The organism is Stenotrophomonas sp. 2YAF26 (assembly GCF_052114625.1).
GTDB classification, from domain to species: domain Bacteria; phylum Pseudomonadota; class Gammaproteobacteria; order Xanthomonadales; family Xanthomonadaceae; genus Stenotrophomonas; species Stenotrophomonas indicatrix.
This window is the reverse complement of sequence record NZ_JBFRFC010000014.1, coordinates 57,208-113,066: the sequence shown is the minus strand read 5'-3', so window position 1 is coordinate 113,066 and position 55,859 is coordinate 57,208. Positions and strand designations below refer to the sequence as shown.

At 65.9% G+C, this 55,859-nt stretch carries 52 protein-coding genes and 1 pseudogene (2 of these 53 only partly in view); 21 read left to right on the top strand and 32 right to left on the bottom strand.

The features are described 5' to 3' along the window. From AB4Y98_RS15220 to AB4Y98_RS15200, 5 genes are all read left to right on the top strand, one after another. On the top strand, positions 1-298 hold the final stretch of the coding sequence (locus AB4Y98_RS15220) for an ABC transporter permease (protein ID WP_033832270.1). 1,007 nt of this gene lie to the left of the window's left edge; the window shows 298 of its 1,305 coding nt (coding positions 1,008-1,305); its start codon lies off the left edge, out of view; it ends in the stop codon at positions 296-298. Between the two features lie 21 nt (positions 299-319). Then, complete coding sequence (locus AB4Y98_RS15215; RefSeq protein ID WP_312787347.1) at positions 320-1,534, top strand: ABC transporter permease; 1,215 nt, start codon at positions 320-322, stop codon at positions 1,532-1,534. Position 1,535: 1 nt separating this feature from the next. Next, the gene (locus tag AB4Y98_RS15210; protein WP_394198255.1) at positions 1,536-1,928 is read left to right on the top strand and encodes a PDZ domain-containing protein; all 393 of its coding nucleotides are present in this window, start codon (positions 1,536-1,538) and stop codon (positions 1,926-1,928) included. Between the two features lie 136 nt (positions 1,929-2,064). Then, positions 2,065-3,411, top strand: coding sequence for a sigma-54-dependent transcriptional regulator (locus AB4Y98_RS15205; protein ID WP_394198253.1), 1,347 nt, complete (start codon positions 2,065-2,067; stop codon positions 3,409-3,411). Next, positions 3,408-4,769, top strand: a complete 1,362-nt coding sequence (locus AB4Y98_RS15200; protein WP_363731492.1) for a sensor histidine kinase — start codon at positions 3,408-3,410, stop codon at positions 4,767-4,769. Before AB4Y98_RS15205 ends, AB4Y98_RS15200 begins: the two co-directional genes overlap by 4 nt. A gap of 554 nt (positions 4,770-5,323) precedes the next feature. Here AB4Y98_RS15200 and AB4Y98_RS15195 read toward each other — a convergent pair. Both AB4Y98_RS15195 and glmU read right to left on the bottom strand, forming a co-directional pair. After that, the gene (locus AB4Y98_RS15195; protein ID WP_442244628.1) at positions 5,324-5,857 is read right to left on the bottom strand and encodes a GNAT family N-acetyltransferase; all 534 of its coding nucleotides are present in this window, start codon (positions 5,855-5,857) and stop codon (positions 5,324-5,326) included. Continuing rightward, entirely contained in the window at positions 5,826-7,193 is a 1,368-nt protein-coding gene (gene glmU / locus AB4Y98_RS15190; RefSeq protein WP_312786482.1) for a bifunctional UDP-N-acetylglucosamine diphosphorylase/glucosamine-1-phosphate N-acetyltransferase GlmU, read from the bottom strand. Before glmU ends, AB4Y98_RS15195 begins: the two co-directional genes overlap by 32 nt. Positions 7,194-7,355: 162 nt before the next feature. Here glmU and AB4Y98_RS15185 point away from each other — a divergent pair, with 162 nt between their 5' ends. Next, complete coding sequence (locus AB4Y98_RS15185; RefSeq protein ID WP_312786483.1) at positions 7,356-7,739, top strand: GtrA family protein; 384 nt, start codon at positions 7,356-7,358, stop codon at positions 7,737-7,739. Positions 7,740-7,746: 7 nt separating this feature from the next. Here AB4Y98_RS15185 and AB4Y98_RS15180 read toward each other — a convergent pair whose 3' ends face one another. The 10 genes from AB4Y98_RS15180 to AB4Y98_RS15135 form a co-directional block, all read right to left on the bottom strand. After that, positions 7,747-9,966, bottom strand: coding sequence for a hypothetical protein (locus tag AB4Y98_RS15180; protein WP_442244627.1), 2,220 nt, complete (start codon positions 9,964-9,966; stop codon positions 7,747-7,749). A 99-nt stretch (positions 9,967-10,065) separates the two neighbouring features. Then, complete coding sequence (locus AB4Y98_RS15175) at positions 10,066-10,488, bottom strand: F0F1 ATP synthase subunit epsilon (RefSeq protein WP_025877355.1); 423 nt, start codon at positions 10,486-10,488, stop codon at positions 10,066-10,068. 112 nt (positions 10,489-10,600) lie between these two features. Then, a complete protein-coding gene (atpD, locus tag AB4Y98_RS15170; protein ID WP_223496664.1) occupies positions 10,601-12,007 on the bottom strand; it encodes a F0F1 ATP synthase subunit beta in 1,407 nt (468 codons plus the stop codon). Positions 12,008-12,045: 38 nt separating this feature from the next. Then, on the bottom strand, positions 12,046-12,909 hold the full coding sequence (gene atpG, locus AB4Y98_RS15165; protein ID WP_089237047.1) for a F0F1 ATP synthase subunit gamma: 864 nt from the start codon (positions 12,907-12,909) through the stop codon (positions 12,046-12,048). 95 nt (positions 12,910-13,004) lie between these two features. After that, entirely contained in the window at positions 13,005-14,552 is a 1,548-nt protein-coding gene (gene atpA / locus AB4Y98_RS15160) for a F0F1 ATP synthase subunit alpha (protein WP_442244626.1), read from the bottom strand. Positions 14,553-14,596: 44 nt separating this feature from the next. Next, positions 14,597-15,124, bottom strand: coding sequence for a F0F1 ATP synthase subunit delta (locus AB4Y98_RS15155; RefSeq protein WP_089237051.1), 528 nt, complete (start codon positions 15,122-15,124; stop codon positions 14,597-14,599). Positions 15,125-15,126: 2 nt separating this feature from the next. After that, complete coding sequence (locus AB4Y98_RS15150) at positions 15,127-15,597, bottom strand: F0F1 ATP synthase subunit B (RefSeq protein ID WP_025877365.1); 471 nt, start codon at positions 15,595-15,597, stop codon at positions 15,127-15,129. A gap of 114 nt (positions 15,598-15,711) precedes the next feature. After that, positions 15,712-16,014 (bottom strand): F0F1 ATP synthase subunit C, encoded by a 303-nt coding sequence (atpE, locus tag AB4Y98_RS15145; RefSeq protein WP_025877367.1) that lies wholly within the window; start codon positions 16,012-16,014, stop codon positions 15,712-15,714. A 64-nt stretch (positions 16,015-16,078) separates the two neighbouring features. Beyond that, the gene (gene atpB / locus AB4Y98_RS15140) at positions 16,079-16,867 is read right to left on the bottom strand and encodes a F0F1 ATP synthase subunit A (RefSeq protein ID WP_025877369.1); all 789 of its coding nucleotides are present in this window, start codon (positions 16,865-16,867) and stop codon (positions 16,079-16,081) included. A 31-nt stretch (positions 16,868-16,898) separates the two neighbouring features. Next, positions 16,899-17,231 (bottom strand): hypothetical protein, encoded by a 333-nt coding sequence (locus AB4Y98_RS15135; protein ID WP_032952006.1) that lies wholly within the window; start codon positions 17,229-17,231, stop codon positions 16,899-16,901. Between the two features lie 496 nt (positions 17,232-17,727). Here AB4Y98_RS15135 and AB4Y98_RS15130 point away from each other — a divergent pair, with 496 nt between their 5' ends. Next, positions 17,728-18,546: a hypothetical protein gene (locus AB4Y98_RS15130; protein ID WP_025877373.1), complete on the top strand. Its 819-nt coding sequence runs from the start codon at positions 17,728-17,730 to the stop codon at positions 18,544-18,546. A 469-nt stretch (positions 18,547-19,015) separates the two neighbouring features. On the opposite strand, the gene lpdA is transcribed toward AB4Y98_RS15130, so the two are convergent. From lpdA to AB4Y98_RS15115, 3 genes are all read right to left on the bottom strand, one after another. Beyond that, positions 19,016-20,824, bottom strand: a complete 1,809-nt coding sequence (lpdA, locus tag AB4Y98_RS15125) for a dihydrolipoyl dehydrogenase (RefSeq protein WP_336032364.1) — start codon at positions 20,822-20,824, stop codon at positions 19,016-19,018. Positions 20,825-20,931: 107 nt separating this feature from the next. Then, complete coding sequence (gene aceF / locus AB4Y98_RS15120; RefSeq protein ID WP_428703899.1) at positions 20,932-22,653, bottom strand: dihydrolipoyllysine-residue acetyltransferase; 1,722 nt, start codon at positions 22,651-22,653, stop codon at positions 20,932-20,934. A gap of 113 nt (positions 22,654-22,766) precedes the next feature. Beyond that, positions 22,767-23,336: a DNA-deoxyinosine glycosylase gene (locus tag AB4Y98_RS15115; RefSeq protein ID WP_312110135.1), complete on the bottom strand. Its 570-nt coding sequence runs from the start codon at positions 23,334-23,336 to the stop codon at positions 22,767-22,769. A gap of 186 nt (positions 23,337-23,522) precedes the next feature. Between AB4Y98_RS15115 and AB4Y98_RS15110 the strand changes: the two genes are divergently transcribed. The 3 genes and pseudogenes from AB4Y98_RS15110 to glpK form a co-directional block, all read left to right on the top strand. Next, positions 23,523-24,158 (top strand): OmpW/AlkL family protein, encoded by a 636-nt coding sequence (locus tag AB4Y98_RS15110; protein WP_049464294.1) that lies wholly within the window; start codon positions 23,523-23,525, stop codon positions 24,156-24,158. A 120-nt stretch (positions 24,159-24,278) separates the two neighbouring features. Further along, on the top strand, positions 24,279-25,763 hold the full coding sequence (gene glpD / locus AB4Y98_RS15105) for a glycerol-3-phosphate dehydrogenase (protein WP_442244625.1): 1,485 nt from the start codon (positions 24,279-24,281) through the stop codon (positions 25,761-25,763). Positions 25,764-25,826: 63 nt separating this feature from the next. Next, positions 25,827-27,218 (top strand): annotated as a pseudogene (gene glpK / locus AB4Y98_RS15100) (glycerol kinase GlpK); the annotation flags it as partial. A 62-nt stretch (positions 27,219-27,280) separates the two neighbouring features. Here glpK and AB4Y98_RS15095 read toward each other — a convergent pair. Further along, positions 27,281-28,075, bottom strand: a complete 795-nt coding sequence (locus AB4Y98_RS15095; RefSeq protein ID WP_025877387.1) for a MetQ/NlpA family ABC transporter substrate-binding protein — start codon at positions 28,073-28,075, stop codon at positions 27,281-27,283. Positions 28,076-28,101: 26 nt separating this feature from the next. Then, positions 28,102-29,073: a helix-turn-helix transcriptional regulator gene (locus tag AB4Y98_RS15090; RefSeq protein WP_025877388.1), complete on the bottom strand. Its 972-nt coding sequence runs from the start codon at positions 29,071-29,073 to the stop codon at positions 28,102-28,104. An 81-nt stretch (positions 29,074-29,154) separates the two neighbouring features. On the opposite strand from AB4Y98_RS15090, the gene AB4Y98_RS15085 reads away from it, so the two are divergent. Together AB4Y98_RS15085 and AB4Y98_RS15080 are read left to right on the top strand one after the other, a co-directional pair. Beyond that, positions 29,155-29,757 (top strand): LolA family protein, encoded by a 603-nt coding sequence (locus AB4Y98_RS15085; RefSeq protein WP_336032378.1) that lies wholly within the window; start codon positions 29,155-29,157, stop codon positions 29,755-29,757. A gap of 108 nt (positions 29,758-29,865) precedes the next feature. Continuing rightward, a complete protein-coding gene (locus AB4Y98_RS15080; RefSeq protein WP_025877391.1) occupies positions 29,866-30,642 on the top strand; it encodes a DUF481 domain-containing protein in 777 nt (258 codons plus the stop codon). A gap of 116 nt (positions 30,643-30,758) precedes the next feature. Here the strand turns inward: AB4Y98_RS15080 and hemC are convergent, their stop codons facing one another. Then, on the bottom strand, positions 30,759-31,670 hold the full coding sequence (gene hemC / locus AB4Y98_RS15075; RefSeq protein WP_025877394.1) for a hydroxymethylbilane synthase: 912 nt from the start codon (positions 31,668-31,670) through the stop codon (positions 30,759-30,761). Between the two features lie 179 nt (positions 31,671-31,849). On the opposite strand from hemC, the gene AB4Y98_RS15070 reads away from it, so the two are divergent. Further along, a protein-coding gene (locus AB4Y98_RS15070) for an IS3 family transposase (RefSeq protein WP_442244624.1) occupies positions 31,850-33,201 on the top strand; the annotation gives its coding sequence in 2 pieces (ribosomal slippage) (positions 31,850-32,306 and positions 32,306-33,201; 1,353 coding nt in all). A gap of 164 nt (positions 33,202-33,365) precedes the next feature. Here AB4Y98_RS15070 and recO read toward each other — a convergent pair. From recO to rpoE, 9 genes are all read right to left on the bottom strand, one after another. Beyond that, positions 33,366-34,085, bottom strand: coding sequence for a DNA repair protein RecO (gene recO, locus AB4Y98_RS15065; protein WP_442244623.1), 720 nt, complete (start codon positions 34,083-34,085; stop codon positions 33,366-33,368). An 18-nt stretch (positions 34,086-34,103) separates the two neighbouring features. Then, complete coding sequence (gene era, locus AB4Y98_RS15060) at positions 34,104-35,000, bottom strand: GTPase Era (RefSeq protein ID WP_025877117.1); 897 nt, start codon at positions 34,998-35,000, stop codon at positions 34,104-34,106. Next, the gene (rnc, locus tag AB4Y98_RS15055; protein ID WP_032977092.1) at positions 34,997-35,677 is read right to left on the bottom strand and encodes a ribonuclease III; all 681 of its coding nucleotides are present in this window, start codon (positions 35,675-35,677) and stop codon (positions 34,997-34,999) included. Before rnc ends, era begins: the two co-directional genes overlap by 4 nt. After that, complete coding sequence (locus AB4Y98_RS15050; RefSeq protein ID WP_089236423.1) at positions 35,667-36,050, bottom strand: DUF4845 domain-containing protein; 384 nt, start codon at positions 36,048-36,050, stop codon at positions 35,667-35,669. The genes rnc and AB4Y98_RS15050 overlap by 11 nt, the downstream gene beginning before the upstream one ends. A gap of 34 nt (positions 36,051-36,084) precedes the next feature. Next, a complete protein-coding gene (gene lepB / locus AB4Y98_RS15045) occupies positions 36,085-36,879 on the bottom strand; it encodes a signal peptidase I (RefSeq protein WP_025877111.1) in 795 nt (264 codons plus the stop codon). Between the two features lie 54 nt (positions 36,880-36,933). After that, entirely contained in the window at positions 36,934-38,727 is a 1,794-nt protein-coding gene (gene lepA / locus AB4Y98_RS15040; RefSeq protein WP_223496127.1) for a translation elongation factor 4, read from the bottom strand. Positions 38,728-38,911: 184 nt separating this feature from the next. Then, positions 38,912-40,450 (bottom strand): DegQ family serine endoprotease, encoded by a 1,539-nt coding sequence (locus AB4Y98_RS15035; protein WP_025877107.1) that lies wholly within the window; start codon positions 40,448-40,450, stop codon positions 38,912-38,914. Between the two features lie 76 nt (positions 40,451-40,526). After that, positions 40,527-41,402 (bottom strand): sigma-E factor negative regulatory protein, encoded by an 876-nt coding sequence (locus AB4Y98_RS15030; RefSeq protein ID WP_105164480.1) that lies wholly within the window; start codon positions 41,400-41,402, stop codon positions 40,527-40,529. Beyond that, a complete protein-coding gene (gene rpoE, locus AB4Y98_RS15025) occupies positions 41,399-42,019 on the bottom strand; it encodes an RNA polymerase sigma factor RpoE (protein WP_025877103.1) in 621 nt (206 codons plus the stop codon). The genes AB4Y98_RS15030 and rpoE overlap by 4 nt, the downstream gene beginning before the upstream one ends. Before the next feature lie 235 nt (positions 42,020-42,254). Here rpoE and AB4Y98_RS15020 point away from each other — a divergent pair, with 235 nt between their 5' ends. The 4 genes from AB4Y98_RS15020 (at position 42,255) to AB4Y98_RS15005 (ending at position 47,183) form a co-directional block, all read left to right on the top strand. Next, positions 42,255-44,318 carry a 3-hydroxyacyl-CoA dehydrogenase NAD-binding domain-containing protein gene (locus AB4Y98_RS15020; RefSeq protein ID WP_442244622.1) on the top strand — a complete coding sequence of 688 codons (2,064 nt, stop codon included), beginning with the start codon at positions 42,255-42,257 and terminating at the stop codon, positions 44,316-44,318. A gap of 505 nt (positions 44,319-44,823) precedes the next feature. Further along, positions 44,824-45,687 (top strand): pirin family protein, encoded by an 864-nt coding sequence (locus tag AB4Y98_RS15015; RefSeq protein WP_099818932.1) that lies wholly within the window; start codon positions 44,824-44,826, stop codon positions 45,685-45,687. 121 nt (positions 45,688-45,808) lie between these two features. Beyond that, positions 45,809-46,528 carry an aquaporin Z gene (gene aqpZ, locus AB4Y98_RS15010; protein WP_089236428.1) on the top strand — a complete coding sequence of 240 codons (720 nt, stop codon included), beginning with the start codon at positions 45,809-45,811 and terminating at the stop codon, positions 46,526-46,528. Between the two features lie 196 nt (positions 46,529-46,724). Continuing rightward, on the top strand, positions 46,725-47,183 hold the full coding sequence (locus tag AB4Y98_RS15005) for a hypothetical protein (RefSeq protein WP_089236429.1): 459 nt from the start codon (positions 46,725-46,727) through the stop codon (positions 47,181-47,183). 129 nt (positions 47,184-47,312) lie between these two features. Here AB4Y98_RS15005 and AB4Y98_RS15000 read toward each other — a convergent pair whose 3' ends face one another. After that, a complete protein-coding gene (locus AB4Y98_RS15000; RefSeq protein WP_442244621.1) occupies positions 47,313-48,164 on the bottom strand; it encodes a pirin family protein in 852 nt (283 codons plus the stop codon). A gap of 269 nt (positions 48,165-48,433) precedes the next feature. Here AB4Y98_RS15000 and AB4Y98_RS14995 point away from each other — a divergent pair, with 269 nt between their 5' ends. Both AB4Y98_RS14995 and AB4Y98_RS14990 read left to right on the top strand, forming a co-directional pair. Next, a complete protein-coding gene (locus AB4Y98_RS14995) occupies positions 48,434-50,515 on the top strand; it encodes a carbon starvation CstA family protein (protein ID WP_089236432.1) in 2,082 nt (693 codons plus the stop codon). Further along, complete coding sequence (locus AB4Y98_RS14990; RefSeq protein WP_099843281.1) at positions 50,515-50,739, top strand: YbdD/YjiX family protein; 225 nt, start codon at positions 50,515-50,517, stop codon at positions 50,737-50,739. Before AB4Y98_RS14995 ends, AB4Y98_RS14990 begins: the two co-directional genes overlap by 1 nt. Before the next feature lie 119 nt (positions 50,740-50,858). Here the strand turns inward: AB4Y98_RS14990 and AB4Y98_RS14985 are convergent, their stop codons facing one another. Both AB4Y98_RS14985 and AB4Y98_RS14980 read right to left on the bottom strand, forming a co-directional pair. Beyond that, the gene (locus AB4Y98_RS14985; protein WP_313250852.1) at positions 50,859-51,410 is read right to left on the bottom strand and encodes a dihydrofolate reductase family protein; all 552 of its coding nucleotides are present in this window, start codon (positions 51,408-51,410) and stop codon (positions 50,859-50,861) included. 103 nt (positions 51,411-51,513) lie between these two features. Continuing rightward, on the bottom strand, positions 51,514-52,764 hold the full coding sequence (locus AB4Y98_RS14980) for a DUF819 family protein (RefSeq protein ID WP_312786566.1): 1,251 nt from the start codon (positions 52,762-52,764) through the stop codon (positions 51,514-51,516). A gap of 156 nt (positions 52,765-52,920) precedes the next feature. Here AB4Y98_RS14980 and AB4Y98_RS14975 point away from each other — a divergent pair, with 156 nt between their 5' ends. After that, positions 52,921-53,310 (top strand): VOC family protein, encoded by a 390-nt coding sequence (locus AB4Y98_RS14975; RefSeq protein ID WP_025877085.1) that lies wholly within the window; start codon positions 52,921-52,923, stop codon positions 53,308-53,310. Between the two features lie 87 nt (positions 53,311-53,397). Here the strand turns inward: AB4Y98_RS14975 and AB4Y98_RS14970 are convergent, their stop codons facing one another. Beyond that, positions 53,398-54,678 carry a sensor histidine kinase gene (locus tag AB4Y98_RS14970; protein WP_032951976.1) on the bottom strand — a complete coding sequence of 427 codons (1,281 nt, stop codon included), beginning with the start codon at positions 54,676-54,678 and terminating at the stop codon, positions 53,398-53,400. Continuing rightward, positions 54,668-55,378 carry a response regulator transcription factor gene (locus tag AB4Y98_RS14965; protein WP_025877081.1) on the bottom strand — a complete coding sequence of 237 codons (711 nt, stop codon included), beginning with the start codon at positions 55,376-55,378 and terminating at the stop codon, positions 54,668-54,670. Before AB4Y98_RS14965 ends, AB4Y98_RS14970 begins: the two co-directional genes overlap by 11 nt. Before the next feature lie 133 nt (positions 55,379-55,511). Here AB4Y98_RS14965 and AB4Y98_RS14960 point away from each other — a divergent pair, with 133 nt between their 5' ends. Next, positions 55,512-55,859, top strand: the start of a protein-coding gene (locus AB4Y98_RS14960; protein WP_442244620.1) for an ArnT family glycosyltransferase. The gene runs 1,356 nt beyond the window's last position; 348 of the gene's 1,704 nt are visible here — the first part of the coding sequence; it begins with the start codon at positions 55,512-55,514; the stop codon falls past the right edge of the window.

Below are 55,859 nucleotides of genomic sequence, written 5' to 3'. Positions count from 1 at the left end.
CGGTGAGATCGGCGTGCGCCGCGCACTGGGTGCCAGCCGCGGGCAGATCTTCCTGCAGTGCCTGGTCGAGGCGGGCGCGGTGGGCGTGGTCGGCGGCGTGCTCGGCATCGGCCTGGCACTGCTGGGCCTGTATGCAGTGCGCCAGCAGCCGGTGGACTACGCCAAGCTGGCCCACCTCGACGGCAGCATGCTGCTGCTCGCCCTCGGCCTGACCCTGCTGGCCAGCATTGCTGCCGGCTTCCTGCCCGCCTGGCGCGCGATGCAGGTCACCCCGGCCATCCAGCTCAAGTCGCAGTAAGCACCAGAACGAGGACTTCCCATGGACATCCGCCCCATCCTCAGCACCCTGCGCCGGCACAAGACCGCAGCCGCATTGATCGTGCTGGAAATCGCCCTGACCTGCGCCATCGTCTGCAATGCCCTGTTCCTGGTCACCCAGCGCGTGGAAAAGATCAGCCAGCCCAGCGGCCTGGCCGAGAACGAACTGGTCATGGTCCGGGTCAGCGGCATCGGCAAGCAGGCCAACGCCATGGCCCGCACCAACGAAGACCTGGCATCGCTGCGCGCGATTCCCGGCGTGACCAGCGTGACCAAGGTCAACCAGCTGCCATTCCGCCGCAACTCGAGCAACACCAGCATCTCGCGCGAACGTGACCAGGAGCGCCCGACCGCGTTCGTGTCGTTGTACATGTTCAGCGAGAACGCACTTCCGACGCTTGGCCTGCAGCTGGTCGCCGGCCGCGACTTCCTGCCAAGTGAATACATCGACTATGAGGAAGCCCAGAAGAATCCCAAGCCTGACCGCGCCGCGCCGGTGATCATCAACCAGCAGGTCGCCGCCAAGATGTATCCGGACCAGAGCGCGCTGGGCAAGACGTTCTACATGGGCAACCAGGCCCTGCATGTGGTCGGCGTGGTCGCCCATCTGGCCACCCCCACCGACTACAACGACAACAGCACCCTGTCGATGATGCTGCCGGTGCGTACCGACTTCACCCGCGGCCCGTACATGCTGCGCACTTCGCCGGAACGCCGCGATGAAGTGTTGAAGGGTGCGCTGGCCGCGCTGGAGCACAACGACCCCAACCGCCTGGTGCGCGAGAAGCTGACCTACCAGGAACAGCGTGCCGACTACTTCAAGAACGACCGCTCGATGGTCGGCCTGCTGGTGACGGTCTGCGTGGCGCTGCTGGTGGTCACCGCCCTGGGCATCGTCGGCCTGGCCAGCTTCTGGGTGCAGCAGCGCAGCAAGCAGATCGGCATCCGCCGCGCATTGGGGGCCACCCGTGGGCAGATCCTGCGCTACTTCCAGACCGAGAACTTCCTGCTGGCCACGCTGGGCATCGTGCTGGGCATGCTGGCGGCCTATGCCATCAACCTGGCGCTGATGAACATGTACGAGCTGCCGCGCATGCCGCTGCTGTACCTGCCGCTGGGCGCGGTGCTGCTGTGGATGCTGGGCCAGATCGCCGTGTTCGGCCCGGCCCGCCGCGCCGCTGCGGTGCCACCGGCCGTCGCCACCCGAGGGGCGTGAGATGCGTGCCAGCCTGCTGGTGCTGTTGTTGGCCCTGCCGCTGCCGGTACTCGCCGGCAGCGGCAGCTCGCAGACGCTGGAATGGCGCCAGGACGATGCGCGTCTGGCGCTGCGCTCGACCGAGGGCGTGGTGAGGGTGGATGCGGCCAGCCCGGAGGCGCGCTTTGGCGTGCGCCATGGCGACCGCATCCTGCGCGTGGACGACTCGCCGGTGCGGCAGATCGAACAGCTCGCCGACGCAGTACGGGCGGCATCGACGCCCACCGTCTACCTGCTGCTGCGCCGCGATGGCCGGATGCTGACCGTGCCGGTGGAGGTATCGCAGTGGCGCCCCGCGCTGGCGCCACCGCCCCCCCCTCCGGCTCCGCCGCCGCCGCCCCCGCCACGACGCTGAGACCCGGCGGCCCCTGCGCTGCCACGGGTTTGGCTATGCTTGGTGGGTGGCGCCGAAAGCTCCGGCGTCATCCACCCTTTTCCGTGCGCGGCGCCGACGCTTTCCGGCGCTTCCCTGCCCTTCCAGAAGCCGCCGAATGCCTGCGATCCTGATCATCGACGACAACGCCAGCGTGGGTACTGCGCTGGATGTGCTGTTTTCCCTGCACGACATCGACACCCTGCAGGCGCAGAGCCCGGCCGAAGGGCTGGCGCTGCTGGAATCGCAGCCGGTCGACCTGGTGATCCAGGACATGAATTTCAGCGAGGACACCACTTCCGGTGAGGAAGGCGAGGCTCTGTTCGCGCAGATCCGCGAACGCCACCCCGATCTGCCGGTAATCCTGCTGACGGCCTGGACCCACCTGAGCAGCGCGGTGGACCTGGTCAAGGCCGGTGCCGCCGACTACCTGGCCAAGCCCTGGGATGACCGCAAGCTGCTGACCACGGTCAACAACCTGCTGGAGTTGTCCGAAGCGCGGCGCGAACTGGACCAGCGACGCCAGCGCGAACAACGCCAGCGGCATGCGCTGGAAGACAAGTACGCGTTGTGTGGCGCAGTGTTCGCCGACCCCGCCAGCGAGCGGGTGATCGCCCTGGCCTGCCAGGTCGCGCGCTCGGAGCTGCCGGTGCTGATCACCGGCCCCAACGGCGCGGGCAAGGAGAAGATCGCGCAGATCATCCAGGCCAACTCGCTGGTGGCCAAGGGTCCGTTCGTGGCGGTCAACTGCGGCGCCCTGCCCTCCGAACTGATCGAGGCCGAACTGTTCGGTGCCGAGGCCGGTGCCTACACCGGCGCCAACAAGGCGCGCGAAGGCAAGTTCGAGGCGGCCGACGGCGGCACGCTGTTCCTGGATGAGATCGGCAACCTGTCGCTGGGCGGGCAGATGAAGCTGCTGCGCGTGCTGGAGACAGGACGTTTCGAGCGCCTGGGCTCCAACCGCGAACGCCAGGTCAAGGTGCGCGTGGTCAGTGCAACCAATGCCGATCTGCCGGCGATGATCCGCGAAGGTACGTTCCGCGAAGACCTCTACTACCGGCTCAACACGGTGGAACTGACGCTGCCGCCGTTGGCCGAGCGTCCCGGCGACATCGTGCCGTTGGCCGAGTATTTCCTCAACATCGGCAAGCCGCTGTCCAGCACGGCTGCCACTGCGCTGCAGCGGCACCTGTGGCCGGGCAACGTGCGCGAGCTGCGCAACGTGATCCAGCGTGCCGAACTGCTGGCTACCGGCAACCGCATCGAAGTGGGCGATCTCAACCTGCCGCGTGCGCCGGCTGCGCCACGCCCTGCGCCAAGCGCCGGCAATGATCCCGACCGCGCACGCATCGAAGAAGTGCTGGCGCGCAACCATGGGGTCATCGCCCAGGCCGCCGCCGAGCTTGGGCTGAGCCGGCAGGCGCTGTACCGGCGCATGGACCGTCATGGCATTCCGCGCGAATGAAGCGACGCTCCTTCACCTTCCGCCTGTTCCTGCGCCTGCTGCCGGTGCTGGCGCTGGCTGCCGCGCTGCCGTGGCTGCTGGCCTACTGGATGGACCATGGCTGGGTGGTGACCACGGTCTCCACGATCATCCTGCTGTCATTGATGTGGTGGACGCTGCGCCGCGCCACCGCACCGGTGCGCTCGTTGATGCGGGCGCTGTCCGGGACCACCAGCAGCTACCGCGACGGTGAGTACAACTTCGGTATCTACTGGCCCGGCAATGACGAACTGGGTGACCTGGTGCAGGCGCACCGCGAACTGGGCGAAGTGCTGCGTGCACAGCGCCAAGGCCTGGTGCAGCGCGAACTGCTGCTGGACACCATGGTGCAGAACACACCGGTGGCGATGCTGCTGATCGCTGCGGGTGGCGATGGTATTTCCCGCGTGGTGTTCTCCAACCTGGCCGCACGCAAGCTGCTGCACAGCGGCTGGAAGCTGGAAGGCCAGCGCATGGAAGACGTGCTCGAGCAGCTGCCGGTGGAACTGCGCGATGCCATCGGCCGCGGCGGCGACAGCCTGTTTGCGGTGAAGTCGGAAAGCGAAGACGGCGTGGAAGGCGACGAGGACGACGAACAGGTCTATCACCTGTCGCGGCGCGCGTTCCAGCTCAACGGCCGCCCGCATGACCTGCTGTTGGTACGCCAGCTCACTGCCGAACTGCGCCGGCAGGAAGTACAGACCTGGAAGAAGGTGATCCGGGTGATCAGCCACGAACTCAACAACTCGCTGGCGCCGATCGCCTCACTGGCGCACTCCGGTGGCGAGCTGGTCAAGCGCGAACGCTTCGACCGGCTGCCGGAGATCTTCACCACCATCGAAGACCGCGCACGCCACCTGGAAGGCTTCATCCGCGGCTACGCGCGTTTCGCAAAGCTGCCGCAACCGCAGCTGCAGACCGTGCACTGGGCGCCATTCCTGTCCAGCCTGTGCCAGCAGATTCCGTTCACGATGGAGCGTGAACCCGACGAAGAACTGAGCAGCCGGATCGACATCGCCCAGTTCGGCCAGGCCCTGCTCAACCTGCTGAAGAACGCGCACGAGGCCTGCGCCGAAGCAGATCCGCCGAACGACGACGTGCAGGTGCAGCTGACCCGGCTGCCGCAGTGGTTGCGGCTGGATGTGCTGGACCGGGGCAAGGGCATGAACGAGCAGGTGCTGCAGAATGCGCTGATGCCGTTCTATTCGACCAAGCGCAACGGCACCGGGCTGGGGCTGGCCCTCACCCGCGAGATCGTCGAGGCGCACGGTGGTCGCGTGTCACTGCAGAACCGCACCGAGGGCGGGCTGTGTGTGTCGATCCTGTTGCCGGTGGGGTAGGTTTGTTCTTCCTTCTTCTGTTGATTGCTGAAGGTTGATCACGGTTCATGGGCGTCACTTTTCTTTTCGCGCGAAAAGAAAAGTAACCAAAAGAAACGCGCCGCCAGTCCGCGAGCCGTCGTGCTGCGCACGCCGGTACCCTGCGCTCCTCGGTCCGTCGAGGGACGGCGCGGGAACTCGCTGCGCTCAGACACCCGCGCCTCTTCGCCCTCGCCGGCCCTGCGGTGCTCGGCTCGCTTCAAGGCGGACTCGAGAAGCAGAGCAAAAGCATCCACGCATGGCGTGGATCTACTGGGTGCACCTGTGGACTTTGACTTGGGTCCGCCTTGAAGCGAGCCGAGCACCGCAGGGGAATCAGGGGCGAAGAGGTGCCGATGTCTGAGCGCAGCGAGTTCGGCACCGGCCCCTGATTCGCCGAGGAGCGCAGGGCACCGATGCGCAGCATCGGCTCGCGGCCGGCGGAACGTTTCTTTTGGTTACTTTTCTTTGCGTACAAAGAAAAGTGACACCCATGAACCGTGATCAACCTTCAGCAAGCAACAGAAGAAGCAAAACTAAAGCACTCGCCGCGTCGCCACCCGCAGGTGCATCGGGAATCCCAGGGCAGCTTCCTCGGCCATCACCGCTTGCAGGCCGGGGCCCCACTCCGACTCCGGCAGGATGTTGAATCCTTCGCTGGCATAGAAAGCCGCATTCCACGGCACATCGGACAGCGTCGTCAGCACTGCGGCAGCGTAACCACGCATCTTTGCCTCGGCCAGCGCATGCCGCAGCAACGCTCGCCCGTAACCACGCCGCGCGTGGCCGGGATCAACATCCATCTGCAGCACATGGAAATCGCCGTCGAGCGCACCGCCCAGCAGGTAGCCGGCGATGCCGCCATCGGCGCCTTCGATGATCCACAACTGGCCACGCTGCAGCCCAGCCTGCAACGTGGGGAGGTCCAGCCCATGGCCGGCGAACACCGGGTGCGCCTCGTGCCCGCGCAGCAGTTCACCCGCACGCTGTTCGATGCGGGGCAACGCGTCGAGTTCGTCGGCGCGCGGTGGTCTCGGCTCAGCTTTTCTTGATGGGTCGCTGCCAGCCATCGATCGTTTCCTGACGCGCACGGGCCACGGTCAGCTTGCCGTCCGGCGCAGTGCGGGTGATGACCGAACCTGCAGCAATCGTCGCCCCTTCACCGATCAGCACCGGCGCCACCAGCGAGCTGTTGGAGCCGATGAAAGCGTTGTCGCCGATGGTGGTGGTCGACTTGTTCACGCCGTCGTAGTTGCAGGTGATGGTGCCCGCACCGATGTTGACCTTGCTGCCGATCACCGCGTCACCCAGGTAGGTCAGATGGTTGGCTTTGCTGCCCACCCCCAAGGTGACCTTCTTGGTTTCCACGAAGTTGCCCACGTGCACGCCATCGGCCAGCACGGTGCCCGGGCGCAGGCGCGCGAACGGGCCGATCTGGGCCGCACCCTCGCTGATGACGCCTTCCACATCGCAGTGCGCACGCACTTCGGTGCCCGCGCCGAGTGTGACGTCCTTCAGCCGGGTGAACGGGCCGATGGTCACGCCATCGCCGAGCACCACCTTGCCTTCAAGAATCACATCGACATCGATCATCACATCGCTGCCTACGACCACCTCACCACGGATATCGACCCGCGCCGGATCGCGCACGCGTGCGCCCTGGATGCACAGCGCGCGGACCGCGCGCCGCTGCCAGGCCCGTTCCAGCTGCGAGAGCTGCCATGGATCATTCGCGCCTTCGGCATCCTGCGCATCGGCCACCAGGGCCATCTCCGCCGGAGTGAACTCGCGGGCGGCAAAGGCGAATACATCGGTCAGGTAGTACTCGCCCTGCGCGTTGCTGTTGGACAGCTGCGACAGCCAGCGGCGCAGCGCCGTCGATTCGGCAGTGATGATGCCGGTGTTGATGATGCGCACCCGACGCTGTTCATCGTCGGCGTCCTTCTGCTCAACGATCGCCCCGACCTTGCCTTCGGCATCGCGCAGCACGCGACCATAGCCAGTGGGATCCTCGACATCGGCCACCAGCACGGCCAGCCGGCCCGGCTGGGCCAGCAGGTCGCGCAGGGTCTGCGCACGGATCAACGGCACATCGCCGTACAACACCAGCACCTGTGCGGCGTCGGGCACCTCCGGCATGGCCTGGGCAACGGCGTGGCCGGTGCCCAGCTGCTGCGCTTGTTCCGCCCACAACAGGTCCGGCTGGTCAGCGAAGTAGTGCTGCACCTGGTCCCCGCCGTGGCCGTACACCACGTGGATGGCAGCCGGCTGCAGTTCGCGCGCCGTGGCGATCACATGCGCCAGCATCGGCTGCCCGGCAATCGGCTGCAGTACCTTGGGCAGCACCGATTTCATGCGCTTGCCGGCGCCAGCGGCGAGGATGATGACGTGCAGGGGTTGGGTCATGGAGGGGGGCCGCGCAGCGGCGGCGATCTGAGGACTGGCTGATAGGATAGCCGAGCTCATTCCCTGCCTGACGTGAACCGTGCGCTGCCTGAAGGAACGATTGCTCGATCTGCTGTACTGGATGGGCCCGCTGTTGCCGGGCGGCACCGGGAAGGCACGGCCATGACCCTCGTCCGCCAGGGCAGCTCATACATCGTCATCGGGCTGGTGCAGCTGCTGCTGGACTGGCTGGTGTTCGTGGGCAGCACCGCACTCGGGGTGCCCGTCGCCCCTGCCAACGTCGTCGGCCGTCTGGCCGGCATGCTGCTCGGCTTCTGGCTCAACGGCCGCTATACCTTTGCTGCCGCCGGCCAACAGCGCCTGGGCTGGAAGCGCTTCGCGCGCTTCCTCCTGCTTTGGATGCTGCTGACCGCGGCCAGCACCCTGCTGGTGACTGCGGCCGACCATGCATTGGGACTGCAGTACGCGTGGCTTGCCAAGCCGCTGGTGGAAGGTGGTCTGGCGCTGGTGTCGTTCATGCTGCTGCGGCACGTGGTGTACCGCTGACCTGCGTTCAGTGAAGGCCACTGTCGCCGGCCAGGCGCACGCTCAATCCCTCGCGCCACAACTGCAGCGGGCTGTAACGCAACTGCACCTGATGGCGGCCTGCCGGCACGCACAGCGCATGGAACAGGCCATTGCCACGCAGCAGCGGCAGTACGGTGCCATCGGGCAAGCGGGCCTGCCAGCCACGGGCAGTCACCTCGTTGACCACGACCCACGCGGGGCGGTCGGCTTCCACCGTGAGCTCGATACGGCCAGGCTGGTAGTGCTGCACCTGGATGTTGGCCTCACCGGCATCATGCTCCGGGCATGCGGCGCCGGCCATGGCTGGCAGCCAGAGCTGCCGGCTGAAATCGGTCTGGTTGAATTCATCCGCAGGCGGCAGACGCGCATCGTGGCGTCGGACGTTCCGAGGATTGAGCACGCGCGGCAGCACGCTGTCGCGTCGCGCGAGCTCGACCTGGTCACCCTGCGCGCTTGAACCCGGGAACGGATCCTGGGCCAGCAGCCAGCGCACGCCCAGCAGATCGTACACAGGCGCTGTTGTGTCCGTTGCCCAGGCCGTCGGCAGCTTCTGTTGGAACGTATCCACCGGTTCACCCGGCATGCCGGTCATCTGCAGGTAGTCGCTGGCCAACATCGGGTTGTAGCCGTTTGCCAGCGCGATCGCATGGACCGCGGCGCCGTTGGTAAGCCCACCGATGCCGAAGACCACGGCGCGCTCGGGCAATCCGGGTTGCCGCTCTGCTGCGAGCAGCGCGTAGGCCCGCTGCGCCGGCCCGGCGCGGTCGGCGGTCAGCACCGACTTGGTGCCACTGCCTGCGTTGAAGCTGGTCCCCACGTTGAACAGCAGCAGGTCGAACAGCACCAGCACAAACAGCCAGCGCTCGGGTGCCCGGTGACGACGCAGCAGCAGCACCGCGGCGATTCCCACGGCCGCGCTGATGCCGAGCCAGGCAAAGGCCGCCAGATGACCGCGGTCGATCGCCATCCAGGCACTGGAGACGGCAAGCAGCACGACGGCACCTACGGACATCCACGGCGGCCGCAACGGGCCTGGCTGCAATGCAGCCTGCAAGGCGTTGGCACCCAGCCAAGCTGCTGCTGGGAGGGTGAGGAACAAGGCATCAGCAGGACGCCGGAACAGATCCAGGCCTGGCAGCCAGGTGAACAACCACGGGAACAGTGGCGTTGCCCCACCCAGCGCGATCAGGATCGTCAGAATCACCACGGCCAGCGCGATGCGCGCCGCAGCGGGTTTGCGCCGCAGCACTTCGCCGCCCCATCCCAGCCAGAGCGCCAGCGGCACCGCGCCGAGATAAAGGTAATCGGCGCTGATGTCACCAAAGGCCCAACTGTCGCCACGCCCCTGCGAGAACACGTTGCCTGACAGCAGCGTGGCCAGGGTCTGCCAGTGCATGGCCCCCGGCAACGCAGCCTCCAACGAGAAACCATCCCGATTTGTCTCGCCCAGCCAAGCCAGCGTGGACAACCACTGTGGCGCGCTGATCGCGCCGGCAAGCACGCCGACAAGACCAAATCGCAGCAGCAGCCGCACGCGCGGGCCCTTCTCCAGCAGAACCGCGCCCACCGCATGGATCGCACAGGCGAGGATGATGAAGTAGGTAACCTGGGTCAGCTGCAGCGCGCACAAGCCTCCAGCGATGCCGGCCAGCAGTACGTCACGCAGCCGACCCTGGCGGCGGACCTGCTCCATGCCCAGCCACAGCCACGGCAGCAGGCTGTAACTGACGATCATCGGCGTGTGCTGGAGCCGCGATGCGGCCACCCCACCGAACATCAGCACCAGCGCGAACAGCAGCCGCGCCGGTGGCGGCATTCCCTGCACGCGGCCCAGCCGCAAGGCACCGAAGCCACCTGCCAGCACGTGCAGCAGCACGACCACGTTGAACAGGTGCAGCGACGTCGGTGCCAACAGCATCGGCAGCAGCATGCTCGGCTGCAACGTCATCATCTGCGGGTCGGCCAGCTGCGGGTAGCCCCCGTACAGATACGGATTCCACCACGGCGCCTGCAGATGACGCAGTTGCTCAGCGCTGAAGCTGACCGCCGGGAAGAACTGCTGCACGGCGTCGAACGGAATGGTCTTGATGCCCAGCAGCCACGGCAGGCAGAGCACGACCCAGGCAATCAGGAACATGCCTTCCGGCGTGCGCCAGCGGCACTGCCAGCCCCCCATGTCCTGCGTCGCTGTCGATGACTGCTGCATTCCCTGCCTCCGTGGAAAACAAACAAAAACGCCGGCATGGCAGCCGGCGTTCCTGCATTCACCCGTGCCTTGCAGGCACAGATGTCACCTCGGCACGGTTCAGTGCTTGAGGGTCTTGCGCAGGCGCTCAAGCGCCTGCAGCTGGACAACGGCCTCTGCCAGCTTCTGCTGCGCTTCGGCCACTTCCATCGCTTCGCCGCGGTTGGCCAGGATGCGTTCGGCTTCTTCCTTGGCCTTGCGGACCGAGGCTTCGTCGATGTCCTGTGCGCGGATCGCGGTGTCGGCCAGCACGGTCACCACCTGCGGCTGCACTTCCAGGATGCCGCCGGAAATGGCGAAATCCAGCTGCTCGCCGCTCGGCGTGGTCACTACCACCTTGCCCGGCTTCAGGCGGGTGATCAGCGGCGCGTGCTTGGGCGCGATGCCCAGTTCGCCCAGCTCACCGGTGGCCACGACCAGGGTCGCTTCGCCACGGAAGATTTCCTGCTCGGCGCTGACGATGTCGCAACGGATGGTGCTCATGTAACTCTCTTCGCTAGGGGGCGGGTCGAACCCACCGCAGGGATTCCGCAGCGGTGGGCGCAGGCCCACCCCGTGTCACGGTCGGGACGGGCGTGTGCCCGTCCCCGCCGCATCAGGCCTTCTCGGCCATCTTCTTGGCCTTCTCGACCGCTTCTTCGATGCTGCCGACCATGTAGAACGCCTGCTCCGGCAGGTGGTCGTACTCGCCATCGACGATGGCCTTGAAGCCACGGATGGTGTCCTTCAGCGACACGTACTTGCCCGGCGAGCCGGTGAACACTTCGGCCACGTGGAACGGCTGGCTGAAGAAGCGCTCGATCTTGCGGGCGCGCGACACGGCCTGCTTGTCTTCTTCGGACAGTTCGTCCATGCCCAGGATGGCGATGATGTCCTTCAGTTCCTTGTACTTCTGCAGGGTCTGCTGGACGCGCTGGGCGGTGTCGTAATGCTCGTGGCCGATGACCAGCGGGTCCATCTGGCGGCTGGTGGAGTCCAGCGGGTCGACCGCCGGGTAGATACCCAGCGAAGCGATCGAACGCGACAGGGTCACGGTCGAGTCAAGGTGGGCGAAGGTGGTCGCCGGCGACGGATCGGTCAAGTCATCGGCCGGCACGTAGACGGCCTGGATGGAGGTGATCGAACCATTCTTGGTCGAGGTGATGCGCTCCTGCAGGACACCCATTTCCTCGGCCAGGGTCGGCTGGTAGCCCACTGCCGACGGCATACGACCCAGCAGTGCCGACACTTCGGTACCGGCCAGGGTGTAGCGGTAGATGTTGTCGACGAACAGCAGCACGTCCTTGCCCTTGCCGTTCTCGTCCTTCTCGTCGCGGAAGTACTCGGCCATGGTCAGGCCGGTCAGGGCGACGCGCAGACGGTTGCCCGGCGGCTCGTTCATCTGGCCGTACACCATCGCGACCTTGTCCAGGACGTTGGAGTCCTTCATCTCGTGGTAGAAGTCGTTGCCCTCACGGGTACGCTCACCCACGCCGGCGAACACGGACAGACCGCTGTGCGCCTTGGCGATGTTGTTGATCAGTTCCATCATGTTGACGGTCTTGCCGACGCCGGCGCCGCCGAACAGGCCGACCTTGCCACCCTTGGCGAACGGGCACATCAGGTCGATGACCTTGATGCCGGTTTCCAGCAGCTCGGTGGCCGGGGACTGGTCTTCATACGACGGAGCAGCGCGGTGGATTTCCCAGGTGTCGCTGGAGGCGACCGGACCGGCTTCGTCGATCGGGCGGCCGAGCACGTCCATGATGCGGCCCAGGGTGCCAGCGCCGACCGGCACGGAAATGCCGCGCTCGGTGTTGGTGGCCACCAGGTTGCGCTTCAGGCCATCGGTGGAGCCCAGCGCGATGCAGCGGACCACGCCGTCACCGAGCTGCTGCTGCACTTCCAGGGTGATTTCGGTGTTGTCCACCTTCAGCGCGTGGTACACCTTCGGCACCGACTCGCGGGGGAATTCGACGTCGACGACGGCGCCGATGATCTGAACGATCTTGCCCTGACTCATTGCTGCATCCTCTAAATGTGTGCTTTTAACGAACGCGGTCAGACTGCTGCCGCGCCGCCGACGATTTCGGAGATTTCCTGGGTGATCGCTGCCTGGCGGGCCTTGTTGTAGACCAGCTGCAGGGTTCCGATCAGCTTGTTGGCGTTGTCACTGGCCGACTTCATCGCCACCATGCGCGCGGCATGCTCGGAAGCGACGTTTTCCAGCAGCGCCTGGTACACCAGCGACTCGATGTAACGCGTCATCACGTGCTCCAGCACGGTCGCGGCATCGGGTTCGTACAGGTAGTCCCAGTCGTGGTGCGCAACCTGCTTCTCGGCGGCCGGCAGCGGCAGCAGCTGATCGAAGCTGGCCTTCTGCACCATGGTGTTGACGAAGCGGTTGTAGACCAGGTACACGCGGTCGACCTTGCCTTCGGTGAAGGCGTCGAGCATGACCTTGATCACACCGATCAGCGATTCCAGCTTCGGCGTGTCGCCGATGTGGGTCACCGTGCCGACCATGTTCACCTTGACCCGGCGGAAGAAGGTCGACGCCTTCTGGCCGATGGTCACCAGGTCCACTTCGGCGCCCTTGTCCTGCCAGGCCTTGGCTTCGCCAAGCATCTTGCGGAACAGGTTGTTGTTGAGGCCGCCGGCCAGACCGCGATCGGAAGAGATCACGATGAACCCGACCCGCTTGACCTGCTCACGCTCGACCAGGAACGGATGCTGGTAGTCGGTGCTGGCCTGCGCCAGGTGGCCGATCACCTGCTTCATCGCCTGCGCGTACGGACGCGAGGTCTTCATCCGATCCTGCGCCTTGCGGATCTTGGAGGCCGAGACCATTTCCAGGGCGCGCGTCACCTTGCGGGTGTTCTGCACGCTCTTGATCTTGGTTTTGATTTCGCGTCCGCTTGCCATCTTTTATTCCCGTGGCGCGGGGCCTGGGCCCCGCGTTGTTCAACCGTTTGATCGTCTGGTCCAGCGGAGCATCGCTCCGCTCTACAGGACCTCGATTACCAGCTGCCGGTGGTCTTGAACTCGACGATGCCCTTCTTGAAGGCACCTTCGATGTCGTTGTCCCAACCGCCGGTGGCGTTGACCTTGCCGATCAGCTCGCCCTGGGTGTTGGCGAAGTGCGCGTGCAGGCCTTCTTCGAACGCCAGCAGCTTGCTGACCGGCACGTCGTCGAGGTAACCCTCGTTGACGGCGTAGATCGACAACGCCTGGTTGGCGATCGACATCGGCGCGTACTGCTTCTGCTTCATCAGCTCGGTGACGCGCTGGCCACGCTCGAGCTGCTTGCGGGTGGCTTCGTCCAGGTCCGAGGCGAACTGCGCGAACGCAGCCAGCTCGCGGTACTGGGCCAGCGAGATACGGATGCCGCCGGACAGCTTCTTGATGATCTTGGTCTGCGCCGAACCACCGACGCGCGACACCGAGATACCGGCGTTCACGGCCGGGCGGATGCCGGCGTTGAACAGATCGGTTTCCAGGAAGATCTGGCCGTCGGTGATCGAGATCACGTTGGTCGGAACGAACGCGGAAACGTCGCCGGCCTGGGTCTCGATGATCGGCAGCGCGGTCAGCGAACCGGTCTTGCCGGTCACCGCACCGTTGGTGAACTTCTCGACGTATTCCTCGGACACGCGGGCAGCGCGTTCGAGCAGACGGGAGTGCAGGTAGAACACGTCACCCGGGTAGGCTTCACGGCCCGGCGGGCGCTTCAGCAGCAGCGAGATCTGGCGGTAGGCCACGGCCTGCTTGGACAGATCGTCGTACACGATCAGCGCGTCTTCGCCGCGGTCCATGAAGTACTCGCCCATGGTGCAGCCCGAGTAGGCGCTGATGTACTGCATCGCGGCCGATTCGGATGCGGTGGCAGCCACCACGATGGTGTGCGCCAGGGCGCCGTTCTCTTCAAGCTTGCGCACGATGTTGGCAACGGTCGAAGCCTTCTGGCCGATCGCTACGTACACGCACTTGATGCCGGTGCCCTTCTGGTTGATCACCGCATCGATGGCCAGCGCGGTCTTGCCGGTCTGGCGGTCACCGATGACCAGCTCGCGCTGGCCGCGGCCGATCGGGATCATCGAGTCGACCGACTTGTAACCGGTCTGCACCGGCTGGTCGACCGACTTGCGCCAGATCACGCCCGGAGCAACGCGCTCCACCGGAGCGGTCAGGTCGGTACCCAGCGGGCCCTTGCCGTCGATCGGCTCGCCGAGCGCGTTGACGACGCGGCCCAGCAGTTCCGGACCGACCGGCACTTCCAGGATGCGGCCGGTGGTCTTGGCGACGTCACCTTCGCGCACGTTCTCGTAGCCACCCAGGACCACGGCGCCGACCGAGTCGCGCTCCAGGTTCAGGGCCAGGGCAAAGGTGTTGTTCGGCAGTTCGATCATTTCGCCCTGCATCACGTCGGCCAGGCCGAAGATGCGCACGATGCCGTCGGACACGCTGGTCACGGTGCCTTCGTTGCGCGATTCCGCGGCCAGCTTGACCTTCTCGATGCGGTTCTTGATCAGTTCGCTGATTTCGGAGGGGTTGAGCGTGGTTGCCATCGTCAAGTCCTAGTGCCGGCAGCGGGGCCGGACGTTAAATGAATTCAGTTAGCGAGCGCGGTCTGCAGACGGGCCAGCTTGCCCTTCAGCGAACCATCGATGACCACGTCGCCGGCGTCGATCACAGCGCCGCCGATCAGCGAGGCGTCGACCGCGGTGGCCACTTCGACCTCGCGGTTGAAGCGCTTGCGCAGCGCGGCCTTGATCGCGTCCAGCTCGGCAACCGACAGCTCGGCCGCGGAGGTCACCGTGGCCTTGACCACGTGCTCGGCCTCGGCGCGCAGCGCGTCGAACATGCCAGCGATTTCCGGCAGCAGCGGCAGACGATGCGATTCGGCAAGCACAGCCAGGAAGCGCGAGTAGGTCTCGCCGCGGGACTCCGGCGCCAGCAGGGCGACGGCGTCATCGCGACCCAGCTCCGGGTTGGCGAGCAGGGCCGCCACGCGCGGATCGGCGGCGACGTGGGCGGAGAACGCCAAAGCGTCCGACCACGGCGCGAACGCGCCTTCGTCACGCGCGGTCGCGAAGGCGGCGCGGGCGTACGGGCGGGCAAGCGTGAGGGCCTGGCTCATCCTTAAATCTCCGAGGCCAGCTCGTCGAGCAGCGCCTTGTGGGCGTTGGCGTCGATTTCGCGCTTGAGCAGCTTTTCGGCACCGGTCACGGCCAGCGCGGACACCTGCTTGCGCAGATCTTCACGGGCACGGTTGGCGGCGGCGTCGATTTCGGCCTGGGCCAGATCCTTCTGACGGGTGGCTTCGGCAACAGCTTCGTTGCGGGCCGCGTCGACGATCTGGTTGGCACGCGCGTGGGCCTGATCGATGATCTCGTTGGCCTTGGTGCGGGCTTCCTTCAGCGCTTCATTGACCTTGTCCTGCGCCTGGGCCAGATCTTTCTGGCTGCGGTCGGCAGCAGCGAGGCCTTCAGCGATCTTCTGCTGGCGCTCTTCGATCGCGTTCATCAGCGGCGGCCAGATCTTGGTCGCGATGAGCCAGATCAGGGCGGCAAAGGCCAGGGCCTGGGCGATGAGGGTAAAACCGATATCCATGGGGTTCGCTCAGTCGGTTGTGACGGGATGGATGCGCCGCCACACGGGCGGCGCCTCCGAACCTTCATCCGCGACCAGGCGCCTGCGGCGCCCGGTCGTTTCGCTTTCGCTGGATCAGCCAGCGATTGCCGGCAGGCGCGAGACGAACTCGCCGACCAGCGGGTTGGCGAAGGCGAACAGCAGGCCCACGGCGACCGAGATGATGAAGGCGGCGTCGATCAGGCCGGCGGTGATGAACATGCGGACCTGCAGGACCGGGATCAGTTCCGGCTGGCGCGCGGCCGACTCCAGGAACTTACCGGCCATGATGGCCAGACCCAGACCGGCGCCCAGCGCGGCCAGGCCGATCATGATGCCGACGGCGAGGACGGTGGAGCTCTGAACTTGGGCGAGATTGGTCAGGACGGCGAAGTACATGGTTTTCTCCAGGAACTTGATTGCTAAGGGTTTAGAAACAAACGGATGAAGGGTGAAGCGAAACTCAGTGAGCGTCTTCCGACAGGCTCAGGTACACGATGGACAGCATCATGAAGATGAAGGCCTGCAGCGGAATCACCAGAAGGTGGAACAGCATCCAGCCGAAGCCGGCGAACGCGCCTGCAAACATGCCGGCGATACCTGCACCGCCCAGCACCCAGATCAGCAGGAACACGATTTCACCGCCGAACATGTTGCCGAACAGTCGCATCGCCAGCGAAATCGGCTTGCTCAGCCACTCGACGATGTTCAGGATCAGGTTGAACGGCATCATCCACTTGCCGAACGGTGCGGTCAGGAATTCCTTGGTGAAACCACCAATACCCTTGGCGCGCAACGCGAAGAACAGCATCAGGAAGAACACGCTGATCGACATGCCGAGGGTGGCATTGACGTCGGCGGTGGGGACCGGCTTCCAGTACGGCACGCCCATCAGTTCGAGCGGCTTGGCGATGAAGTCGGCCGGGATCATCTTGATGAGGTTCATCAGGAGGATCCAGAAGAAGATCGTGATCGCGATCGGGGTCACCAGCTTGCTGGTGCCGTGATAGGTGTCCTTGGCCTGGCGGTCAACGAACTCCAGGCAGATCTCGACGAATGCCTGCCACTTGCCCGGCACGCCGGAGGTGGCCTTGCGGGTCGCCATCCAGAAGGCGACGACCATCACCAGGCCCATCAGCAGCGAGGTTACCAGCGTGTCCACGTGGATCGCCCACGGGGTGCCATGACCTGCAGTCAGATTGTGCAGGTGATGCTGGATGTAGGAGGTGGGTGTAAGCGCCTCGCCTGCCATGTGTCCGGAACCTTAAGTTAAATGAATTCGATTAGCGCCTGGCCATGGCCAGGACCTGGAACATCAGCCCGACGGCGATACCGGCCAACAGCGCCAGTGCAGGCAGCTTGAAGACCAGGAACCCCACCATCAGGACACCAAAAACGAGCGCCCACTTGGCCACGATCGCAACGATCAGGCGTGCCATGGCCGAACCGGCCCCCAGCGCACCACCACCCAGCGCCATCCGTGCCGCCACCCAACCACCGGCCGAAACCGCCACACCTGATGCCAGGGCACCAAGGGCATACTTCGGCCCCACCAGCAGGAAGGCCAGAGCCAGGACAGCCACCGCGGCCAGCGGGTAGACCGCGGCGCGCAGCATCAGTCGCCGACCCGTTTCTACGGAGTTCAGCACAGGACGTCCCGCGTGGTTACAAGTGGATGGCTGAGGCGACTACAGCAGGGGGGCCTCATCGAGCCGCCAAATTATAGCAATGGGACAATTTGCGAGACAACCGGTGCCTGTTCATATCGGAACAGCGCAAGTTGCGGTAAGGGCTGCGGTTTTGCAGCCCACCACGGGGACAATGCCATCTGCGCGATGTTGCGGTGCAACGCATTGAACTTTGGTCGCAGGCGGCGGAACTTTCTGCCGACGGCAGTGGTCCCATCTTCCGACCTGCCTGCAGCTACCTCGTCGACGCTTCGCCTGCAGGTCCCCATGATGGCCCCGAAGCGCCGCTCCGGGGCCATCTTTTCGCAGGGCGCTGACAGCGCTGAACCGTCCACATCGCGTGGACCATACCTTCACGAATGGTGGACAGCGACGTCCGGCAAAGTGGCCTTCATTCCGATGAACCACTGCAAGGACTCTTTCGATGCGCTCCGTCCCCACCCTGCTCGCCCTCTCGCTTCTCGCCGCCGGCGCGTCGTTCGCCTCCTCCGCCCATGCCGCCGAAGGCGATGACCGCTTCGCCCTGCGCCTGGGTGCGATGAACATCGACTCGGACAACACCCTGCGCGGCAACACCAATGTCGCCGGCCAGGACATCGGCTTCTCCGAGGACTTCAAGCTGGGTGGCAAGGAATGGGAGCCGCGCATCGACGGCATGTTCCGCATCAGCAACCGCCAGCGCCTGCTGTTCAACTACTTCAAGTACGACAAGGACCGCCGCGAGACGCTTGGCCAGGACATTTCCTTCGGCAACGTCAACGTGCCGGCCGACAGCTTCGTCAAGGCGGAGCTGAAGTACCAGGTGGCCAGCCTGGTGTATGACTACTCGGTGGTGGACACCGAGAAGTTCGACCTCGGCCTGCAGCTGGGTGCCGAATACGCCAAGGTCAGCACCAAGGGCTACGCCGACCTGGGCACGGTGTATGAAGGCCAGTTCCTGGACGAGAAGACCGACGGTGTGGCGCCGGTGGTCGGTGCACGCCTGAGCTTCACCCCGTCCGAAAAGTGGATGATCACCCTGCAGGGCCAGTACCTCAACACGCGCTGGGGCAGCTTCGACGACTACAAGGGTGACCTCAGCCGCGCCAACGCGATCGTCGATTACCGCTTCACCCAGAACTTCGGCGTGTTCGCCGGCTACGACTGGTTCAAGCTGGATGCGGACAAGAAGGGCAGCGACGGCACCATCGGCCTGAAGCAGGAATTCAAGGGCCCGGTGGCGGGTATCAGCGTCACCTTCTAAGCCCTGCTCCCCTTCCACAGCACGTTCTCTCCTGGCGCGGCCTCCGGAACATCGGGGGCCGCGTTTTTTTGTGGCTTCCTGACAGAAGAGCAGAAGCGGGTTGGTCGAGCGCTGGAGGGAGAGGGGGCCGGGTGCGAATGTCCCCCGGCGCCGGCCTGCGGCCGTCACCTCCTCCTTTACTTCGCACCCAGCCCCCTCTCCCTCCGCGTGTCAGGCATCCAGGCATCCAGGCAGCCGCTGCGGTGGGAGTGGTTGTGGCTTCCGCCTTCCGCAAGCCGAGCCGCTGCGCGGGCGGCAGGCGTTTCGACAAAGTAAAGGAGGAGGCGACCGCCGAAGGCGGGCGACGGGGGACATTTGTCGAAATGCCTGCCGCCCGCGCAGCGGCCCTACAGCTCGCAAGAATCCGGAGCGCATAAACAAAAAAACCCCGGCGATGCCGGGGTTTTTCGTTCGCAAAGGCGCGGGCGCCTTATTTCTTCTTCGGCATGTACAGATCGGTGATCGTGCCGTCGTAAATTTCCGAGGCCATCGCCACCGATTCGCTCAGCGTCGGGTGCGCATGGATGGTGTGGCCGATGTCCTCGGCCTCGGCACCCATCTCGATCGCCAGGCCGATCTCGGCCAGCAGATCACCGGCATGCACACCGACGATGGCACCACCGATGATGCGGTGGCTGTCCTCGTCGAAGATCAGCTTGGTGAAGCCCTCGGTGCGACCGATGCCGATCGCGCGGCCGCTGGCGGCCCACGGGAACTTGGCCACGCCAACCTTCAGGCCCTTGGCCTTGGCTTCGGTCTCGGTGACGCCGACCCAGGCGATTTCCGGGTTGGTGTAAGCCACCGACGGAATCACGCGGGCCACCCACTCCTTCTTGTGGCCGGCAGCCACTTCGGCGGCCAGCTTGCCCTCGTGCGTGGCCTTGTGGGCCAGCATCGGGTTGCCGACGATGTCGCCGATGGCAAAGATGTGCGGCACGTTGGTGCGCATCTGCCGGTCGACCGGAATGAAGCCACGGTCGGTGACCTGCACGCCGGCCTTCTCGGCATCGATTTTCTTGCCGTTCGGCGAGCGACCCACGGCCACCAGCACGCGGTCGAAGGTGCCCTGCGCCAGCGCAGGTGCCTGGCCTTCCTCGGCGGCTTCGAAGGTCACGGTGATGCCCTTGGCATCGGCGGTGACGCCCGAGGCCTTGGTCTTCAGGTGCACTTCGATGCCCTGCTTCTTCAGGCGGTCGGCCAACGGCTTGACCAGGTCCTTGTCGGCGCCCGGCATCAGCTGGTCCATGAACTCGACCACGGTGACCTTGCTGCCCAGCGCACCATAAACGGTGGCCATTTCCAGGCCGATGATGCCGCCGCCGACGACCAGCAGCGAGCCCGGTACTTCGGCCAGCTCCAGCGCGTCGGTGGAATCCATCACCCGCTTGTCGTCCCACGGGAAGTTCGGCAGCTTCACCGCCTGCGAACCGGCAGCGATGATGCACTTCTGGAAGCGCAGCAGCTGGGTGCTGCCGTCAGCCGCGGTGATTTCCAGTTCGTTGGCCGAGACAAACTTGCCAACGCCCTGCACGCTGCGGACCTTGCGCTGCTTGGCCATGCCAGCCAGGCCCTTGGTCAGCTGGTTGACGACCTTTTCCTTGTACTGGCGCAGCTTGTCCAGGGTGATGGTCGGCTTGCCGAACTCAACGCCGAAATCACCGGCATGGGCCACTTCGTCGATCACCGCTGCGGCGTGCAGCAGGGCCTTGGACGGAATGCAGCCCACGTTGAGGCAGACGCCGCCGAGGCTGGCGTAGCGCTCGACCAGCACCGTATCCAGGCCGACGTCGGCGGCGCGGAAGGCGGCGGTGTAGCCGCCCGGGCCCGAGCCCAGCACGACCATTTCGCATTCGATGTCGGCGGCCTTGCCACTGGCCAGAGCCGGCTTCGGTGCTGCAGGCTCGGCGGGGGCGCGGTGCGACGGCGTCACCGGCGGCTTGCTGGCCGGGGCGGCGGCCGCCGGGGCCGGCGCAGCGGCCTTGGCCGGCGCTTCAGCAGCGCCTTCGGACTCCAGCAGCACGACAACGGCACCCTCGGACAGGGTGTCGCCCAGCTTGACCTTGATTTCCTTGACCACGCCGGCTGCCGAGGACGGCACTTCCAGGGTCGCCTTGTCCGACTCCAGGGTCACCAGACCCTGGTCTTTCTTCACCGTATCGCCAACGGCGACCAGCACTTCGATCACCGGCACATCGCTGTAATCGCCGATGTCGGGAACCTTGATTTCAATCGTGGCCATGATGGGTTTTCCTCGTGCCCGACCGGCGTGGCCGGCGGGCTGTCACTGCGTTTCGACAGGCGGCCGCGCCAGGGGCAGCGGCCGCACGGTGGGGGCGAAGCGGTGCCTTACAGCAGCACGCGGCGCATGTCGGCCAGCACCTGCGAGAGGTACGTGGTGAAGCGTGCGGCCAGGGCGCCATCGATGACGCGGTGGTCGTAGCTCAGCGACAGCGGCAGCATCAGCTTCGGAGCGAACTCCTTGCCATTCCAGACCGGCTGGATGGACGACTTGGAGACGCCGAGGATGGCCACTTCCGGCGCATTGACGATCGGGGTGAACGCGGTGCCGCCGATGCCGCCCAGTGAGCTGATCGAGAAGCAACCGCCGCTCATGTCGGCCGGACCCAGCTTGCCGTCACGCGCCTTCTTGGCCAGCTCGCCGGTTTCCTGCGCGATCTGCACCACGCCCTTCTTGTCGACGTCGCGGATGACCGGAACGACCAGGCCGTTCGGGGTATCGGCAGCGAAACCGATGTTGAAGTACTTCTTCAGGGTCAGGTTCTCGCCGCTGGCATCGAGCGAGGCGTTGAACTCCGGGAACTTCTTCAGCGCCGCAGCGCTGGCCTTGATCAGGAAGGCGAGCATGGTCAGCTTGATGCCGGCCTTCTCGTTCTCCTTGTTCAGCGCCACGCGCAGGCCTTCCAGGTCGGTGATGTCGGCCTGCTCGAACTGGGTGACGTGCGGGATCATCGCCCAGTTGCGGGCCAGGTTCGCACCGGAGATCTTCTTGATGCGCGACAGCGGCTGCACTTCAACGTCGCCGAACTTGCTGAAATCAACCTTCGGCCACGGCAGCAGGTTGAGGCCACCGCCGGCGGCCACGGTGCCACCGGCAGCTGCCGGAGCGCCGCCGCTGAGCGCGGCCTTGACGAATTTCTGCACGTCGGCCTTGGTGATGCGGCCGCCCTTCTCGCTGCCACTGACCTGCAGCAGGTCGACACCGAGCTCACGGGCGAACACGCGCACCACCGGCGATGCGTAGGGCACCTTGGCCGGCAGCACGCCATCGGCGTTGAACTGTACCGGCGGGCTGGTCGGCGCGCCGGCCGAGGGGGCGCTGGCGATCTCGCGGGCGGCCAGCTTGTCCGGCTGGGCCGGCACGGCGACCGGCTCGACCTTGGTGGCGGTCTCGGCGGCGGCCGGGGCAGCAGCGGCGGCAGCCTTGCCCGGGGCCGGGGCGGCAGCGCCTTCGGCTTCGATGATGGCGACCACGTTGCCCTGCGACAGGTTGTCGCCGACCTTGACCTTGATCTCCTTGACGACGCCGGCGACCGACGACGGCACTTCCATGGTGGCCTTGTCGCTTTCCAGCGTGACCAGGCCCTGGTCCTTCTTCACCGTATCGCCCACGGCGACCAGCACTTCGATGACCGGAATGCCGCTGTAATCGCCGATATCCGGCACCAGGGCTTCCACCGCGCCGCCACTGGCAGCGGGGGCGGCAGCAGCAGCGGCCGGAGCGGGAGCGGCCTGGGTGGCAGCGGCCGGAGCAGCGGCCTTGGCCGGTGCGGGTGCAGCAGCAGCGGCCGGCTGGGCAGCCTCGCCGTCGGCCACTTCGATCAGTGCCACGACCTTGCCTTCGGACAGGCTGTCGCCCAGCTTGACCTTGATTTCCTTGACCACGCCGGCCACCGAGGACGGCACCTCCATGGTCGCTTTATCGCTTTCCAGCGTGACCAGGCCCTGGTCCTTCTTCACCGTATCGCCGACGGCAACAAGCACCTCGATTACCGGGATATCGCTGTAGTCACCGATATCGGGGACACGTGCTTCCTTGATTTCGGCCATGGGGAGAACTCCGGCAATCTGGTGTAGGGAAACGTCTATTGTGCGGCCAGCGGGAGCCAGCGCCAACCGTTACAGGTGTTTTCAGTACGCACGCAGCCGGGACACGCTGTTGCTCATGGCCCGCCAGCGCTTCCAGTCGGTAGCGTATTGTCCTGCCGATGTCCGCTTGATGTCGCCAGTGCGACGGCCACCGGCTGCCAGGCCTGGCGCAGGCGCGGCAAGGACCACGCTGCGTTGGCCGGACTGGTGGACGGCAGCGCCAGCACCTTGGCCGACGTGGCCAGCTGCGGTTGCACCCAGCGCTGGAAGGCCTGCATCGCCGCGCCACCGTTGCAGCCGATCAGCTGCAGGTCAGGCAATGCGGCGATCAGTGCGGGAAGTGCATTGGCCACTTCCGTGCCACGCACGATGTCCGCATCCAGGCTTCCGCGTCGTTCGCAGCGGCCGATCACATCCCAGAGGCCGACACCATTGGCTGCAAGCGCCTGCAGTCGCTGCGCGTACGGCATTGTCGGGTCGAAGCCGCACAGATCGCCGAGCAATGGCCAGAAGCGATTGCGCGGGTGCGCGTAGTAATGCTGTGCCTGCAACGAAGCGATACCGGGCATTGAACCCAGCAGCAACACCCGGCAATCCGTGTTTACCTGCGCAGGCAGGCCGATGCACAACGTTGCGGCGCTCACATCTTCTCCAACTGCATGAATATTCCGGAAGGACAGAAACCACAGGAAAACAAGGATTTCGCGCTGTTCGCTGAACAGTGCGAACTAATTTTTAACGCGCGTCGGATTCGATTCATGTTGGGGCGACTACGGTGTGCTCGCCCCGCAACCGGGGGCCCAAAACAAGAAACATTAGGAGATTCCCCCATGCGCTCCATCCGTATCCTGAGCCTCGCCCTGCTGACCTCCGCCGCGTTCGCACCGGCTGCCTTCGCGCAGGACAGCAGCACCACCGATACCGCCTCGGGCAAGCATTTTGCCGTGGTTGGCGGCGTCTCGCTGCTGCAGCCGAAGAATGACCCGATCGACGGCATCAAGAAGGTCGATGGCGGCCCGGCACCGACCGTCAGCTTCAGCTACTACATCAACGACAACTGGGCCGTTGAGCTGTGGGGCGCTGCAGACAAGTTCGACCACAAGGTGAAGGGCCCGGGCAATGCCCGCCTCGGCAGCGTCGAGCAGCAGCCGGTCGCGCTGAGCGGCCAGTACCACTTCGGCCAGGCTGACAACGTGTTCCGTCCGTTCGTGGGCGTGGGCTACTTCCAGTCGGCCTTCAGCAATGAAACCCTGGCCGACGGCAGCGACTCCGACATCCGCCTGAAGGACGCCAAGGGCGTGATCGGCACCGTCGGTGTGGACATGAACATCAACTCGACCTGGTTCGCCCGTGCCGACGCCCGCTACATGCGCTCGCGTCCGGACGTGAAGGTCGGCGGCGAGAAGATCGGCGAAGCGAAGATGGATCCGTGGACCGTCGGCTTCGGCATCGGCGCCCGCTTCTAAGCGCTTCTGCGTCATTGTTGTACCGCGACGGGCCCTTCGGGGCCCGTCGTCGTTTCCGTCACCCGGGTTCTGTAGAGTCGACTTCCAGTCGGATCTACACAGACGGGATGCGGAGGCGCGATGCACGAGGTCGACCTGCTGGTGATCGGCGGTGGCATCAACGGCGCCGGTATCGCCCGTGATGCCAGCGGCCGCGGCCTGAAGGTGCTGCTGTGCGAACAGCACGACCTGGCAGCACACACCTCCAGCGCCAGCAGCAAGCTGATCCATGGCGGCCTGCGCTACCTGGAACGGGGCGAGTTCGGCCTGGTGCGCAAGGCACTGGGCGAACGAGAGGTGGTGCGTCGGCAGGCGCCGTTCCTGGTGCGGCCGCTGTGCTTCGTGCTTCCGTGGCAGCCGCACCTGCGCCCGCGCTGGATGCTGCGCCTCGGGCTCTGGCTGTACGACCATCTGGGCCGGCGCAGCCCCGCCTTCCCCGCGTCGCGCGCCGTGGACCTGCACGCCGATCCACTCGGCGCGCTGCTGTCGCCACAGCTGCAGCACGCCTTCAGCTACGCCGACGCACAGGTGGATGACGCGCGGCTGGTCATCCTCAACGCGCTCGACGCTGCGCAGCGGGGTGCACGCATCCTGACCGGCACGCGCTGCGTGGACCTGCAACGCGGGCACGGACGCTGGCACGCCGTACTGGAAGACGTCGCAGGCCATCAGCAGACCGTCCAGGCACAGGCGGTGGTCAACGCCGCAGGCCCCTGGGCCGGCGGCCTGCTGGAGCGCATGCACGCCCGCAGCGGCGGACCTGCGCTGCGCTTGGTCCAGGGCAGCCACATCGTGCTGCGCCGCGTCTGGCCGAACGACCGCGCCTGCCTGCTGCAGCAGCCCGATGGCCGCGTGGTGTTCCTGCTGCCCTTCCACGACCATCTGCTCATCGGCACCACTGACACCGACTATCGCGGCGACCCCGCACGCTGCAGTGTGCTGCCCGCGGAAGTGGACTACCTGTGCAGCGCTGCCAACGGCTACCTGCGCGATCCGGTCGCACCTGCCGAGGTGGTCTGGCAGTTCGCCGGCGTGCGCCCGCTGCTGGCCGACCCGGACCCGCGCGCGGCCAAACTGAGCCGTGACTATCGCCTGCAACTGGACGCCGAAGGTGCGCCTGCGCTGCACGTGCTGGGCGGCAAGCTGACCACGTACCGGGTACTGGCCGAGGAGGCAGTGGACCTGCTGCGCCCCTATCTGCCGCACGCCGGCCCCGCCTGGACGGCGGCAGGCGAGCCACTGCCCGGCAGCGACTGGGGCGATGCCGGGCAGGCACGTGAACAGCTTCGGCACCAGGCCCCCTGGCTGCCGGAGGCCACGCTGCGGCGCTGGGCCAGCGCCTATGGCAGTCGCAGCATCGATCTGCTGCACGGCGCACGCAGCCTGTTCGATCTGGGCGAAGACTTTGGCGCGGGCCTGCACGCACGCGAGGTGGCGTTCCTGTGCGACCACGAGTGGGCCCGTAGCGCCGAGGATGTACTGTGGCGGCGGAGCAAGCTGGGGCTGCAGATGGACGCGGCGCAGGCAGTACGGCTGCAGGCCTGGATGGATTCACATCGCCGGTAATGCCGCGCGCGGCCCGGCGCCGCCGATGCATTACGATTCCAATATCGCCACCGGAGACGCTGCATGACGCCCCGCTACGTGCTGGCCATCGACCAGGGAACCACCAGTTCGCGCGCGATCCTGTTTGATCGCGCAGGCGACATCGTCGGCAGCGCACAGCGCGAGTTCACCCAGGTGTTTCCACAGCCGGGCTGGGTCGAGCATGACCCGCGCGAGATCCTGACCAGCGTCTATGCCACGATCACCGAACTGCTCAGCCGCGAACAGATCGATCCCCGCCACATCGCGGCACTGGGTATCACCAACCAGCGCGAAACCACCGTGGTCTGGGACCGCGCCAGCGGACAACCGATCCACAACGCCATCGTCTGGCAGTCGCGGCAAAGCCAGGCGATCTGCGAGCGGCTGAAGTCCGGCGGCCACGAAGCGCTGATCCGCGAGCGCACCGGGCTGCTGATCGACGCCTATTTCTCGGCCACCAAGATCCGCTGGATCCTCGATCACGTGGAAGGCGCGCAGCAGCGGGCCGAACGTGGCGAGCTGCTGTTCGGCACCATCGACAGCTGGCTGGTGTGGAATCTCAGCGGCGGCCAGGCGCACGTGACCGACTACAGCAACGCCGCGCGCACGCTGCTGTTCAACATCCACACCCTGGAATGGGACGAGGACCTGCTGGCCCTGCTGGACATTCCGCGTGCGATGCTGCCGCAGGTGCGCGATTCCAGTTCGGTATACGCGCACACGCGCCCGCAGTTCTTCTTCGACCACCCGATCCCGATCGCCGGCATCGCCGGTGACCAGCAGGCCGCGCTGTTCGGCCAGGCCTGCTTCCAGCCAGGCATGGTCAAGAACACCTATGGCACCGGCTGCTTCATGCTGATGCACACCGGCACGCAGGCCGTGCGCTCGCGCAATGGCCTGCTGACCACCATTGCCTGGGGCCTGGAGGGAAAGGTGGAGTACGCGCTGGAGGGGTCGATCTTCATCGCCGGCTCGGTGGTGCAGTGGCTGCGCGATGGGCTGCGCATGATCGATCGCGCTGCTGACAGCCAAGCCTTGGCCGCACAGGTGCCGGACAGCGCGGGGGTATATCTGGTGCCGGCTTTCGTCGGCCTGGGTGCACCGTACTGGCGCAGCGACGTGCGCGGTGCGATGTTCGGCCTGACCCGTGGCACCGGCAAGGCCCACTTCGTGCGCGCAGCGCTGGAGGCGATGGCCTACCAGACCCGCGACGTTCTGGATGCGATGCAGTCCGATGCGGGGATCTCGCTCAGTGAACTGCGCGCCGATGGCGGCGCGATCGGAAACGACTTCCTCGCCGGCTTCCAGGCCGACATCCTCGGCGTACCCCTGCTGCGACCGCGGGTGACCGAGACCACCGCGCTGGGTGCGGCCTACCTGGCCGGGCTGGCGGTCGGCTTCTGGGAGAGCCGCGAACAGATCGCGGCACAGTGGGGGACCGTGATCTTCGGGTACACCTGCTGGGTTGCCGGCCAGCGGCCGGCACTACCCCAGAGTCAGAACGCCGGCAGCACCGCGCCCTTGTACTTGGTCTCGATGAAGGTCTTCACCTGCGGGCTGGTCAGCGCCTTGGCGAGCTTCTGCACGCGGGCGTCGTCCTTGTTGTCCGGGCGGGCGACCAGGAAATTCACGTACGGCGAGTCCTTGCTCTCGATCGCCAGCGCGTCCTTGGTCGGGTTGAGGCCGGCATCCAGCGCATAGTTGGTGTTGATCAGGGCCAGATCGACCTGGTCGAGCACGCGCGGCAGCATGGCCGAATCCAGCTCGCGGAACTTCAGGTTCTTCGGGTTGGAGACGATGTCGCGCTGGGTGGCCAGTGCGTTGGTCGGATCCTTCAGCTCGATCACGCCGGCCTTGTGCAGCAGGATGAGTGCGCGGCTGTTGTTGCTGGGGTCGTTGGGGATCACCACATCGGCCCCTTCACGCAGTTCGGCCAGCGACTTGATCTTGCGCGAGTAGGCGCCGAACGGCTCGATGTGCACGCCCACCACCTTGGTCAGGTCGGTCTTGCGATCGCGGTTGTAGGCGTCCAGGTACGGCTCGGTCTGGAAGTAGTTGGCATCCACCTGCTTCTGCACCAGCTGGTCGTTGGGCTGCACGTAGTCGTTGAACACGCGCACGTCCAGCTCCACGCCCTCCTGCTTGAGGATCGGCTTGACCACTTCCAGGATCTCGGCGTGCGGCACGGCGGTGGCGGCCACCACCAGCTTCTGCGAAGGCTCACCGGACTTGCCGCAGGCAGTCAGGGCCAGCGCAGCGGCGAACAGGGGCAGCAACAGGGTCTTCTTCATGGGCGCAATCGATCTCGGGGGAGGTGTCAGGATTTTTCGTAGTTGGTCAGGGCCAGTTCCAGCAGTGCCTTGGCCTGCTCGCGCAGCATCATCGGCTCGACGATCTCGGCATCGGACCCGTAATGCAACACGTCCATCAACAGTTCGCGCGACACGCTGTAGGGCACTTTCAGTTCGTAGCGGCCATCAGCGAGGAAGCGTCCCTGCTGCTTGGAGTGCCAGTGCTCGTCGGCCACCCAGCGCGCGGCCTTGGCACTGAACAGGATGGTTGCCCAGCCCTTGGGCGCACCGGAGAAGATGCCGTAGCTGGCACCCAGCTGCTCGTCCAGCTCGCTGTCGGCGACATCGCGGGCGGTGCTGTCGATCACCCGCGCCTTGTAGATGCGGTCCACCGCGAAGCTGCGCAGGGCCTCGCGATCATGGTCCCAGCCGTCCAGGTACCAGTTGTCGCGGTAATGGGTCAGCCGTTGCGGCGATACGGTGCGCTTGGTCGCTTCGTCGGTCGAGCGGGCGCGGTACTCGAAGCCCAGCTGCTTGCGCTCCAGCACCGCCGAGGCCACCGAACGGAAGCTGGCTTCATCGAACTTGCGGCCACGGTGCGGAATCACCCGCACCCGATCCACCGGCCAGCTGGAAACACCGGCTTGGGCGGCCAGCAGGCTTTCAATGCGCTGCTGCAGCGGCGCCAACACCGAAGACAGCACGCCGCCGCCGGTACGGGCCAGCAGGTGCTGCGAGGCCAGCAGGGCGTGCAGCTCCTCCGAGCTCAGCCACAGGCCGGGCAGCTCGAAGCGGTCACTCTCGTCGGCCAGGTAGCGGAAGCCGGCCTCGCCATCGCCCTCGATCGGCGCCATCAGCGCATCGCGCAGGAACGCCAGGTCGCGGTAGACGGTGGCCCGGGAGCAACCGAGCTTGTCCTGCAGGGTCGCCACCGTCACCGGATAGCGTGCGGACTTGAGCAGACGATGCAGGGCGGTGATGCGTTCGTATCGGTCCATGCCCCCGATTATGTCCGAGTCTCGGGCGTTGTGGCGGACGATTGGGCTATCGTGGGCGCCCCCTGCCCCGTGGAGCGCCCGATGCGCCGGTTGTCTGTCCTGCCCCTGCTGGCCTGCCTGCTGCTGGCCGCCTGCGACCGCGCACCGGCGCCCACCGACGCTGCGACGCCCGTCCCCGCTGCCGATCCGGCGCAGGCGGTGCTGTCTGCCAGCCAGCGATTTGCCGCCCTGCGCAGCTTCCATGCCGAGCTGGAGGTGCTGGGCGCGCAGCAACCGGTGCGTACCGCGATGGACTTCGTCGCCCCGGACCGCTTCCGGGTGCAGACCCCTGCCGGGCCGCAGGTGATCATCGGCGACACCATGTTCCTGCAGGCCGACGATGCGATCCGCCAGGTGCCGACCCCGCCGGGGCTGCTGGAGCAATGGCGCAGCCCGCTGCCCGCCGATATCCCCGCACAGGCCCTGCAGGCCGAAGACCTGGGCGAGCAGACGCTGGATGGCGTCAGCACCCGCCACTACCGCCTGCGTGGCGCCACGGCCGGTGAGCGGCTGGAGTACTGGGTGGATCCGCAGGGCCTGCCGCGGCAGATCGTGCGCAGCGGCCACAACAACGGCAAGCCCTTCCAGCTGCGGCTGCGGTACTCGCGCTTCAACGATCCTGCCCTGCAGGTCGACCTGCCCTGAATGGGCTTGGCCCGACAACGCCTGCTGAAGCAGTCGGGACGGGCGATTCGGACGGTCATCACGCTTCCAGTATCATCACTGGCTGCCAACCGCTTCGGAGAAGCCTCGATGTCCCTGCGCGTGTCCCTGCTGGTCCCCTTGCTGCTCTGCGCCCCGCTGGCGTATGCGCAGGATGCCTCCGAACTGGCGGCGATGTCCTCGCCGTGGAGCGGCAGTGGTGGCGAACTCGGCTTCGCGTCGGCACGTGGCAACAGCAGCACCGAGAGCTTCAACGGCCGCCTGCGCCTGCGCTACACCGATGGCGACTGGGTGCACAGCATGGACCTGTTCGGCCTGCGCTCCAGCTCCAAGGTGACCGAAACCAGCGACGACGGCACCACCACGCGCCGCAACAACACCACCGCCAACCGCTACACCGGCAGCGCAGGCAGCGCGCTGCAGCTGGGCGAACACCGCCAGCTGACCGCCACGGTACGTACCGAGCGTGATGACTTTGCCACCTACGACCGGCAGAGCTCGTTCGGTCTGGGTTACGGCACCCGGTTGTGGAACACCGAGCGCTTCTCGTTCGACGCGCAGATCGGCCCCGGTGTGCGCCGCACCCACAGCACCGAGGACGACCGCACCCGCACCGGCCTGATCGGTCGCGGCCTGTTCGACCTGAAGTACTCGCTGACCGACAACACCGACCTGATCAACACGCTGCTGGTCGAATCGGGTTCGTACAACACCTTCGGCCAGAACGATTTCGGCGTATCGGTGAGCATGAACGAGCACCTGGCGCTGAAGGCCGGCTGGCAGGCGCGTTACAACAGCGACGTCGCCGAGGACAAGCGCAAGACCGATACGCTGACCACGATGAACGTGGTCTACAAGTTCAAATAAGCGAAACGGGCGCCTGGCGCCCGTTCTGCTTTTGGTAGTGCCGGCCGCTGGCCGGCAACTGCATTCAATCGGGATCATGAGGTTGCCGGCCGCCGGCCGGCACTACCTGCGGTGGCTCAGACGTTCAACAGCTCGCCAGCACCCGCATCCAGCAGCATCTTCGCCACGCGCTGGCCCAGCACTTCCGGGTCGCTGGCCGGGCCCACGGCGTCGGCACGCACCGCGCGGCCGTCACTGGCGCTGCCGACCAGCCCCTGCAGGTGCAGGTCCTGGCCCTGCCACTGCGCGATCGCCGCCACCGGCACATGGCAGCTGCCATGCAGCGCGCGGTTCATCGCCCGCTCCGCTTCCACACAGGCGCGCGTGGCGGCGTCATCCAGGCCAGCAAACAGCGCCATCAGCGCGGCATTGCCGCCATCGCATTCCACCGCCACTGCACCCTGTGCTGGTGCCGGCAACCACTGCGGCGGCTGCAGGCGGGCGACGATGCGATTGCCCAGGCCCAGCCGTTCCAGCCCGGCCACGGCCAGCACGATGGCGTCGTAGCCGCCGTTGTCGAGCTTGGCCAGACGGGTGTTGACGTTGCCGCGCAGGTCCAGCAGTTCCAGGTCCGGGCGCAGTGCACGCAGCTGGGCCTGGCGGCGCAATGACGAGGTACCGACGCGCGCACCGATCGGCAGTGCATCCAGCGAGGCATAAAGGTTGGAGACGAAACCATCGGCCGGATCGTGGCGGGTCAGCATTGCCGGCAGCGCGAACGGCGCATCCAGTTCCATCGGCACATCCTTCAACGAGTGCACCGCGCAGTCGGCCTCGCCACGCAGCATGGCCAGTTCCAGTTCCTTGAGGAACAGGCCCTTGCCACCGATGGCCGCCAGCGAGCGGTCAAGCACTTCATCGCCGCGGGTGCTCATCGGCACCAGTTCCACGTGCAGATCGGGATGTGCCTGGCGCAGGCGGTCGGCGACGTGTTCGCTCTGCCAGAGGGCGAGCGGGCTCTTGCGGGTGGCGATGCGGACGGTTTCCATCCTTTCATTATCGCGCCTATCGGCGGGATACGGCCAACGGCGGAGCCCCTCGTGGCTGGTGTGGTCGTGCAAGCAACAGCTGCGCTTGGCCGGGCGGGGTGGGTGCGCGGGGGACGCCGTAAACCCATCCCTGAAGTGACCCCCAGGAGTTGGACACCTGATCCGACCCCGAGGGTTACATGAATAGATATGAGGTTTGTTTCAAATTGCAGGTCGCCAAAGAGGCCTGCAAGACCTCCACATCGGTCAAGGCGGTTGCCCGCCGCCATGGCCTGGAGTTCTCCACGGTCAGGCGGTGGGCTGCGACCTACCGGCTGCATGGTCGGCAAGGGTTTGACCGCAAACCCCGATCCTATGATCTCCAGTTCAAGCTGGAGGTGCTTGAAAAGATGGGCCAGGAGGGCATGTCCGCGCGCGAGGCCACCACGCACTTCCAGATCGGAGATGCCGGCGCGGTGGGGCGATGGCAACGGTTGTATGCTCGCGCTGGCGCTCAAGCGCTGGCACCACCTCCACCACCGCCACCAAGACCGATGAAAAAGACCCGCTCGTCCAAGCCCGCCGAGGACATGAGCCGCGATGAGCTCCTCAAGGAAGTGGCCTATCTGCGTGCGGAGACCGCCTACCTAAAAAAGCTCGATGCCTTGATCCAGGAAGAGCAGGCGGCGCAGCGCGCAAAGCGCAAGCCGTCCAAGGATTGAGGCAGGCCCATGCGTTGCCGCTTTTGCTCGAGGCGGCCGAACTGTCACGCAGCACGTTCTATTACCAGGTGAACGCCTTGGCCCATCCAGATGAGGGCGAGGAGGAACTGCTTGAGCGTATCCGCGCGATTTACGATGAGAACCAAGGGCGCTACGGCTACCGTCGCATAACGCTGGAACTGGCCAATCAGGGCGAGGCCATCAACCACAAGCGGGTGCAGCGGCTGATGGCCGAGCTGGGCCTGCAATCGCGGGTACGCATCAAGCGCTACCGCGCCTTCAAGGGAGCGGCCAATGTCGTGGTCTCCAACGATCTGGGCCGCCAGTTTGAGGCCCAGACGCCCAACCAGAAGTGGGTGACCGACGTAACCGAGTTCAAGGTGCAGGGCATGAAGCTCTATCTTTCGCCGATCATGGATCTCTACAACGGCGAAATCGTGGCGTACCAGATGAAGCGTCGACCGGTGTTCGACCTGGTGGGGGACATGCTGGACCAAGCGATCAAGAAGCTTTCGCCCGAAGATCGACCGATGATCCACTCTGACCAAGGCTGGCATTACCAGCACGAAAACTACCGCCACAAGCTCGCGAAGCACTCGCTGAAACAGAGCATGTCCCGGCGTGGCAACTGCTTGGACAACGCGGCCATGGAGAGCTTCTTCGGGACACTGAAGTCGGAATTCTTCTACCTGAACAGCTTTGACAGCATCGAAAGTCTGGAAGCGGGACTGACGGAGTACATCCGGTACTACAACGAAGACCGTATCCGACTGAAACTAAAGGGCCTGAGCCCGGTAAAGTACCGGGAACAGGTCGCGCTGGCTGCCTGATCCCCCAACTGTCCAACTTTAGGGGGTCACTTCAGGGATGGGTTTACGGCGTCCCCCGCAACCGGACCCACCCCGCCTCCCCACGGAATGCACGCTGTTGCTGTTGCTCTGGCTCGTGCCTTGGACTGGGCAGGTGCAGGGCTGCAAGCCCTGCCGAACACCCCTCAACGCCGGGATGTCAGCTGCTCGAGCATCTCCCACGATTTCAACCCGCGCGCGCCCAGGTGATGGGCCAGCACCCGCCGCATCGGCAGGCGCAGGCTGGCCAGATCGGCTGCGTCGGGTTCGTCGTCGGCTGCCAGCGCCAACAGCGCCGAGCCCGTAGCCGCCGCGCGACGCTCGCCGCCACGCTCGCTGAGCAGGCGCTGCGGCCCTTCCTGCGGGTCCAGTTCATAGCGCGCCGCCCGGTCGATCGGCTGGCCATCGCTGGCCGTTTCCAGATCGAAGCCCACGCCCAGCGCCGCCAGCAGCTCGCGTTCGAAACGGCGCAGGGTCCAGGCCAGTCCGGCACCCACGGCCAGGCGGGCACGCGCTTCGCCGTAGGCCAGGTACAACTCCGGCAACGGATCCTGGCGCGGTGCCAGGCGCAGGGTCAGTTCACTGAGATAGAACCCGGCCAGCATGGCCTGGCCGAGCAGGCGCGGCGCCACATCCAGCGCTTCAGCACCGCGCAGCTGGGCCAGTTCGCCACGCTGCAGCGCGCTGAAGCGGATCCACTGCAGTGGTTGCAGGGCCGCTCGCAGCACCTGGCCCTTGGCCGTGGAAACTCCACGCGCGAGAAGGCCGATACGGCCATGCTCGGCGCTCAATACCTCTACCAGCAAGCTGGTCTCGCGGTAGGCCCGCGCATGCAGCACGAAGCCGGTGTCGTCCTCGATCAGCATCGAAGCGACCGTCGCGGCTTATTCGTAGCCGAAGGCCTTCAGCGCGGCCTCGTCATCGGACCAGCCCTCACGCACGCGCACCCAGGTTTCCAGGAACACCTTGGCACCGAACAGACGCTCCATCTGCAGGCGGGATTTGGCCCCGATCTCCTTCAGGCGCGTGCCGCCCTTGCCGATCACGATCGCCTTCTGGCCTTCGCGCTCGACCCAGATCACCGCACCGATGCGCAGCAGGTTGCCGTCCTCGGTGAAGCGCTCGATCTCCACCGTGGTGGCGTACGGCAGCTCTTCGCCCAACTGGCGCATCAGCTGTTCACGCACCAGTTCGCCGGCCAGGAAGCGCTGGCTGCGGTCGGTGATCTCGTCTTCGCCGAACATCGGCGGGGCTTCCGGCAACAGCGCCAGCACGTCACGGACCAGGGCTTCCAGGCCRTTGCGCTTCTGCGCCGAAATCGGATGCACCGACGAGAAATCACGGCCGGCGGTCACTTCCTGCAGGAACGGCAGCAGTGCGCCCTTGTCCTTCATGCGGTCGATCTTGTTGACCACCAGCACCACCGGGATACCGGCGTCGCGCAGCACGTTGAAGGCCAGGCTGTCCTCTTCGTCCCAGCGACCGGCTTCGATCACCAGCAGGCCGGCGTCGACGCCTTCCAGCGAGCCGCGGGCAGCGCGGTTCATGACCCGGTTCATCGCCCGCTTCTGCACCTTATGCAGGCCGGGCGTGTCGACCAGCACCAGCTGCCCTTCCGGGTAGGTGGCGATGCCCAGCAGGCGGTGACGGGTGGTCTGCGGCCGGTTGGACACGATGCTGACCTTGGCCCCGACCAACGCATTGGTCAGGGTCGATTTGCCCACGTTGGGGCGGCCGATGACGGCCACGCTGCCGCAATGATGGGGAGTTTGTTCGCTCACTTGGAATCCAGTTGTTCAAGGACGGCCGCAGCCGCTTGTTGTTCGGCAATCCGCCGCGAGGAGCCTTCGCCCTCGGTGCTGGCGGCGGGGTCGGCTACGTTGCAGCGTACCCGGAAGTGTTTGGCGTGGTCGTCACCGGATTCTGACACCAGTTCGTACTGTGGCAACGCCTTCTGTCGGCCCTGCAGCCATTCCTGCAGGCGGGTCTTGGGGTCCTTCTCCGGTCGTCCGGTGGCCGGCAGCGCCTCCATCGAGGCGGCAAACCAGGGCAGGACCATCGCCCGGCAGGCTTCAAAACCCACATCCAGGTAGATCGCAGCAACCACGGCCTCGAATGCATCGGCCAGGGTCGAGTCGCGGCGATGGCCGCCGGACTTCATTTCGCCGGGGCCCATCGTCAGCCGGTCACCCAGCTGCAGGGTCCGCGCGATCACCGCCAGCGCACCCTCGCGCACCAGCTCGGCGCGGGCGCGGGTCATCGCGCCTTCGTCCGCCTTGGGCCAGCGCAGGTACAACGCCTCGGCGACCATCATGTTGACGATGCTGTCGCCAAGGAACTCCAGCCGCTCGTTATGCGGCGCGCCGGCACTGCGATGGGTCAGCGCCTGCTTGAGCAGGTCTGGATCGCGGAAGGCGTGACCGATCAGGTCTTCACGTTGGAAAGATTTATTCGGCACCGCTACGGGTCAGGTCCTGGGAAGAATCGAATTTGCCAACCACATCCAGGTTGCCGACCAGTTGGCGGCGCACTTCGTAGTTGACCTTGAGGGTCCAGCCATTGTCGCGGCGATCAAACTTGACGTTGGCCGGCTTCACGTTGTCCGAGTAGTTGATGTACAGCCGCTTGAAGAACAGATCCTGGATGTTGGCCGGCGCCATGCTGCCGATGCCGGGCTCCTTGGCCAGGCTCTTCATCGCCGAGCGCACCGCGTAATACTCCTGGTACATCGGGAACAGCTTCATTCCGATGTAGAGGAAGAAGCCAACCACGATCAGGACCGTCAGGAACGAGGTCAGGGTCATGCCGCGCTGCGTGTTCATCGTCTTCATTGCGTTCTCCCCAGATACGCGAGTGGATGTGAAGTCAGTTGATGCTCGAGCCGATCCGCGACGGTTCGAAGCCGTCCTTGCAGAACCAGCCCTGGCAGTTCAGCCAGATCAGGAATGCCTTGCCGCGCAGGTTCTCTTCCGGCAGCAGGCCCCAGAAACGGCCGTCGTCGCTGTTGTCGCGATTGTCGCCCATCACCAGGTACTTGCCCGCCGGCACGGTCCACTGGCCCTGGCCACGCGGATAATCGGTCTCCAGCACGGTGTGGGTACGGCCCGGCAGGTGCTCGACCAGCAGGTTGGCGCCCTCGCCCTGGCCCTTGTGGCCGGCGTAGATGCCCTTGTTGTCGTACTTCAGCGGTTCGCCGTTGAGGATCACCCCGTCGCCTTCGAACACGACGGTGTCACCCGGCACGCCGATCACGCGCTTGATGAAGTTCTCGCCCTTGGCCGGGTCGTTGTCGCCATGGCCGGGGAAGTGGAACACCACCACGTCACCACGGGCCGGATCGCCGACCGGCACGAAGCGGGTATTGGTGATCGGCAGGCGCAGGCCATAGGAGAACTTGTTGACCAGGATGAAATCGCCGATCAGCAGGTTCGGCATCATCGAGCTGGACGGGATCTTGTACGGCTCGGCGATGAAGCTGCGCACGATCAGCACGATCGCCAGCACCGGGAAGAACGCACGCGAGTAGTCCACCAGCACCGGCTCGGTGTCGAGCAGGCCGGCGCGCTGGGCGCGACGCTTGGCCAGGTACAGCTTGTCGGCCAGCAGGATCAGGCCGGAGGCCAGGGTCAGCACGACCAGGAGGATCTCAAACAGTTTCATTCAGGGTCCTTTGCAACGTCACCGGACGATCGGCCCGAAGGCCGGTTTCGGGGCTTATTTGTTGTCCATCTGCAGCACGGCCAGGAAGGCTTCCTGCGGAATTTCCACGCGGCCGACCTGCTTCATGCGCTTCTTGCCTTCCTTCTGCTTTTCCAGAAGCTTCTTCTTGCGCGAAACGTCGCCACCATAGCACTTGGCCAGAACGTTCTTGCGCATGGCCTTGACCGTGGTGCGCGAGATGATCTGCGAGCCGACGGCGGCCTGGATGGCCACGTCGAACTGCTGGCGCGGGATCAGGTCCTTCATCTTTTCGCACAGCTCGCGACCACGACGATCGGCATGGCTGCGATGCACGATCAGCGACAGCGCATCGACCTTGTCGCCGTTGATCAGCACGTCCACGCGCACGAACGGACCGGCATCGAAGCGCACGAAGTGGTAGTCCAGCGAGGCATAGCCACGGCTGACCGACTTCAGCTTGTCGAAGAAATCCAGCACCACTTCGGCCATCGGCAGCTCGTAGCTGATCTGCACCTGGCTGCCCAGGTAGTTGATGCCGATCTGGCTGCCGCGCTTTTCTTCGCACAGCTTGATGATGTTGCCGATGTACTCCTCGGGAGTGAGCACGTTGGCGCGGATGATCGGCTCGCGGATCTCCTGCACATGGTTCACCGGCGGCAACTTGGCCGGGTTGTCCATGTTGATGATCGTGCCATCTGTCTTCAGGACTTCATACACCACCGTCGGCGCGGTGCTGATCAGGTCCAGGTTGTATTCGCGTTCCAGGCGCTCCTGCACGATTTCCATGTGCAGCATGCCGAGGAAGCCGCAGCGGAAACCAAAGCCCATCGCTTCGGAGCTTTCCGGCTCGAAGCGCAGCGCGGCATCGTTCAGGCGCAGCTTGTCCAGCGCTTCGCGCAGGTCCGGGTAGTCCTCGGCATCGACCGGGAACAGGCCGGCGAACACGCGCGGCTGCATTTCCTGGAAGCCCGGCAGCGGCTTCGGCGCCGGGTCGGCAGCGAGGGTGAGGGTGTCACCGACGGGCGCGCCGTGCACGTCCTTGATGCTGGCGGTGACCCAGCCCACTTCGCCCGCGCGCAGTACCGGCAGCACCTTGCGCTTCGGGGTGAACACACCGACGTTGTCGACCTGGTGGTTGCGGCCGGTGGACATCACCTGCAGCTTGTCACCGGCCTTGATCTCGCCCTGCATCACGCGCACCAGCGAGACCACGCCCAGGTAGTTGTCGAACCACGAGTCGATGATCAGCGCCTGCAGCTTGTCGGTATCGCGCGGCACCGGCGGCGGAATGCGATGCACGATCGCTTCCAGCACGTCGACCACGTTCAGACCCGTCTTGGCGCTGACCGGCACGGCATCGCTGGCATCGATGCCGATCACGGCCTCGATCTCGGCCTTGGCGCGCTCGATATCGGCGGTGGGCAGGTCGATCTTGTTGATCACCGGCACCACTTCCAGCCCCTGCTCCACGGCGGTGTAGCAGTTGGCCACAGACTGCGCTTCCACGCCCTGGGCCGCATCGACCACCAGCAGCGCGCCCTCGCAGGCGGCCAGCGAGCGGCTGACTTCATAGGAGAAGTCGACGTGGCCGGGGGTGTCGATGAAGTTCAGGTGGTAGGTCTGGCCGTCCTTCGCCACGTACGGCAGCGACACCGACTGCGCCTTGATCGTGATGCCACGCTCGCGCTCGATCGGGTTGGAGTCGAGCACCTGCGCTTCCATCTCGCGGGCCTGGAGGCCGCCACAGAGCTGGATGATGCGGTCGGCCAGCGTGGACTTGCCGTGGTCGACGTGGGCGATGATGGAGAAGTTGCGGATGTTCCGCATCGAATCAGAGGACATAGAGAGGTGGCGGCGGCGCGCGGCGTCGTCAGGGTAACGGTCGATTATCGCATGCCCGGAGGTCCGCCGCGTGGTTGGCCTGCCGGCACGGCCCCGGAATGGCCGAAGCCCCGCCAGGGCGGGGCTTCGGGGACACCAAGAGGGCCGCCGTGAAGGCAGCCATCGGTTGTTACGGGCCGGCCTTGACCGCGACAAAGGCGCTGTTGCCGCTGCCGGTACGGACCAGCAGCATGACCACATCGCCCTTCTTGTAGCCGGACAGCGCACGGTTCAGGGCTTCAACGCTGCCGACCGGAGTGCTGGCCACCTGCAGGATCACCATGCCACCGGACAGGCCGGCATCACGGGCGCCCTCGCCCTTCACGGCGGTGATGCGGACACCCTCACCCGCCTCCAGGCCCAGCTGCTTGCGCTGCGGCGCAGTCAAGTCGGCAACGTCCAACCCCAGCAGGGCATTGGCGCCGGCCTGCGGAGCCGCCGTGTCATTGCCTGCGGACGGGCTGCGGGCATTGCCCTGCGCGTCCTCGGCCAGAGCGGTCAGGGTCGCGCTCAGGTCACGCGGCTTGCCATCGCGGATCACGCCCAGGGTGACGCGGCTGCCCGGTGCCATCGCACCGATCAGCGGCGGCAGATCGGACCAGCTGTTGACCGGCGCACCGTTCACCGTGCGGATCACGTCACCGATCTTGACCCCGGCCTTGGCCGCAGCGCTGTCCGGCACGATCTGGTTGACCAGCGCACCGCGGCTGTCGGGCAGGCCCATCGCCTGCGCCTTCAGGCCGTCGATTTCCTGCACCACCGCGCCGAGCTGGCCACGGGTGACCTTGCCGGTCTTCTTGATCTGCTCGACCGCGCTCATCGCCAGATCGATCGGGATCGCGAAGCTGATGCCCATGTAGCCACCCGAGGCCGAGAAGATCTGCGAATTGATGCCGACCACTTCACCACGGGTGTTCAGCAGCGGGCCGCCGGAATTACCCTGGTTGATCGCCACGTCGGTCTGGATGAACGGCACATAGCGCTGGTCCGGCCCACCGGTGTTGCGGCCGAGGGCACTGACCACGCCAGCGGTAACCGAGTGGTCGAGGCCGAACGGTGAGCCGATCGCGACAACCCACTGACCGGGCTTCAGGCTGTTGGAATCCCCCACGCGCACGGTCGGCAGGTTCTTGCCGTCGATCTTCAGCAGGGCGACGTCGTACTGCTGGTCACTGCCGATCACCTTGGCGGTGAACTCGCGACGATCGCCGAGCTTGACCTTCACTTCGCTGGCGTCGGCGACCACGTGGTAATTGGTCAGCACGTAGCCGTCAGGCGAAATGATGAAGCCCGAGCCCATGCCGCGGCCCTTGATGCTGGGGCCGCCGTCCTGCCCGCCAGGGCCCTGCCCGGGCATCGGGAAATCCGGGCCGAAGAAGCGGCGGAAGAACTCGGGCATCTCGTCATCGCCCGGGCCCATGCCGCCCCGCGCCTGGCGGTTGCTGCGGACGATGGTGGTGTCGACGTTGACCACACCGGGGCCGACCTGCTCAACCAGGTTGGTGAAGTCAGGCAGACCGCTGACCAACGGCTGCGCCGGTGCGCGTGGCGCCGCCGCGGCGGCGGCGGCCTGCGGCTGGGCGGCAGGCGCCGCCGGTTGGGCACAGGCCACCAGCGGCAGGGTCAGGGCGAACAGGCCAATGGCATGCGTGCGGAGTCGGGGAGTCATCGGACGGCAACCTCCGGGTCGGATGGAAAGGGAAGGAAGCGCCCCGCCGACGGCGGGGCGTGGAACGGTACCCGGCTCAGTCGCGCGGGCGTTGCGACGCCGGCAGGTCGTCCTGCAGGCGTGGCTCGAACGGATAGAACGCAGCGCCACCGGCATGGGCCGGGAAACTGGCATTGAGGGCGCCACCGGCGGCGGGCGCCAGGCTGGAGCGCGGCCACGGCCGAGCCTGCAGATTGCCGACCTCGCCAAAGGGCAGAGTGCGCGCGCTACCGGCGGGCATGGTCGGGGTCAGCGGCGCCTGGCTGGCAACCGCGCGCAGCGGTGCGTCATCGCGCTGGGCCACGCGTGCGGCCTGCTGGCTGCGGGTGGCGCTGGCGCGGCGCACATCCTGGCGACGGCTGGCAGCGGCCATGGCCACCGCCGGCACGCTGGCCACGGCCATCGCAGCGGTGTCCACCGACGCCTCGGTAACGGCAGCCGGTTGCTCCGATGCCGGCGGCAACTGCGCCTGGCTGGCGATCACCTGCGGTGCAGAGACATCCACTGGCGGCGCCTCCTGCAGTTTTTCGCGGCCGACGAACAGCGCTACGGCAGCAACCGAAGCGGCCAGCGCACCGCCGCCCCATGCACGCCAACCACTACGGCGGGCCTGACGCTTCGGCTCGGCCAGCGGTGCGGGCTCGGCGGCGATGGCGGCAGCCACGGCGGCGCTGAAACCGGCCGGTGCCAGCAGCGACGCCTGGCCACGCATGACATCACCCAGCAGCTGCCAGCGTTCCTGGCAGCCAGCCAGTTCCGGATCGTGTTCCATGCGGCGCACCAGGAAGCGCGCCTCGTCTGCCCCCAGCTCGCCGTCGACCAGCGCCGACAACTGCTGGCGATGGCGTTCGTCCAGGCGTTGCCCGGCGGGAGACTGGTGGTTGTGCGATTCGTTGTTCGGAATGCGGGTCATATACGGCTCTTCTCGCGGGTGGCACTGCCGATGTCCAGCAGCGGCCGGAGTTCGGTGTCGATCGCCTCGCGCGCCCGGAAGATCCGTGAACGCACGGTGCCGATCGGGCACCCCATCTTCTGCGCGATTTCCTCGTAGCTCAGGCCTTCCACCTCGCGCAGGGTGATCGCCGACCGGAGTTCTTCCGGCAGCGCGTTGACGGCCTTCATCACCGTCTGTTCCAGTTCCTGGCGCATCAACTCGCGCTCGGGCGTATCGGTGTCGCGCAGGCGCGTGCCGCTGTCGAACTGCTCGGCGTCGCCGATGTCGATGTCATCGGTCGGCGGGCGGCGATTGTGCGAAGCCAGATGGTTTTTGGCGGTGTTCACGGCGATCCGATGCAACCAGGTTGAGAACTGGGCGTCGCCGCGGAAGCTTCCAATCGCACGGTATGCACGGATGAAAGTGTCCTGGGCCACGTCCTGACATTCACTCCAGTCGGCGATGTAGCGACCGACCAGGGCCACGACCCGATGCTGGTACTTGCGCACCAGGACATCGAAGGCGGCACTCTCGCCGTGCTGCACGCGCCGGACCAGTTCCAGATCCAGCTCCTGAGGTGTATCAACATCGGCCATGAGGGGCCGCACTCCTGTCAGCCCAACCGACGTCGGGCAATGAGACTGCCAATCCCGGGAAAAGTTCAGTCGCCGATCACCTGGCGCCGCACCAGCTTTTAACCACCGTTCCGTTAACGTTCCGGTCCAAGGCCTGCGATCCGGGGCGCCATACCCCTGCTATTGGGATTTGACGCGGGGGAAACAACCTCTGGATCATAGCCCCCTTCTCCATACACAACCGGATGGAACGTCCATGCTCTCAAGCTTCGATGGTCTCCGCTTCAGCCACTGGCACCCCGAGATCCGCGACGATGGCGTGGTGGTCCTCTCCCTGGATCGTCAGGACAGCAGTGTCAACGCAATGTCGCAGGATGTCCTGCTGGAGCTGGGCGATCTGCTTGAGCGCATCGCCATGGACCCGCCCAAGGGCGTGGTGATCCAGTCGATCAAGAAGGCAGGCTTCATCGCCGGCGCCGACCTGAAGGAATTCCAGGAATTCGATCGCCGCGGCACCGTCAACGACGCCATCCGCCGCGGCCAGTCGACCTACCAGAAGCTGGCAGAACTGCCCTGCCCGACCGTGGCCGCCATCCATGGCCATTGCCTGGGCGGCGGTACCGAGCTGGCCCTGGCCTGCCGTTATCGCGTTGCATCCAATGACAGTTCCACCCGCATCGGCCTGCCGGAAACTCAGCTGGGCATCTTCCCGGGCTGGGGCGGCAGCGCGCGCCTGCCACAGCTGGTCGGCGCACCGGCGGCAATGGACATGATGCTGACCGGACGCACGCTGTCGGCCTCGGCCGCACGCGGCATCGGGCTGGTCGACAAGGTGGTGGCACCGGCCGTCGTGCTCGATACCGCCGTGGCGCTGGCACTGTCCGGCACCACCCGCCCGTTCAAGCAGCGTGCGCTGGCCTGGGCGACCAATACCTGGCCGGCGCGCCAGCTGCTGGCCCCGCAGATGGTCAAGCAGGTCGCACGCAAGGCGAAGAAGGACCAGTACCCGGCGCCGTATGCGTTGATCAGCACCTGGCAGCGCAGCGGCGGCAAGCCGGTGCAGGCACGCCTGGATGCCGAACGACGCGCCGTGGTGAAGCTGGCCAGCACGCCGACCGCGCGCAACCTGATCCGCATCTTCTTCCTCACCGAACGCCTGAAGGGCCTCGGTGGTGGCGATTCCGGCATCCGTAACGTGCACGTGGTCGGTGCCGGCGTGATGGGCGGTGACATTGCGGCGTGGGCGGCCTACAAGGGCTTCGACGTGACCCTGCAGGACCGCGAGCAGCGTTTCATCGATCCCGCCATGGAGCGTGCGCAGGCACTGTTTGCCAAGAAGGTGCGTGACGAGAGCAAGCGTCCGGCCGTCGCCGCGCGCCTGCGTGCGGACCTGGAAGGCAATGGCGTGGCGCAGGCCGATCTGGTCATCGAAGCGATCATCGAGAACCCGGAAGCCAAGCGTGCGCTGTACCAGACGCTGGAGCCGAAGATGAAGCTCGACGCGTTGCTGACCACCAACACCTCGTCGATTCCGCTGGTGGAACTGCGCGATCACATCCAGCGCCCGGCGCAGTTCGCCGGCCTGCATTACTTCAACCCGGTGGCACAGATGCCGCTGGTGGAGATCATCCATCACGACGGCATGGCGGCCGAAACCGAGCGTCGCCTGGCAGCCTTCTGCAAGGCGCTGGGCAAGTTCCCGGTGCCGGTGGCCGGCACGCCCGGCTTCCTGGTCAACCGCGTGCTGTTCCCGTACATGCTGGAAGCGGCCACCGCATACGCTGAAGGCATTCCGGGCCCGGTGATCGACAAGGCGGCGGTGAAGTTCGGCATGCCGATGGGCCCGATCGAACTGATCGACACCGTAGGCCTGGACGTGGCCGCTGGCGTGGGCAAGGAACTGGCCCCGTTCCTGGGCCTGCAGATTCCGGCGGCGCTGCAGACGGTGGAACCGGACAAGCGCGGCAAGAAGGATGGCCAAGGCATCTACACCTGGGAGAACGGCCGGGCCAAGAAGCCGGACGTGGCGCGCGACTACCAAGCGCCTGCCGATCTGGAAGATCGCCTGATCCTGCCGTTGTTGAACGAGGCGGTGGCGTGCCTGCACGAAGGCGTGGTGGCCGACGCGGACCTGCTGGACGCGGGCGTGATCTTCGGTACGGGCTTCGCACCGTTCCGCGGCGGTCCGATCCAGCACATCCGTGCGGTGGGTGCCGATGCCATCGTGGAGCGCCTGAAGGCGCTGCAGCAGCGTCACGGTGATCGCTTCGCACCGCGCCCGGGCTGGGACAACCCGGTCCTGCGCGAACCAGTGGTTTGATGTGATCAGCCGGGCCTGCGGCCCGGCACCCGCAGGCAACAGCAACAGCAACAGCCGAAGCCAGAGCCAGAGCCGGAGCAACAGCCGGCTCTGGCTTTTCTGTTTGTTGGGCGGGGCGATGTGAGTTGGCAGGACACGCCGTAAACCCATCCATGGGGGCTCGATGGCGCCATCCATGGCGCCAACGGTCCTGCCAACCCACACCGCCCCACCCCTGACAGTTTCCGGTGACGGTTGGTGAACTGCGATGGCTGGCAGGTGTCGTTCGCGGGGGTGTCCGCGGCATGGATGCCGCGGCCAAGCCTCCAGGGACGGATTCACGGCGTCCCCCGCGAACCCACCCCGCCCGGCCAAGCGCAGCTTTTCGCTTTACGCGACCAACCAACCAACAGCCACGAGGGGCTGCGCTGTTGGCTGGAACAACCTGTTACCCGGACGGGGAATGTCACCGCAACCACCGCATGCGATGCTGACCGCCTTGATCCCTGCCAGCGAGAACGCCCGCATGACCACCATCATCGCCCCGCGCGTACACGACATCGGCGGCCTGGAAGTGCGCCGCGCCGTGCCCACCCTGCAGGCCCGCAGCATCGGTTCGTTCGTGTTCGTCGACCAGATGGGCCCGGCACTCATGCACCCCGGTACGGCCATTGACGTGCGCCCGCACCCGCATATCGGCCTGGCCACCGTCACCTATCTGTGGTCGGGCGCCATCGGCCACCGCGATACGCTGGGCTCGGACCAGGTGATCCGTCCCGGTGACGTCAACTGGATGACCGCCGGCCGTGGCATCGCCCATTCCGAGCGCACGCCGCAACCGGACCGCGACCATGACAACCCGATCCACGGCATGCAGACCTGGGTCGCGCTGCCGAAGTCGCATGAGGAAATCGAACCGGCGTTCTACCACCATGCGGCGGCCACCCTGCCCGAGCAGCGCCGCAACGGTGCCTGGCTGCGGGTGATCGCCGGACGCGCCTATGGCGAGGAGTCGCCGGTCAAAGTGTTCGCCGACACCCTCAACGTGGCGATCGACCTCGACCCGGATGCAGAGATCGACATCGATGATGGTCACCGCGAGCGTGCGCTGTACATCCTCGAGGGCGAAGCGCAGTTGGATGGTGTGGACATTCCCGCCCAGCATCTGGTGATCCCCGAAGCCGGTGCGCGCGGCCGCCTGCGTGCGAAGACCCCGGTGAAGGCGATGCTGTTCGGCGGCGAGCCGCTGGATGGTCCGCGCCACTTGTGGTGGAACTTCGTTTCCAGTTCGAAGGAACGCATCGAGCAGGCCAAGCACGACTGGGAAGCCGGGCGTTTCGGCACCATTCCCGGCGACGACAAGGAATTCATTCCCCTACCCGAGCATTGAGCATCGCGTGTTGCACACATCCGAGGGTGTATCCCTGCACCCGGCGTTGACGCTACAGTCACCCGCTGATCACTGAAATGTGACATAAATCACACTTTCGACCGTCAAAGGAGTGCAACACATGAGCATGGGTAAACGCTTGTCCGCCGAGTTCCTCGGCACGTTCTGGCTGGTTCTGGGTGGCTGTGGCAGTGCTGTGCTCGCCGCCAAGTTCGGTGGCGACGGCAATCCGCTGGGTATCGGTTTCCTCGGCGTGGCGCTGGCCTTCGGCCTGACGGTGGTAACCGGCGCCTACGCGTTCGGCCATATCTCCGGTGCGCACTTCAATCCAGCCGTCAGCGTGGGCCTGTGGGCCGGCGGCCGCTTCCCGACCAAGGATCTGCTGCCCTACATCATCGCCCAGGTGGCCGGCGGCCTGCTGGCGGGTTTCATCCTGCTGCAGATCGCCTCCGGTGCCAGCGGCTTCGCCATTGATGGCAGCCAGGCGGGTGCATTCGCCAGCAACGGCTATGGCGCGCTGTCGCCCGGTGGCTACAGTGTGGCGGCCGCGTTCCTGTGCGAAGTGGTGCTCACGGCGGTGTTCCTGATCGTGATCATGGGTGCGACCCATGGCAAGGCGCCGGCAGGTTTCGCGCCGCTGGCCATCGGCCTGGCCCTGACCCTGATCCACCTGATCAGCATTCCGGTGACCAATACGTCGGTGAACCCGGCCCGCTCCACGGCGGTGGCCTTCTTCGCCGGCAGCGGCGCCACCGGCCAGCTGTGGCTGTTCTGGGTTGCCCCGCTGCTAGGCGGTGCGATCGGCGGCATCATCTACAAGTGGATCGGCAACGACCGCTGAGCCGTGACCGTGCCATTGCGGCCGACCTTCGGCCGCAATGGTTACGGATGTAACCGCGATTTGTGCGATCGCTCACGTTCCGTTAAGGTCTGGTCATCCGCCCGTGCTTGTGCCGGGCTGGACGGCATCCGGGGATGGGATGCCTCGACCGCCGGTGACACCGGCGGTGCCAACGACACGCCACCTTGGGGGATGCATGAAGTTCGCGCCTGTTGTTTTGTCGAGCCTGCTGTTCGTTGCGGCGTCTGCCTGCGCGCAGGCCCCGGTCGAATGTCCTTCGTTGCCCGCCAGCAGCGGCCTGCAATGGCAGCAGCAGGCACAGTCCGGTTTCCTGGTCTGCCGTGCGGCCACGGGCGACGGTCGCGAAGTGCTGAGCCTGATGCTCAGCCAACGCGATCCGGGCATTCCGCTGACCCGCTCGCTGCGCCAGGAAAAGGGCAGCTTTGCCGGTGAATCGATGTACTGGTACCAGCCGGATCTGGGTGGCCAGCAGCCGCCCGGCTATGCCGAGCGCCGCATCAGCGTGGTCAAGCTGGACAAGGGTCGCTACGCGCAGATTGCGCTGTATCCCGACAGCTCCCAGGAACTGGGCACACTGCAGCAGCTTGCGCAGGGCATGAACCTGACGCCCTCTGCCGTGGCCGACGGCCGCTGAGAGGCTGCGGGGATGACTGCCTTGCAGCGTCCCCGACGTTCTGCCCCACCCTACGGTAGTGCCGGCCGCTGGCCGGCACCCCGTTCTGCGACGTCCGCAGGGCGTTGCCGGCCAGCGGCCGGCACTACCTCAGAACCTGCCTTCCTGGAAATCAACGAAGGCCTGCATCAGTTCTTCGCGGGTGTTCATCACGAACGGGCCGTGGCGCATCACCGGCTCGCGCAGCGGACGACCCGCCACCAGGATCAACCGCGCACCTTCCGCACCGGCCGACAGATGCAGCTGCTCGCCGCCGCCCAGCACCGCCAGTTCCTGCCGTGCCACGTCGCGCGCAGCATCCTGCTCACCCACCGTCAGTCCGCCTTCGAACACATAGACGAACGCGTTGTGGCCTTCTGGCAGCGCATAGGTCCAGGCGCGGTCGGCGGCCAGTTCGATATCCAGGTACAGCGGATCGGTGGCGGGCTGCGCGATCGGGCCCGCCGTGCCATCGACCGTGCCGGCGATCACCTTGACCTGCACGCCTTCAGCCGGCCGCACCACCGGGATCTTTTCGGGAGCGAATTCCTGGTACTTCGGCGCGGTCATCTTGTCGCGCGCCGGCAGGTTCACCCACAACTGGAAGCCGCGCATCTGTCCGCTTTCCTGCTCGGGCATCTCCGAATGCACCAGGCCACGGCCGGCGGTCATCCACTGCACGCTGCCCGGGGTCAGCAGGCCTTCGTTGCCGTGGTTGTCGCGGTGCCGCATGCGGCCATCCAGCATGTAGGTGACGGTCTCGAAACCACGATGCGGATGCTCCGGGAAACCGGCGATGTAGTCCTCGGCACGATCGGTGCCGAACTCATCGAGCAGCAGGAACGGATCGAGGTCGGGCAGCGACGGACCACCGATGACCCGGGTCAGGCGGACACCGGCACCGTCGGAGGTGGGCATGCCACGGATGGTGCGCAGGACGCGGACCGGCTCGGGAAGGCTCATGGTGACTCCTGTTGGATGGATGCCGGTAAAAATGGACGCTGCAGCGCGCAACGCCAATGGATGTCACCGCAACCGATTGTTCCATCCTTGGTGTTCGCCGCATGTCATGTCCGCACGCCGGCACCGCCTGCGTTGTGGGCAGCGAGGGAACATCGCCACCTGCCACACCCATGTACGACCAAAGTACTACCGCTGAATGGTCCCGTGCACATTGACCCTGCCAGGGGCACGCGGGACTCTTTGCCTGTCTTTCCGGGAGAGAGCACCTCATGAAAGGTTTTTCCAAAATAGGCTGGGCGGCCCTCGCCCTGCTCGGCGCGTTCTGCCTGGGCACGGTGGCGCTTCGACGCGGTGAGCACATCAATGCGCTGTGGATCGTGGTGGCGGCGGTATCGCTGTACCTGGTCGCCTACCGCTTCTACAGCCTGTTCATCGCCGACAAGGTGATGCAGATCGATCCGACCCGGGCCACCCCGGCGGTGATCAACAACGATGGCTTGGACTACGTCCCGACCAACAAGCACGTGCTGTTCGGCCACCACTTCGCCGCCATTGCCGGTGCCGGTCCGCTGGTCGGCCCGGTGCTGGCCGCGCAGATGGGCTACCTGCCCGGCCTGCTGTGGCTGGTGGTCGGTGTGGTGCTGGCCGGCGCGGTGCAGGACTTCATGGTCCTGTTCCTGTCCAGCCGCCGCAACGGCCGCTCACTGGGTGACCTGGTACGCGAAGAAATGGGCCAGGTGCCCGGCACCATCGCGTTGTTCGGTGCCTTCCTGATCATGATCATCATCCTGGCCGTGCTGGCGATGGTGGTGGTCAAGGCGCTGGCCGAAAGCCCGTGGGGCATGTTCACGGTGATCGCCACGATGCCCATCGCGATCCTGATGGGCGTCTACATGCGCTACATCCGGCCAGGCAAGATCGGTGAGATCTCGGTGGTGGGCCTGGTGCTGCTGCTGGCCGCGATCTGGTTCGGCGGCAAGGTGGCGGCAGACCCGACCTGGGGCCCGGCCTTCACCTTCACCGGCACCCAGATCACCTGGATGCTGATCGGCTACGGCTTCGTCGCCTCGGTGCTGCCGGTGTGGCTGCTGCTGGCACCGCGCGACTACCTGTCGACCTTCCTGAAGATCGGCACGATCATCGCGCTGGCCATCGGCATCCTGGTGGTGATGCCGGAACTGAAGATGCCGGCGCTGACCCAGTTCGCTGCCAGCGGCGACGGCCCGGTGTGGAAGGGCGGCATGTTCCCGTTCCTGTTCATCACCATCGCCTGCGGCGCGGTGTCGGGCTTCCATGCACTGATTTCTTCGGGTACCACACCGAAGCTGTTGGCCAATGAAGCGCACATGCGCTACATCGGCTACGGCGGCATGTTGATGGAATCGTTCGTGGCCGTGATGGCACTGGTGGCCGCGTCGATCATCGATCCGGGCATCTACTTCGCGATGAACAGCCCGGCAGCGGTGATCGGTGCCGATGCAGCGTCGGCCGCGCACTACATCACCAATACCTGGGGCTTCACCATCACCCCCGAACAGCTGACGGCCACGGCCGCAGCCATCGGTGAACCGACCATCCTGCACCGTGCCGGTGGTGCACCCACTCTGGCGGTGGGCATCGCGCAGATCCTGCATGAGGCAATACCCAGCAGCAGCGACGCGATGATGGCGTTCTGGTACCACTTCGCCATTCTGTTCGAAGCGCTGTTCATCCTCACCGCTGTGGATGCGGGCACCCGTGCCGGTCGCTTCATGCTGCAGGACCTGCTCGGCAACTTCATTCCTGCACTGAAGAAGACCGAATCGTGGACCGCGAACATCATCGGTACGGCCGGCTGCGTGGCGCTGTGGGGCTACCTGCTGTACACCGGCGTGGTCGATCCGTTCGGCGGCATCCAGACGTTGTGGCCGTTGTTCGGCATCTCCAACCAGATGCTGGCGGGCATCGCGCTGATGCTCGGCACGGTGGTGCTGTTCAAGATGAAGCGTGACCGCTACGCGTGGGTCACCGCGGTGCCTGCGGTGTGGTTGCTGATCTGCACCACCTATGCCGGTTTCATCAAGATCTTCGACAGCAATCCGGCGCAGGGCTTCCTGGCACAGGCACACAAGTTCCAGGACGCGTTGGCCAGCGGCACCATCACCGCACCGGCGAAGTCGGTCGCACAGATGCAGCAGATCGTGGTCAACGCCTACGTCAACACCGGCCTGACCGCGCTGTTCCTGCTGGTGGTGGCGTCAGTGCTGGTGTATTCGATCAAGACGATCGTGGCGGCGCGCCGCAATCCGCAGCGCAGCGACCGCGAGACCCCGTACGTGGCGCTGAAGCCGCATGAAATGGTGGACCTGTAATGAGTACGCAACTGGTTCCGGTGGGGCAGTACCAGGCGCACCGCCGCATCTGGCGGCGCCTGGTGCAGACGGCGCGGCTGTGCTGCGGGATTCCTGATTACGACAACTACGTCCGGCACATGCTGGAAAAGCATCCGGATCAGGAACCGATGGACTACAAGACGTTCTTCCGTGAGCGCCAGGAAGCGCGTTACAGCGGCAAGAACGGGGGTCGCTGCTGCTGAAGCCGCAGCGTTCGCACGTCCCTGACCATGGGTTGGGACACCGATGAAAAAACGGCGGCGCGAAAGCGCCGCCGTTGCTTTGAATGCCCGGCAGACCGACTCCTGGCCGATCCGCCGCCCTAGCCGGCGCTGCCGACGGTGTAACGCGTCTGCACGAATCCGAACGGATACACCACGGTGGCACGATGCGTCAGCAGCGCTTCGGCCCCCGTCTCGCCGAACAACCGCAGGCCACCACCGACCAGCACCGGAATCGTGGTCACGGTGATCTCCTGCAACAGGCCCTCGGCGAGGAAGGACTGCACCGTGCGTCCGCCGTCGATGTAGAGGCGGTCCAGACCACACGCTGCCGCCTCTTCCATCAACGTGGACAACGCCCCCGCATGCAGCCGCACCGTGGTCGGTGCCTCCTCGGGAACGGCCTGCAGGGAGTGGCTCAGCACATAGACCGGCAGATCCGCATACGGCCATTCGGGAAAGGACAGCACTTTCTCGAAGGTGCCCCGTCCCATGACGATCGCCTTGATCGGTGCCATGTAGGCAGCGTATCCACAATCTTCACCGGCCGGCACGCTCTGATTGGCGTGGTCGAGCCAGTCCAGATTGCCATCCGCGCGCGCGATGCAACCGTCCAGGCTGACAGCAATGAACGAAGAACAATGAGGTGTCACACGTATCTCCCAGGTGTGATGCCGAGCGCTGGCCAGCGCTCGGCACACCACGACGAAAGAGGAGCCGGCCAGCGGCCGGCACTACCGCAATACGCATTCCGGACTACGCGCCCGCCATCCACTTCAGGATCAGCCCGGTGACATACGCCAGGCCGGTACCGGTGGCATAACCGACCGTACCGAGCAGCACGCCCACCGGCGCCAGCGTCGGATGGAATGCTGCCGCCACCACCGGTGCCGAGGCGGCGGCGCCGATGTTGCCCTGCGAACCGATCGCGAAGAAGAACAGCGGCGCACGCACCAGCTTGGCCACGATCCACAGCACAAGCACGTGGGTGGCCATCCAGATGGCCCCCAGCAGGAACAGCCACGGACGATCCAGCAGCGACAACAGGTTCATCTGCATGCCGATGCAGGCGATCAGGAAGTACAGGAACACGGTACCCAGGCGCGAGGCGCCTGCCGCTTCCAGCCGGCGTGCACGGGTGAAGCTGAGCGTCAGGCCCATCGCGGTGGACAGCAGGATCACCCACACAAACTGGCTGTCGAGGCTGAACTGGCTGGCCCAGCTGACATTGGCCTTGAACCAGCCCGACAGCGGTGCGGCGATGGCATGGGCCAGGCCGACGCCGCCCAGTGCCACGCCGACGATCACCATCAGGTCGGTCATGCTGGGGATGCGCGCGTTCTGTGCCTCGTAGGCACTGATGCGCGCCTTCATTTCATCGATGGCGCGGGTGTCGGCACCGTTGCGTGCATCGATCTGCTGGGCGCGGTTGGCCATGAACAGCAGGATCGCCATCCACAGGCTGGCGCAGGCCACGTCGACCACAGCGAACTGGCCGAAGGTGGTGGCATCGGTGCCGAACACTTCGCGCATGGCAACCATGTTGGCGCCACCGCCGATCCAGCTGCCCGCCAATGCGGCCATCCCGGCCCAGGTGTCACCAGCCACGGTTTCCGGATGGATCAGCTTCATCACCTGGAAGGAGACGATGGCACCGAGCATGATGCCGGCGGTGCCGGCGCAGAACACCAGCAGCAGCTTCGGCCCCAGCTTGGCGATGCCTTTCAGGTCGATCGACAGGGTCAGCAGGACCAACGCCGCCGGCAACAGCACATCGCGGGCGACCGGGTTGTACAGCGAGGTGTTGTGGCCATCGATGACACCGGCGGTGTTGTAGATGGCGGGGATGAAATAGCACAGCAGCAGTGCTGGTACCCAGGCGAAGATCTTCTTCAGCAAGGGCGTTGGGCCACTGGCAGCCCAGAAGATCAAGGCGAGGGTGGCGGCGATCAGACCAAGGCCAACGATGTCGTTGCTGATCAGGGCAGTAGCGGGTTCGGTCGGCATGGGATCCTCTGTCGATCGAAAGAGCGGAAAAGAAAAGCGCCGCATAAGCGGCGCGGGTCGAAATTAACATAGTCTTCACGCAGGGTCATGCTGCGCTGCTTGCGGCAGCGCGCGGGCCTACCGAGAATCGCAGCATTCCCTTCTGGAGCCTGCCCCATGCAACTCGGCGCTTTTTCAGTCAGCTTGGCGGTGAAGGACCTGGCCACCTCACGTGCGTTCTACGAAGCGCTGGGGTTCTCGGTGACCGGTGGTGATGCGGCGCAGAACTGGCTGGTACTGCGCAACAACGGCATCGTGGTCGGCCTGTTCCAGGGCATGTTCGAGGGCAACCTGCTGACCTTCAACCCCGGCTGGGACCAGCACAAGCAGGAACTGGCGTCCTTCCAGGACGTACGCGAGGTACAGGCCGAGCTGGATGCCAAGGGCATCGCACTCACGGCGCGTGCCGATCCCGATGGCGAAGGTCCGGCCTATCTGCAGCTGACCGATCCCGATGGCAACGTGATCCTGATCGACCAGCACGTGGCGCGGCCAACGGGGCGGTGATGCGGCCAGCGTGCCAACCAGGGTTGGCACCTACCAGAACGCACGCGGCCATTGCCTGGTAGGCGTCGGCCTTGGTCGACGGAGAGGTCAGCCTGGCCGCGATGTACCAAAGTCGAGCGAGGCCAGGGTACCGCGCGGCTGGCAGGGCTGCAGCTGCAGGGTCCAGCCCAGGTGCTCGCACAACCGCGCGATCAGTTCCAGGCCGATGCCGCCGCGGTCGCCGCGCTCACCGCGGGCCATCCGCGCGTGGATCGCTGCGATCTCCTCCGGGCTCATGCCATGGCCGGGGTCCTGCAGGGTCAACACCGCTGCCGAGGTCAGGCGCAGCTCGATATGACCGCGGCCGCTGTTCTCGATGGCATTGCGCAGCAGGTTGCCGATCGCTGCCTGCACCACCGCCAGCGGCGCGACGATGTCGACCGGCGCGGCCTGGATGCCGATGCTCAGGTCCTTGTCGCCCAGCAGGTGGCGATGGTCGTCGACGATCTCCGGCAGCAGCTGGTCCAGCGCGATGCGCTCGGCACGGGCAGCCAGGCGGGCGGGATCACGCGCCAGCACCAGCAACAGCTCGATCAGCTGCTCAACGCCCTGCGCGGTACGCAGCACGCGCTGCATCTGCTGTCGTGCGCGCTCAGGCAGGCCGGGTTGCTCCAGCGCCAGTTCGGCGGCACCGGTCATCACTGCGATCGGCGTGCGCAGTTCATGGCTTGCGGTACTGATGAACACCCGCTCGCGCTCGACGAACTGCTCGTTGCGATCAAGGTAATCGTTCAGCGCATCGGCGATGGTGTGCAGCTCGGAACTGCCGCGCGGATCGACGTCAATGCGCTGGCCCTGCACGCCGGGCCGCAGTGCACCGATGTGCTGGGCCAGCAGGCTCAAGGGGCGCACCATGCGCTCCATGCCGAAGGAGGCCATCAACACGGTGACGAAGATCATGATGATGCCGGCCAGCATCACCCAGCGCGTTGCGAATTGTTCCAGGTCGTGGAAATCGGAGATGTCCAGGGCCAGCGCAACCCGTCCCATCGAGCCGGTATCGCGCACCATCACCGCCGTCTCGCGCTCGCCGATCATCACCCCGTCATGCAACCCCGGATGCAGGGTGCGCAGGCTGGCGGGCATGTTGGCTTCATTGAAGCGGAACAGGCTCAGCGTGTCCGAGTCCTGCCAGCGATAGTGCGGCTCGTGCTCGGTGTGCTCGACGATGCTGTCCAGTTCGGAATTGAGCAGCGCGCGCCACGCCGCGTGCTCGGCGTGTTCGTGCACGTAGTTGCCCACACTGAACACCGCCAGCGAAATCAGCGCCAGGTAGCCCAGCAGCCACCACACCACCCGGCGGTAGAGCGGCCCGGGCTTACGCGCCATCGTCATCGTTCCGTGCGTCCGCGCCTGCGGTGGACGCCAGCCGGTAGCCCACCCGTGGCAGGGTGTGGATCAGCTTGTCGGCAAAGGGGCCGTCCACACTGCGGCGCAGCTCGTACACATGCGAGCGCAGGAGGTCGCCGTCCGGTGGTTCATCACCCCACAGGGCGAATTCCAGCTGCTGCCGGGTGACCGCGCCCGGGCTGGCGCGCATCAGCACTTCCAGCAGCTTGCGGCAGGCCGGGTACAGGTGCAGCACCTGGCCGGCGCGCTGCGCCTCCAGGCTGGCCAGGTCCAGCACCAGGTCGCCCACCTGCAGGCGCTTGCGCGGATTGCGACCCTGCGCGCGCAGCAGCAGCGCCTCCAGGCGCACTTCCAGTTCCGGCAAGGCGAACGGCTTGGTCAGGTAATCATCTGCGCCGGCACGGAAGCCGGCAATCTTGTCCGGCAGTTCGTCGCGTGCGGTCAGCATGATCACCGGCACTTCCGAGGCGTGCTCGGACCGCAGCCGTCGCAGCACCTCCGGGCCTTCCATGCGCGGCAGCATCCAGTCCAGGATCACCGCGTCATACGGGTGGCTGCCGGCCAGGTGCAGGCCGGTGATGCCATCCGGGGCCACGTCGAGCACATGCCCGCGCGACTCGAAATAGTCGAACAGGTTGGCCACCAACTGGCGGTTGTCCTCGATCACCAACAGGCGCATGCACGAAACATCCACGGAAGTTCATGCCATGGTAGCGCTGCGGATGTCGGAATGCGGTCGCCATGCCGGCCGCTCCGACGGCTTTCCCACGTGCCGCTCATCAGAATGGCTGTTTTGCTGCCGGAGCCCCCCCGTGCCCGTTGCCCTGCCCCGCCGTTGGCACCTGCCGCTGCTGTGGTTGTTGATCGTGATGGCGCTGGCGGCCGGGCTTGGCATGCGCCAGCCGCAGCCACCGGACGAACCACGCTTCGTGCTGGCCGCACGTGCCATGGTGGAGAGCGGCGAGTGGCTGCTGCCGCACCGGGGCAGCGAGCTGTACGCCGAGAAGCCGCCGGTGTTCATGTGGCTGCAGGCCGCTGCCCACCAGGTGGTCGGCAGCTGGCAGTGGTCGTTCCTGCTGCCGTCGCTGCTGGCCGCGCTGCTCAGCCTGTGGCTGGTGTCCGACCTGGCACGCCGGCTATGGTCGCCACGGCATTCGTTG

Bases quoted from the DNA above. Each gene is read 5' to 3' on its own strand.
- AB4Y98_RS15215 (WP_312787347.1), top strand. From the start codon at position 320: ATGGACATCCGCCCCATCCTCAGCACCCTGCGCCGGCACAAGACCGCA.
- AB4Y98_RS15210 (WP_394198255.1), top strand. From the start codon at position 1,536: ATGCGTGCCAGCCTGCTGGTGCTGTTGTTGGCCCTGCCGCTGCCGGTA.
- AB4Y98_RS15080 (WP_025877391.1), top strand. From the start codon at position 29,866: ATGTCCCTGCGCGTGTCCCTGCTGGTCCCCTTGCTGCTCTGCGCCCCG.
- AB4Y98_RS15015 (WP_099818932.1), top strand. From the start codon at position 44,824: ATGACCACCATCATCGCCCCGCGCGTACACGACATCGGCGGCCTGGAA.
- recO (WP_442244623.1), bottom strand. From the start codon at position 34,085: ATGCTGATCGAGGACGACACCGGCTTCGTGCTGCATGCGCGGGCCTAC.
- AB4Y98_RS15155 (WP_089237051.1), bottom strand. From the start codon at position 15,124: ATGAGCCAGGCCCTCACGCTTGCCCGCCCGTACGCCCGCGCCGCCTTC.
- lepB (WP_025877111.1), bottom strand. From the start codon at position 36,879: ATGAAACTGTTTGAGATCCTCCTGGTCGTGCTGACCCTGGCCTCCGGC.
- AB4Y98_RS14980 (WP_312786566.1), bottom strand. From the start codon at position 52,764: ATGCCGACCGAACCCGCTACTGCCCTGATCAGCAACGACATCGTTGGC.
- AB4Y98_RS15135 (WP_032952006.1), bottom strand. From the start codon at position 17,231: ATGCTGCGCGCCGCGGTCTACCCGCTGGCCGCGGTGGCTGTCCTGGCT.
- atpG (WP_089237047.1), bottom strand. From the start codon at position 12,909: ATGGCAAGCGGACGCGAAATCAAAACCAAGATCAAGAGCGTGCAGAAC.
- AB4Y98_RS15020 (WP_442244622.1), top strand. From the start codon at position 42,255: ATGCTCTCAAGCTTCGATGGTCTCCGCTTCAGCCACTGGCACCCCGAG.
- AB4Y98_RS15095 (WP_025877387.1), bottom strand. From the start codon at position 28,075: ATGAAGAAGACCCTGTTGCTGCCCCTGTTCGCCGCTGCGCTGGCCCTG.
- aqpZ (WP_089236428.1), top strand. From the start codon at position 45,809: ATGAGCATGGGTAAACGCTTGTCCGCCGAGTTCCTCGGCACGTTCTGG.
- lepA (WP_223496127.1), bottom strand. From the start codon at position 38,727: ATGCGGAACATCCGCAACTTCTCCATCATCGCCCACGTCGACCACGGC.
- AB4Y98_RS15050 (WP_089236423.1), bottom strand. From the start codon at position 36,050: ATGAAGACGATGAACACGCAGCGCGGCATGACCCTGACCTCGTTCCTG.
- atpB (WP_025877369.1), bottom strand. From the start codon at position 16,867: ATGGCAGGCGAGGCGCTTACACCCACCTCCTACATCCAGCATCACCTG.
- AB4Y98_RS14970 (WP_032951976.1), bottom strand. From the start codon at position 54,678: ATGGCGCGTAAGCCCGGGCCGCTCTACCGCCGGGTGGTGTGGTGGCTG.
- AB4Y98_RS15035 (WP_025877107.1), bottom strand. From the start codon at position 40,450: ATGACTCCCCGACTCCGCACGCATGCCATTGGCCTGTTCGCCCTGACC.
- hemC (WP_025877394.1), bottom strand. From the start codon at position 31,670: ATGGAAACCGTCCGCATCGCCACCCGCAAGAGCCCGCTCGCCCTCTGG.
- AB4Y98_RS14990 (WP_099843281.1), top strand. From the start codon at position 50,515: ATGAGTACGCAACTGGTTCCGGTGGGGCAGTACCAGGCGCACCGCCGC.
- AB4Y98_RS15030 (WP_105164480.1), bottom strand. From the start codon at position 41,402: ATGACCCGCATTCCGAACAACGAATCGCACAACCACCAGTCTCCCGCC.
- glpD (WP_442244625.1), top strand. From the start codon at position 24,279: ATGCACGAGGTCGACCTGCTGGTGATCGGCGGTGGCATCAACGGCGCC.
- rpoE (WP_025877103.1), bottom strand. From the start codon at position 42,019: ATGGCCGATGTTGATACACCTCAGGAGCTGGATCTGGAACTGGTCCGG.
- glmU (WP_312786482.1), bottom strand. From the start codon at position 7,193: ATGACCCAACCCCTGCACGTCATCATCCTCGCCGCTGGCGCCGGCAAG.
- AB4Y98_RS15000 (WP_442244621.1), bottom strand. From the start codon at position 48,164: ATGAGCCTTCCCGAGCCGGTCCGCGTCCTGCGCACCATCCGTGGCATG.
- lpdA (WP_336032364.1), bottom strand. From the start codon at position 20,824: ATGGCCACGATTGAAATCAAGGTTCCCGACATCGGCGATTACAGCGAT.
- AB4Y98_RS14975 (WP_025877085.1), top strand. From the start codon at position 52,921: ATGCAACTCGGCGCTTTTTCAGTCAGCTTGGCGGTGAAGGACCTGGCC.
- atpD (WP_223496664.1), bottom strand. From the start codon at position 12,007: ATGAGTCAGGGCAAGATCGTTCAGATCATCGGCGCCGTCGTCGACGTC.
- AB4Y98_RS15200 (WP_363731492.1), top strand. From the start codon at position 3,408: ATGAAGCGACGCTCCTTCACCTTCCGCCTGTTCCTGCGCCTGCTGCCG.
- AB4Y98_RS15185 (WP_312786483.1), top strand. From the start codon at position 7,356: ATGACCCTCGTCCGCCAGGGCAGCTCATACATCGTCATCGGGCTGGTG.
- atpA (WP_442244626.1), bottom strand. From the start codon at position 14,552: ATGGCAACCACGCTCAACCCCTCCGAAATCAGCGAACTGATCAAGAAC.
- AB4Y98_RS15205 (WP_394198253.1), top strand. From the start codon at position 2,065: ATGCCTGCGATCCTGATCATCGACGACAACGCCAGCGTGGGTACTGCG.
- AB4Y98_RS15005 (WP_089236429.1), top strand. From the start codon at position 46,725: ATGAAGTTCGCGCCTGTTGTTTTGTCGAGCCTGCTGTTCGTTGCGGCG.
- atpE (WP_025877367.1), bottom strand. From the start codon at position 16,014: ATGTACTTCGCCGTCCTGACCAATCTCGCCCAAGTTCAGAGCTCCACC.
- AB4Y98_RS15090 (WP_025877388.1), bottom strand. From the start codon at position 29,073: ATGGACCGATACGAACGCATCACCGCCCTGCATCGTCTGCTCAAGTCC.
- AB4Y98_RS15110 (WP_049464294.1), top strand. From the start codon at position 23,523: ATGCGCTCCATCCGTATCCTGAGCCTCGCCCTGCTGACCTCCGCCGCG.
- AB4Y98_RS15195 (WP_442244628.1), bottom strand. From the start codon at position 5,857: ATGGCTGGCAGCGACCCATCAAGAAAAGCTGAGCCGAGACCACCGCGC.
- AB4Y98_RS14965 (WP_025877081.1), bottom strand. From the start codon at position 55,378: ATGCGCCTGTTGGTGATCGAGGACAACCGCCAGTTGGTGGCCAACCTG.
- aceF (WP_428703899.1), bottom strand. From the start codon at position 22,653: ATGGCCGAAATCAAGGAAGCACGTGTCCCCGATATCGGTGACTACAGC.
- AB4Y98_RS15175 (WP_025877355.1), bottom strand. From the start codon at position 10,488: ATGAGCACCATCCGTTGCGACATCGTCAGCGCCGAGCAGGAAATCTTC.
- AB4Y98_RS15180 (WP_442244627.1), bottom strand. From the start codon at position 9,966: ATGCAGCAGTCATCGACAGCGACGCAGGACATGGGGGGCTGGCAGTGC.
- AB4Y98_RS15085 (WP_336032378.1), top strand. From the start codon at position 29,155: ATGCGCCGGTTGTCTGTCCTGCCCCTGCTGGCCTGCCTGCTGCTGGCC.
- AB4Y98_RS14995 (WP_089236432.1), top strand. From the start codon at position 48,434: ATGAAAGGTTTTTCCAAAATAGGCTGGGCGGCCCTCGCCCTGCTCGGC.
- AB4Y98_RS15150 (WP_025877365.1), bottom strand. From the start codon at position 15,597: ATGGATATCGGTTTTACCCTCATCGCCCAGGCCCTGGCCTTTGCCGCC.
- AB4Y98_RS15130 (WP_025877373.1), top strand. From the start codon at position 17,728: ATGCGCTCCGTCCCCACCCTGCTCGCCCTCTCGCTTCTCGCCGCCGGC.